This window comes from Vibrio sp. Isolate32 (assembly GCF_022397955.1).
In the GTDB taxonomy this organism is placed as follows: Bacteria; Pseudomonadota; Gammaproteobacteria; order Enterobacterales; family Vibrionaceae; genus Vibrio.
This window is the reverse complement of sequence record NZ_JAKEUQ010000002.1, coordinates 1-57,671: the sequence shown is the minus strand read 5'-3', so window position 1 is coordinate 57,671 and position 57,671 is coordinate 1. Positions and strand designations below refer to the sequence as shown.

Annotated in this window: 42 protein-coding genes, 3 pseudogenes and 1 other annotated feature (1 of these 46 running past the window's edge); of the genes and pseudogenes, 30 read left to right on the top strand and 15 right to left on the bottom strand. The window is 45.0% G+C overall.

The features are described from left to right. From L1D11_RS01715 to gltB (L1D11_RS01700), 4 genes are all read right to left on the bottom strand, one after another. Window positions 1-622: the 5' end (the start) of an FAD-dependent oxidoreductase gene (locus L1D11_RS01715; RefSeq protein ID WP_239831574.1), read on the bottom strand. The gene continues 791 nt to the left of window position 1, outside the view; 622 of the gene's 1,413 nt are visible here — the first part of the coding sequence; the start codon lies at window positions 620-622; its stop codon lies off the left edge, out of view. A gap of 16 nt (window positions 623-638) precedes the next feature. After that, the gene (gene gltB, locus L1D11_RS01710) at window positions 639-5,102 is read right to left on the bottom strand and encodes a glutamate synthase large subunit (RefSeq protein WP_239831573.1); all 4,464 of its coding nucleotides are present in this window, start codon (window positions 5,100-5,102) and stop codon (window positions 639-641) included. Between the two features lie 428 nt (window positions 5,103-5,530). After that, entirely contained in the window at window positions 5,531-7,000 is a 1,470-nt protein-coding gene (locus tag L1D11_RS01705) for a glutamate synthase subunit beta (protein WP_239831572.1), read from the bottom strand. Beyond that, window positions 7,000-11,547: a glutamate synthase large subunit gene (gltB, locus tag L1D11_RS01700; protein WP_239831571.1), complete on the bottom strand. Its 4,548-nt coding sequence runs from the start codon at window positions 11,545-11,547 to the stop codon at window positions 7,000-7,002. Before gltB (L1D11_RS01700) ends, L1D11_RS01705 begins: the two co-directional genes overlap by 1 nt. 529 nt (window positions 11,548-12,076) lie before the next feature. On the opposite strand from gltB (L1D11_RS01700), the gene L1D11_RS01695 reads away from it, so the two are divergent. From L1D11_RS01695 to L1D11_RS01680, 4 genes are all read left to right on the top strand, one after another. Further along, entirely contained in the window at window positions 12,077-13,030 is a 954-nt protein-coding gene (locus L1D11_RS01695) for a TIGR01212 family radical SAM protein (protein ID WP_239831570.1), read from the top strand. Between the two features lie 91 nt (window positions 13,031-13,121). Then, a complete protein-coding gene (locus L1D11_RS01690) occupies window positions 13,122-14,873 on the top strand; it encodes a diguanylate cyclase (RefSeq protein ID WP_239831569.1) in 1,752 nt (583 codons plus the stop codon). A 150-nt stretch (window positions 14,874-15,023) separates the two neighbouring features. Beyond that, window positions 15,024-17,375, top strand: coding sequence for an aerobic respiration two-component sensor histidine kinase ArcB (gene arcB / locus L1D11_RS01685; protein ID WP_239831568.1), 2,352 nt, complete (start codon window positions 15,024-15,026; stop codon window positions 17,373-17,375). 7 nt (window positions 17,376-17,382) lie between these two features. After that, a complete protein-coding gene (locus L1D11_RS01680; protein ID WP_239831567.1) occupies window positions 17,383-17,826 on the top strand; it encodes a hypothetical protein in 444 nt (147 codons plus the stop codon). 126 nt (window positions 17,827-17,952) lie between these two features. On the opposite strand, the gene arcA is transcribed toward L1D11_RS01680, so the two are convergent. Both arcA and L1D11_RS22695 read right to left on the bottom strand, forming a co-directional pair. Next, on the bottom strand, window positions 17,953-18,669 hold the full coding sequence (arcA, locus tag L1D11_RS01675; RefSeq protein WP_004741534.1) for a two-component system response regulator ArcA: 717 nt from the start codon (window positions 18,667-18,669) through the stop codon (window positions 17,953-17,955). 372 nt (window positions 18,670-19,041) lie between these two features. Continuing rightward, a pseudogene (locus L1D11_RS22695) lies at window positions 19,042-19,200 on the bottom strand (ribonuclease activity regulator protein RraA). 47 nt (window positions 19,201-19,247) lie between these two features. On the opposite strand from L1D11_RS22695, the gene L1D11_RS01670 reads away from it, so the two are divergent. Continuing rightward, a complete protein-coding gene (locus L1D11_RS01670) occupies window positions 19,248-19,733 on the top strand; it encodes a putative 4-hydroxy-4-methyl-2-oxoglutarate aldolase (protein WP_239831566.1) in 486 nt (161 codons plus the stop codon). Between the two features lie 45 nt (window positions 19,734-19,778). Here the strand turns inward: L1D11_RS01670 and L1D11_RS01665 are convergent, their stop codons facing one another. Then, window positions 19,779-20,255 (bottom strand): ribonuclease regulator, encoded by a 477-nt coding sequence (locus L1D11_RS01665; protein WP_239831565.1) that lies wholly within the window; start codon window positions 20,253-20,255, stop codon window positions 19,779-19,781. A 317-nt stretch (window positions 20,256-20,572) separates the two neighbouring features. Then, window positions 20,573-20,691: a sequence feature (Thr leader region), on the top strand. A 29-nt stretch (window positions 20,692-20,720) separates the two neighbouring features. Between L1D11_RS01665 and thrA the strand changes: the two genes are divergently transcribed. Genes thrA through thrC form a run of 3 tightly spaced genes read left to right on the top strand, consistent with a single transcriptional unit; the run spans window position 20,721 to window position 25,434 of the window. Further along, on the top strand, window positions 20,721-23,180 hold the full coding sequence (gene thrA / locus L1D11_RS01660; RefSeq protein ID WP_239831564.1) for a bifunctional aspartate kinase/homoserine dehydrogenase I: 2,460 nt from the start codon (window positions 20,721-20,723) through the stop codon (window positions 23,178-23,180). Between the two features lie 17 nt (window positions 23,181-23,197). Continuing rightward, complete coding sequence (gene thrB / locus L1D11_RS01655; protein WP_239831614.1) at window positions 23,198-24,154, top strand: homoserine kinase; 957 nt, start codon at window positions 23,198-23,200, stop codon at window positions 24,152-24,154. Continuing rightward, window positions 24,151-25,434 carry a threonine synthase gene (thrC, locus tag L1D11_RS01650; RefSeq protein ID WP_239831563.1) on the top strand — a complete coding sequence of 428 codons (1,284 nt, stop codon included), beginning with the start codon at window positions 24,151-24,153 and terminating at the stop codon, window positions 25,432-25,434. Before thrB ends, thrC begins: the two co-directional genes overlap by 4 nt. A gap of 78 nt (window positions 25,435-25,512) precedes the next feature. On the opposite strand, the gene grcA is transcribed toward thrC, so the two are convergent. After that, complete coding sequence (gene grcA / locus L1D11_RS01645; protein WP_239834877.1) at window positions 25,513-25,890, bottom strand: autonomous glycyl radical cofactor GrcA; 378 nt, start codon at window positions 25,888-25,890, stop codon at window positions 25,513-25,515. A 326-nt stretch (window positions 25,891-26,216) separates the two neighbouring features. On the opposite strand from grcA, the gene nfo reads away from it, so the two are divergent. From nfo to L1D11_RS01630, 3 genes are all read left to right on the top strand, one after another. After that, complete coding sequence (gene nfo / locus L1D11_RS01640; RefSeq protein WP_239834491.1) at window positions 26,217-27,125, top strand: deoxyribonuclease IV; 909 nt, start codon at window positions 26,217-26,219, stop codon at window positions 27,123-27,125. A gap of 383 nt (window positions 27,126-27,508) precedes the next feature. Then, on the top strand, window positions 27,509-28,189 hold the full coding sequence (gene ung, locus L1D11_RS01635; RefSeq protein ID WP_239834493.1) for a uracil-DNA glycosylase: 681 nt from the start codon (window positions 27,509-27,511) through the stop codon (window positions 28,187-28,189). Between the two features lie 86 nt (window positions 28,190-28,275). Beyond that, window positions 28,276-28,827 carry a hemerythrin domain-containing protein gene (locus L1D11_RS01630; protein ID WP_239834495.1) on the top strand — a complete coding sequence of 184 codons (552 nt, stop codon included), beginning with the start codon at window positions 28,276-28,278 and terminating at the stop codon, window positions 28,825-28,827. Between the two features lie 145 nt (window positions 28,828-28,972). On the opposite strand, the gene L1D11_RS01625 is transcribed toward L1D11_RS01630, so the two are convergent. Further along, window positions 28,973-29,161 carry a DUF3545 family protein gene (locus L1D11_RS01625; protein ID WP_239834496.1) on the bottom strand — a complete coding sequence of 63 codons (189 nt, stop codon included), beginning with the start codon at window positions 29,159-29,161 and terminating at the stop codon, window positions 28,973-28,975. 706 nt (window positions 29,162-29,867) lie between these two features. On the opposite strand from L1D11_RS01625, the gene L1D11_RS01620 reads away from it, so the two are divergent. Both L1D11_RS01620 and yaaA read left to right on the top strand, forming a co-directional pair. Beyond that, on the top strand, window positions 29,868-31,295 hold the full coding sequence (locus tag L1D11_RS01620; RefSeq protein WP_239834503.1) for a sodium:alanine symporter family protein: 1,428 nt from the start codon (window positions 29,868-29,870) through the stop codon (window positions 31,293-31,295). A 223-nt stretch (window positions 31,296-31,518) separates the two neighbouring features. Continuing rightward, window positions 31,519-32,295: a peroxide stress protein YaaA gene (gene yaaA / locus L1D11_RS01615; RefSeq protein WP_239834498.1), complete on the top strand. Its 777-nt coding sequence runs from the start codon at window positions 31,519-31,521 to the stop codon at window positions 32,293-32,295. 113 nt (window positions 32,296-32,408) lie between these two features. On the opposite strand, the gene srmB is transcribed toward yaaA, so the two are convergent. Then, window positions 32,409-33,680: an ATP-dependent RNA helicase SrmB gene (gene srmB / locus L1D11_RS01610; RefSeq protein WP_239834500.1), complete on the bottom strand. Its 1,272-nt coding sequence runs from the start codon at window positions 33,678-33,680 to the stop codon at window positions 32,409-32,411. A 107-nt stretch (window positions 33,681-33,787) separates the two neighbouring features. Beyond that, window positions 33,788-34,516 carry a methyltransferase gene (locus L1D11_RS01605; RefSeq protein WP_239834502.1) on the bottom strand — a complete coding sequence of 243 codons (729 nt, stop codon included), beginning with the start codon at window positions 34,514-34,516 and terminating at the stop codon, window positions 33,788-33,790. A 315-nt stretch (window positions 34,517-34,831) separates the two neighbouring features. On the opposite strand from L1D11_RS01605, the gene brnQ reads away from it, so the two are divergent. Then, window positions 34,832-36,145 (top strand): branched-chain amino acid transport system II carrier protein, encoded by a 1,314-nt coding sequence (gene brnQ, locus L1D11_RS01600; RefSeq protein WP_239834198.1) that lies wholly within the window; start codon window positions 34,832-34,834, stop codon window positions 36,143-36,145. A gap of 123 nt (window positions 36,146-36,268) precedes the next feature. Here the strand turns inward: brnQ and fldB are convergent, their stop codons facing one another. After that, window positions 36,269-36,790, bottom strand: a complete 522-nt coding sequence (fldB, locus tag L1D11_RS01595) for a flavodoxin FldB (RefSeq protein ID WP_239834199.1) — start codon at window positions 36,788-36,790, stop codon at window positions 36,269-36,271. A gap of 150 nt (window positions 36,791-36,940) precedes the next feature. On the opposite strand from fldB, the gene xerD reads away from it, so the two are divergent. The 8 genes from xerD (at window position 36,941) to L1D11_RS01555 (ending at window position 46,377) form a co-directional block, all read left to right on the top strand. Further along, complete coding sequence (xerD, locus tag L1D11_RS01590) at window positions 36,941-37,855, top strand: site-specific tyrosine recombinase XerD (protein WP_239834200.1); 915 nt, start codon at window positions 36,941-36,943, stop codon at window positions 37,853-37,855. Window positions 37,856-37,881: 26 nt separating this feature from the next. Next, on the top strand, window positions 37,882-38,661 hold the full coding sequence (locus L1D11_RS01585) for a thioredoxin fold domain-containing protein (protein ID WP_239834201.1): 780 nt from the start codon (window positions 37,882-37,884) through the stop codon (window positions 38,659-38,661). 119 nt (window positions 38,662-38,780) lie between these two features. Then, window positions 38,781-40,517 (top strand): single-stranded-DNA-specific exonuclease RecJ, encoded by a 1,737-nt coding sequence (recJ, locus tag L1D11_RS01580; protein ID WP_239834202.1) that lies wholly within the window; start codon window positions 38,781-38,783, stop codon window positions 40,515-40,517. A 236-nt stretch (window positions 40,518-40,753) separates the two neighbouring features. Further along, window positions 40,754-41,852 (top strand): peptide chain release factor 2 gene (prfB, locus tag L1D11_RS01575; protein WP_100205982.1). Its coding sequence is split into 2 segments (ribosomal slippage): window positions 40,754-40,828 and window positions 40,830-41,852, totalling 1,098 coding nucleotides; the frame shifts between segments, so codons are not numbered across the junction. A gap of 64 nt (window positions 41,853-41,916) precedes the next feature. After that, entirely contained in the window at window positions 41,917-43,434 is a 1,518-nt protein-coding gene (lysS, locus tag L1D11_RS01570; protein WP_239834203.1) for a lysine--tRNA ligase, read from the top strand. Window positions 43,435-43,705: 271 nt separating this feature from the next. Beyond that, window positions 43,706-45,040 carry a cyclic-di-GMP-binding transcriptional regulator VpsR gene (gene vpsR / locus L1D11_RS01565; protein WP_239834204.1) on the top strand — a complete coding sequence of 445 codons (1,335 nt, stop codon included), beginning with the start codon at window positions 43,706-43,708 and terminating at the stop codon, window positions 45,038-45,040. 569 nt (window positions 45,041-45,609) lie between these two features. After that, entirely contained in the window at window positions 45,610-45,861 is a 252-nt protein-coding gene (locus L1D11_RS01560) for a hypothetical protein (RefSeq protein WP_017059332.1), read from the top strand. A gap of 204 nt (window positions 45,862-46,065) precedes the next feature. Beyond that, a complete protein-coding gene (locus L1D11_RS01555; RefSeq protein WP_239834205.1) occupies window positions 46,066-46,377 on the top strand; it encodes a DUF6482 family protein in 312 nt (103 codons plus the stop codon). 54 nt (window positions 46,378-46,431) lie between these two features. Here L1D11_RS01555 and mutH read toward each other — a convergent pair whose 3' ends face one another. Continuing rightward, window positions 46,432-47,097, bottom strand: coding sequence for a DNA mismatch repair endonuclease MutH (mutH, locus tag L1D11_RS01550; protein ID WP_239834206.1), 666 nt, complete (start codon window positions 47,095-47,097; stop codon window positions 46,432-46,434). 616 nt (window positions 47,098-47,713) lie between these two features. On the opposite strand from mutH, the gene rppH reads away from it, so the two are divergent. From rppH to L1D11_RS01525, 5 genes are read left to right on the top strand one after another with little or no spacing between them, the layout of a single operon-like run. After that, window positions 47,714-48,232, top strand: a complete 519-nt coding sequence (gene rppH, locus L1D11_RS01545; RefSeq protein ID WP_004739545.1) for an RNA pyrophosphohydrolase — start codon at window positions 47,714-47,716, stop codon at window positions 48,230-48,232. Window positions 48,233-48,234: 2 nt separating this feature from the next. Beyond that, on the top strand, window positions 48,235-50,484 hold the full coding sequence (ptsP, locus tag L1D11_RS01540; protein ID WP_239834620.1) for a phosphoenolpyruvate--protein phosphotransferase: 2,250 nt from the start codon (window positions 48,235-48,237) through the stop codon (window positions 50,482-50,484). An 8-nt stretch (window positions 50,485-50,492) separates the two neighbouring features. Continuing rightward, the gene (locus L1D11_RS01535; protein ID WP_239834621.1) at window positions 50,493-51,284 is read left to right on the top strand and encodes a sulfite exporter TauE/SafE family protein; all 792 of its coding nucleotides are present in this window, start codon (window positions 50,493-50,495) and stop codon (window positions 51,282-51,284) included. Between the two features lie 55 nt (window positions 51,285-51,339). Beyond that, window positions 51,340-52,161 (top strand): prolipoprotein diacylglyceryl transferase, encoded by an 822-nt coding sequence (gene lgt, locus L1D11_RS01530; RefSeq protein ID WP_017059338.1) that lies wholly within the window; start codon window positions 51,340-51,342, stop codon window positions 52,159-52,161. 9 nt (window positions 52,162-52,170) lie between these two features. Beyond that, window positions 52,171-53,022, top strand: a complete 852-nt coding sequence (locus tag L1D11_RS01525; protein WP_239834622.1) for a thymidylate synthase — start codon at window positions 52,171-52,173, stop codon at window positions 53,020-53,022. 337 nt (window positions 53,023-53,359) lie between these two features. Here the strand turns inward: L1D11_RS01525 and L1D11_RS01520 are convergent, their stop codons facing one another. Then, the gene (locus L1D11_RS01520) at window positions 53,360-54,505 is read right to left on the bottom strand and encodes a Na/Pi symporter (RefSeq protein ID WP_004739535.1); all 1,146 of its coding nucleotides are present in this window, start codon (window positions 54,503-54,505) and stop codon (window positions 53,360-53,362) included. A 388-nt stretch (window positions 54,506-54,893) separates the two neighbouring features. Here L1D11_RS01520 and nhaR point away from each other — a divergent pair, with 388 nt between their 5' ends. The 3 genes and pseudogenes from nhaR (at window position 54,894) to L1D11_RS01505 (ending at window position 57,241) form a co-directional block, all read left to right on the top strand. Continuing rightward, entirely contained in the window at window positions 54,894-55,784 is an 891-nt protein-coding gene (nhaR, locus tag L1D11_RS01515; protein WP_239834841.1) for a transcriptional activator NhaR, read from the top strand. Window positions 55,785-55,884: 100 nt separating this feature from the next. Further along, complete coding sequence (locus L1D11_RS01510) at window positions 55,885-56,178, top strand: metalloregulator ArsR/SmtB family transcription factor (RefSeq protein WP_004735028.1); 294 nt, start codon at window positions 55,885-55,887, stop codon at window positions 56,176-56,178. A 116-nt stretch (window positions 56,179-56,294) separates the two neighbouring features. Next, a pseudogene (locus L1D11_RS01505) lies at window positions 56,295-57,241 on the top strand (IS3 family transposase). A 25-nt stretch (window positions 57,242-57,266) separates the two neighbouring features. Here the strand turns inward: L1D11_RS01505 and L1D11_RS01500 are convergent. After that, window positions 57,267-57,671: pseudogene (locus L1D11_RS01500) on the bottom strand (IS110 family transposase); the annotation flags it as partial.

The following is a 57,671-nucleotide window of genomic DNA, read 5'->3' as shown; positions in this document are numbered from 1 at the left end:
CGCTAAAGATACGGCGACGATTCTCCATGATGCCTTTCTCAAGTTTGAACGACGGAATACCAAAAGTGAGGAGCCCACCTATTTCTGGGTAACGGTCGAACACAACGGCCTTTACGCCATTACGTACTAAGATATCAGCCGCCGCAAGACCAGCTGGGCCCGCACCGATGATTGCGACCTTTTTATCGGTCCATTCAACGTGAGACATGTCAGGCTTCCAACCCATTTCAAAGGCTTTATCGGTAATGTACTTTTCAATGTTACCTATGGTTACCGCGCCGAAATCATCGTTGAGGGTACAAGAGCCCTCACACAGTCTGTCTTGGGGACAAACTCGGCCACATACTTCTGGTAGGCTGTTGGTCTGGTGAGACAGTTCAGCTGCTTCGATAATACGCCCTTCATTGGCAAGCTTAAGCCACTGAGGGATGTAGTTGTGGACTGGGCATTTCCATTCACAATAAGGGTTACCACAATCTAAACAGCGGTCTGCTTGTGCTTTGGCTTGCTGTTTAGTGAAAGGTTCGTAGATCTCTACAAACTCAATCTTACGTATCTTGATTGGTTTCTTCGCTGGATCTACACGATTCACATCAATAAATTGGTATACATTCTGGCTCATTATTGGCTCCTTCCAATTATTGCGCTTGAACACGAAGTTCAGCTGAACTGCGGCTTTGGTGGCCGAGCAAGGTGTTGAGATCCGCCGTCTTTGGTTTCACTAGGTAGAACTTCGGAATCCATTCATCAAAGTTCGCCAGAATAGCTTCAGCGTGGACTGAGCCAGTCTCCTCCAAGTGCTCTGCAATTAAGCCACGCAGATGTTCTTGGTGGATATATAAGTCAGATAGAGAAAGCGCTTCAACCGACTCGTTGTTCACTCGGCCTTGGAAGTCTTCGTTCTTATCCATGACATAAGCGAAGCCGCCGGTCATACCGGCACCGAAGTTGACGCCAGTTGCGCCAAGAATGGCAACAATACCGCCCGTCATGTATTCACAAGCGTTATCCCCCGCACCCTCAATCACGGCAACCGTGCCTGAGTTACGTACGCCAAATCGCTCACCTGCCGTACCTGCAGCAAATAACTTGCCTCCGGTTGCACCATACAGACAGGTGTTGCCTATGATGGTTGCTTCGTTACAAGTAAATGCGGTGCCTTGGTGAGGCTTAATGACTACCTTTCCGCCAGCCATGCCTTTGCCAACATAGTCATTAGCATCGCCTGTAAGGTACAGCTCAACACCGCTGGCATTCCACACTGCGAAAGATTGGCCAGCAGTACCGTCGAGGTACAATTTGATTGGTGAGCTAGCCATGCCTTGGTTGCCGTATCGCTTAGCAATTTCGCCAGAGATACGTGCACCTATCGAGCGGTCTGTATTGATCACGTTGTAGCAGAGGCTGGTGGACTGTCGTTTCTCAATCGCATTGAGTGCATCATCCAGGATCTGCTGGTTGAGCTGAGCCTTATCAAATGGCGCGTTTGGTTCGGTCCAATACAGAGGGTGACCCTCTGGTGATACTGGTGCTTCCAGTATCGATGAAAGATCCAACTTGCTCTGTTTCGCGGTCAGGCCTTCAACTGCCTCCAATAAATCTGTGCGTCCAATTAGATCAGTGAGTTTTTCTACACCAAGGTCAGCAAGGTGTTGGCGAACTTCATCGGCTAAGCCTGTAAAGTAGTTCACCACCATGTCTGGTAGCCCTTTGAAGTATTCGCGGCGTAGTGTTTCATCTTGAGTCGCGACGCCTGTCGCACAGTTATTGAGGTGGCAGATTCGTAAGAATTTACAACCCATTGCAACCATCGGCGCGGTACCAAAACCAAAGCTTTCAGCACCTAAAATCGCGCCTTTAATCACATCGAGACCGGTTTTCAGACCACCGTCGACTTGTAGACGGATCTTATGACGAAGCCCGTTAGCAACCAGTGCTTGTTGGGTTTCTGCTAGTCCAAGCTCCCAAGGACAACCTGCGTATTTTACTGAAGTCAGTGGGCTCGCTGCGGTACCGCCATCGTAGCCAGAGATCGTAATCAAGTCGGCATAAGCTTTCGCCACACCTGTCGCGATAGTGCCGACACCCGGTTCAGACACTAACTTCACTGAAACCAAGGCGTTAGGGTTCACCTGTTTAAGGTCGAAAATCAGCTGAGCCAAATCTTCGATTGAGTAGATATCGTGGTGCGGAGGAGGTGAGATCAGAGTGACACCCTGAACCGAGTATCTCAGTTTAGCGATCTCTGCCGTCACCTTATGACCTGGCAGCTGACCGCCTTCGCCTGGCTTCGCACCTTGCGCTACCTTGATTTGCAGAACATCCGCATTGGTTAGGTAATGTGGTGTTACCCCAAAACGGCCGGACGCAATCTGTTTGATGCGCGAGTTACGATCGGTACCAAAACGTCGTGGGTCTTCACCGCCTTCGCCAGAGTTGGAGTAACCACCCAAGCGGTTCATCGCCATTGCCAGTGCTTCGTGCGCTTCTGGGCTCAGGGCACCAATCGACATAGCTGCCGAGTCAAAGCGCTTAAAGAGGTCACTACTCGGCTCTACTTGCTCAAGTGTTAGTGGTTTATCGGCTTTTTTCAGGCTCATTAAGTCACGTAACATTGCCGCAGGGCGAGCATTTACCTGCTTAGCAAAAGATAGGTAATCCGACGTTTCGCCAGTTTTCACGGCGGTTTGCAGAGTACCGACGACATCTGGGTTATAGGCGTGGTATTCGCCACCATGGACATATTTCAGTAGACCACCGTGCTCGATAGGCTTGCGCTTAGTCCACGCTTTACGAGACAGGTTATAGATATCTTGTTGGAAATCGCTAAAGCTTGCGCCTTGGATTCGTGTCGTAACTCCGCGGAAACAGAGTTCAACAACGTCGGAATGTAGGCCAACGGCTTCGAAAAGCTGCGAACAGCGGTAAGAGGCAATGGTCGAAATGCCCATCTTCGACATGATCTTATACAGGCCTTTGTTGATGCCGTTTTGGTAATTTTGCATTGCTGCGCGATAGTCTTTATCTAAAGATCCATCATCTAGCATTTTACCTAACGCTTCATAAGCAAGGTACGGGTAAACCGCCGTCGCACCGAAGCCAAGCAGCACCGCGAATTGGTGTGGGTCACGAGCAGTTGCGGTCTCAACCACGATATTGGCATCACATCGTAGGTTGTTGTCAGCTAGTCTGGTTTGCACGGCACCGACAGCCATCGCAGCTGGAACAGGCAGTTTGCCTTTCTCTAAGTTTTTGTCTGAAAGTACAACCAAAACCGCACCGTTACGCACTTCTTGCACTGCACGATCACACAAGTCATTGATGGCTTGTTCGAGACCTTTCTCAGCAGGATCATAGTGCATGCTAAGAATCGTGTGGCCATAGTGTTTTTGATTTAACTGCAGTAGTTGCTGCATATCAGAGTAGAGTAGAACAGGCGAATTGAATGTCACACGGTAGGCGTGACCATCTGTCTCGCAGAACACGTTCATCTCTTGGCCGATACTGGTCGCGAGAGACATCACATGCTTTTCACGCAAAGGATCGATCGGTGGGTTGGTAACTTGAGCAAACTTCTGACGGAAGTAATCAGTGACCAAGCGCTCTTTAGAAGAGAGTACAGCCATTGGTGTATCATCGCCCATCGAGCCGACCGCTTCCTGTCCCATATCACCAAGAACACGCAGTACTTGGTCTGACTCTTCGTTACTCATCGCAAATTGTTTTTGATAAGTCTTTAGTGTGTCATCGTCAAAGCTTCGCTTACCGACCTGATCATTGGGCAGTTCGGAAAACGGTGTTAACTTATGAACGTTCTTTTCCATCCACTCTTTATATGGGTGACGCCCTTTTAGATCATTATCGATCTCGTTGGATTGCCATAGCTTGCCGCGGCGCGTATCTATGACGAGCAATTCTCCTGGTCCCACGCGACCTTTTTCTGCGACTTCATCTGGCGCGTAATCCCAAATACCAACTTCTGATGCCAGCGTGATCAAGTTGTCTTTAGTGATCACATAACGCGCTGGGCGTAAGCCGTTTCTATCTAGGTTACATGCAGCGTAACGACCATCAGAAAGGACGATACCTGCAGGGCCATCCCACGGTTCCATGTGCTTGGAGTTAAAGTCGTAGAAAGCACGCAGATCGGGATCCATGTCTGGGTGGTTTTGCCAAGCGGGCGGCACAAGCATACGCATCGCTCGGAACACATCCATACCACCGGCGAGGAACAGGTCAAGCATGTTATCTAGGCTTGAAGAGTCTGAGCCTGTCTCATTCACAAAGGGGGCTGCGGTTTGTAAGTCTGGTAGCAGTGGTGAAGAGAATTTATAGGCACGAGCTTTAGCCCACTGACGGTTACCTTCGATAGTATTGATCTCACCATTATGCGCTAAATAGCGGAATGGTTGAGCTAATGGCCAACGTGGTTGAGTGTTAGTTGAGAAGCGCTGGTGGAACAGACATATCGCCGATTCCATACGTAAGTCAGCAAGATCGAGGTAAAATCGCGGAAGATCGGCCGGCATACACAAGCCTTTGTAAACCATGACTTGTGTTGAAAGGCTACAAATATAGAAATCTTTGTCTTCGGTGATCTGCTTTTCAATTCGACGACGAGCAATATATAGGCGTCGTTCGATGTCGCGTTCACGCCAGCCTGCGGGTGCCGATATAAAGACTTGCTGAATATTGGGAACCGAATCGTTGGCGATTGGGCCTAATACATCGGTGTTGGTTGGCACGACACGCCAACCTGCAACAGTTAAGGTCTCTTGAGCGAGCTCTTTATTGACGATGTCTTGCGCAGATTGCGCTTTGATTGGGTCTTGGCTGAAGAAAATCATGCCGACTGCGTATTGCTTGCCGAGCTTGAAGTTGTTCTCTTCTGCAATAATTCTTAGATAAGAGTCTGGCTTCTGTAGCAATAAGCCACAGCCATCTCCGGTTTTACCATCCGCAGCAATACCGCCACGGTGTGTCATGCGATCGAGGGCTGAAATAGCAGTTCGTACCAACTTATGACTCGGTTGGCCTTCCATTTGCGCTATTAAACCAAATCCACAGTTGTCTTTTTCAAGACTAGGATCATATAGAGCCATTGCAATTCTCCCTTTTGCTTCTCTGTCATCCAGACAGTAAATGACTAACTATTCATGTACTTGTTGTTTTTTTTAAACTGATAGTTTGCTTTAGCCAGTTAAAACGTTATTGGTTGTGTTAACAAAAACGATTGGTTTTATTTTCATCAGCTTTACAACGTATAGCTAATTGTGTTTAAGGTCAAGTTCATGGTTAATTATCATGCACAAACGCGATTAACCACTTAATAATCTAAAATAGTCGATGGATATCAATGAGATATACAAGGTGGATGTTAATGAGATTTAACATATACAACAGGGTGATTTTGGAAGCGCCAGAAAGCATATAGAAAAAAGGCTAGCATCGAGTGCTAGCCAAATATAAAAGTTAGGAAGGGTGTTGCTTTTCCTCTAGGCTAACGTTATTGACGTTAGCCCGAGAAATATTATGCGGAAAGCATGAGTGAATCAGCTTTCGCTTCTAAGTTTGAGTTACCCATTAAGAAGTCATCAATGGCAATTGCACACTCACGACCTTCATTAATACAACGTACCACTAGAGATTGGCCTGTACGCATATCACCAGCAGCGAAAACGCCTTTCTGGTTCGTTGCAAAACCTTCAGAAGCGACGTTACCACGCTCGTCCAGTCTAATGTCTAGTTGAGCAAGCACACCAGTTGGCTCTGGGTGTAAGAAGCCCATTGCTAGGAATGCCATGTCACAAGGGATAACACGTTCTGTGTTCGCCACTTCATCAAAGCTTGGGCGCTCGCCTGGTTTCGCATCTTGCCAAACGATGTCAGCAATACGTAGACCCGTCACTTGACCTTGCTCGTTACCGATGAACTCTTTGGTTAAGATGTTCCAGTGACGTTCACAACCTTCTTCGTGTGAAGTGGTGGTTTTCATTATCATTGGGTATTGAGGCCATGGCATGTTTGCTGGGCGCTTCTCTGGTGGGATCGGCATGATCTCAACCTGAGTAATGCTCGCTGCTTTGTGACGGTTTGATGTACCCACACAGTCAGAGCCAGTATCACCACCACCGATAACCACAACGTGCTTATCTTTAGCGTGAATCTCTTCTGTTTTAAGATCTAGGTGGTTAGCTCGGCGGTTGTTTTGACCAAGGAATTCCATGGCAAAATGAACGCCTTTTAGCTCACGACCTGGAATTGGTAGGTCACGAGGAACCGTAGAACCACCTGTTAGCAGGACTACATCAAACTCTTGACGTAGTTGCTGAGCGTTAACATCAACACCGATGTGTTGGTTCACTTTAAACTCAACGCCCGCTTCAGCCATTAGGTTGATCTTACGATCGATCACGTCCATACCCAGTTTGAAATCTGGGATACCGAAACGCAGTAGGCCGCCAACTTTCTCGTCACGTTCAAATACAGTCACTGAGTGACCTGCACTGTTCAGTTGCTCAGCAGCGGCTAGGCCAGCAGGACCTGAACCGATAACTGCGACTGTTTTGCCTGTGCGAGAACGAGGTGTTTTAGGTTTTGCGTACCCTTCACGGTACGCAGTTTCTACAATCGTTTTCTCGATATTACAGATGGTGATTGGGTCTTGGTTGATACCTAGTACACAAGCACTCTCACAAGGAGAAGGGCACACACGACCTGTAAATTCAGGGAAGTTATTGGTTGAGCTTAGGATGTTCCAAGCCTCTTCCCAGCTGTCACGGTAAACTGCGTCATTGAATTCTGGGATGATGTTACCAATCGGACAACCGCTGTGACAGAAAGGTACGCCACAGTCCATACAACGAGAGGCCTGAGTATTGATCTTGTCACCAAACTCTTCGTTAAGTACAAACTCTTTGTTGTCTTCAATTCGAACTGACGGGTCGAGCTTCTTTGGAAGCTCACGACCGTGTTCTAAAAATCCAGTAGGCTTACCCATTATACTGCCTCCACTTCTTCCGTTTGTGCCTGTTGTGCTTCAGCTTTACGCTTTTCAAGAACTGCTTTGTAGTCGCGTGGCATTACTTTAACTAGCGATGCAACACTTGCTTCAAAGTTGTCTAGGAAAGACTGAGCAACTTCACTTCCTGTGAATTCAACATGCTTCGTTAGCATATCTAGTAGAAGATCTTTATCTTCTTGTTCAATTGGATCTAGGTCTACAAGTTCTGCGTTAAGCTTGGTTTCGAAGTCACCCGCTTTATCCCAAACATAAGCGACACCGCCACTCATACCAGCAGCAAAGTTACGACCCGTTGAGCCAAGGATAATCGCAACACCGCCAGTCATGTATTCACAACCGTGGTCACCAACGCCCTCAACAACAACCTTCGCGCCAGAGTTACGAACACAGAAACGTTCACCAGCCATACCGCGAATGAAAGATTCACCTGAGGTCGCGCCGTAGAAACATACGTTACCAACCACGATGTTGTCTTCAGCAACGATAGAAGATTTCGCATCTGGGTACAGTACCAAAGTACCGCCAGACAGACCTTTACCCCAGTAATCGTTCGCGTCGCCTTCTACTTCGAACTTAACGCCTTTCGCAAGGAACGCACCGAAAGATTGGCCAGCGCTACCGTGGAACTTAACGTTCATTGGCTGCGGTAAACCTTGGTCCTTGTAAACCTTCGAGATTTCGTTCGACAGCATGGTACCCGCAGAGCGGTCCGTGTTGATGATAGGGAAGCTCGCATTCACGGCTTCGCCTTTCTCAAGAGCTGGAATTGCCGCTTGAATCAACTTGCGGTCTAGAACGTCTTCTAGGTTGTGGTTTTGTTGTGTCTGGTTGTAGATACCATCTTCTTCACGCGCCTGCTCAATGTGCAGTACTGGTGTTAGGTCTAGGTTCTTGTACTTCCAGTGACCGATGTCATCACGAACTTTAAGTTTGTGCGATTGACCAACCATCTCATCGATAGAGCGGAAGCCAAGTTCAGCCATTACTTCACGCAGACCTTCAGCCATGTATTGGAAGAAAGTGACTACGTCTTCTACACGGCCGTCGAAACGTTCACGCAGAGTCTTGTTCTGTGTTGCGATACCAACAGGACATGTATTCTTGTGACACTTACGCATCATGATACAGCCTTCAACCACTAGAGCTGCTGTTGCTACGCCCCATTCTTCAGCGCCAAGTAACGTTGCTACTGCAAGGTCACGTGGTGTTTTCATCTGACCATCAGACTGAACAACGATACGGTTACGTAGGCCGTTTTTCAGTAGTGTTTGGTGCGTTTCCGCTAGACCCAGTTCCCAAGGCAGACCTGTGTGACGGATAGAAGACATCGGAGATGCACCCGTACCACCATCAAAACCTGCGATAAGTACCACGTCAGCTTTCGCTTTCGCTACACCAGATGCAATCGTACCTACGCCAGCTTCCGATACCAGCTTCACGTTGACACGGCCGTTACGGTTCGCGTTTTTCAGATCGTAGATCAGCTGAGCCAAATCTTCGATGGAATAGATATCGTGGTGTGGTGGTGGCGAGATAAGACCTACGCCCGGAGTCGAGTGACGCGTTGCGCCGATCCAGTCATCAACCTTATCACCAGGTAGTTGACCACCTTCGCCCGGTTTAGCACCTTGAGCCATCTTAATTTGTAGCTCATCAGCATTAGATAGGTAGTAAGACGTTACACCAAAGCGACCAGAAGCCACCTGTTTGATTGCTGAACGTTCCCAGTCGCCGTTTTCTTTACGTTCGAAACGTACAGGATCTTCACCACCTTCACCTGAGTTTGATTTCGCGCCAATACGGTTCATTGCAACAGCGAGTGTTGAGTGAGCCTCGTGCGAGATTGAACCAAAGCTCATTGCGCCAGTAGCGAAACGCTTAAGGATGTTCTCGATTGGTTCTACTTCTGCTAGAGGAATAGAGCCTGCAGGGTTTTTGATGAAATCCAGCTGGCTGCGCAGCGTTGCTGCGTTGTCGCCTTGGTCATCGACTGCTTTTGCGTACTTCTTGAACTGACCGTAATCTTTGTTACGCGTCGACTCTTGAAGTAGAGAAATCGTTTCAGGGTTGAATAGGTGTTTCTCACCACGTTGTTTCCACTGGTAAACACCGCCAACATCAAGGATCTGAGCTGGGATTTCACGAGCTGGGTAACCAACACGGTGACGAACCAGTACTTCTCGCGCGATATCGTCGATCGTTAGACCTTGGATACGAGAAACCGTACCTGTGAAGTATTTTTCAACCACTGATTTGCTAACACCAAGTGCTTCAAAGATTTGTGCACCGTGGTAAGACTGCAGCGTAGAAATCCCCATCTTAGAGAAGATTTTAAGTAGACCGCCGTTAACACCTTTACGGTAGTTATCGAATAACTCACGTGGATGTACGTTTGGATCTAGTTTCTTCGTACGTTGCAGTTCAACAATTGTTTCAATCACTAGGTATGGGTTAACTGCGTTCGCACCGTAACCGATTAGCGTTGCAAAGTGGTGTGTCTCACGAGCGTCGCCCGTTTCAACAACGATGTCACACTTAGCACGTAGGCCTTTACGGATTAGGTGGTGGTGAACTGCGCCAACAGCCAGCATTGCTGGAATAGCAGCATGGTTAGAGTTAACCGCACGGTCTGTCAGTAGGATGATAGAGTAACCATCAATCACGGCATCTTCTGCGTATTGGCAAATACGTTTTAGTGCACGCTCTAACTTACCTTGGTCTCCATTTGCTTGGAATACGATATCCAGCGTCTTCGCTTGAAGGTGCTCGTTATCGATAGCACGCAGCTTTTCTAACTCAGAGTTAGACAGTACTGGAGACTCAAGCTCTACCTTTTGACAATGTTGAGGTGTTTCTGAAAGTAGGTTCTGATCTTTACCTAGGTAAGTGTTCAGAGACATAACCATACGCTCACGGATCGGGTCGATCGGTGGGTTAGTTACCTGTGCAAACAGCTGCTTGAAGTAGTTTGAAAGGTGCTGCGATTGGTGAGAAAGAATCGCTAGCGGCCAGTCAGCACCCATTGCAGAAAGTGGCTCATAGCCGGTTTTCGCAAGAGGTAGAATGATTTCGTTCACCTCTTCAGAGCTCACACCAAACGATTGTTGTTTGTGGAGAAGTTTCTCTGGAGAAGGTTGGCTAAACTCGTTGCTCGCGTCTGGTAGCTTTTTCAGGCTCAGAAGATTCTCTTCAACCCATTTCTCGTAAGGTTGAGATTTCGCGATGCCATCTTTCACTTCTTCATCAGAAATGATGCGGCCTTGCTCAAGGTCAGCAACGAAGATACGACCTGGTTGCAGACGACCACGGTATTCAACGTTTTCTGGTGCGATTTCAACAACACCTGATTCAGACGCCATCACTAGGAAATCGTCTTTGGTCACTGTGTAGCGAGAAGGGCGCAGACCGTTACGGTCAAGAGTGGCACCTACTTGAACACCGTCAGTGAAACATACCGAAGCTGGGCCATCCCATGGTTCCATTACGTTCGCGTGGTACTGGTAGAACGCGCGACGAGTTGGGTCCATGTTTTTGTTTTCTTGCCATGCTTCTGGGATCATCATCATCAGTGCATGTGGCAGAGTACGACCGGACAGAACTAGAAGCTCCAATGCCATATCGAAGTTGGATGAATCAGAGCTACCTTCCTGACAGATAGGCAGGAGCATGTCGATTTCAGCTTGTGTGAATAGATCCGATTCTAGGATCGCTTCACGCGCTTTCATCCAGTTTAGGTTGCCGCGAACCGTATTGATTTCGCCGTTATGAGCGATGTAACGGAAAGGCTGAGCTAGACGCCAACGTGGGAATGTATTGGTAGAGAAGCGAGAGTGTACTAGTGCTAGAGCCGTCACCATAGTTGGGTTTTGTAGGTCTAGGAAGTACTGAGGAACTTGTTCTGTTGTTAGCTGACCTTTGTACACCAATGTCTTGTAAGACATAGAGTTGATGTAGAAGTCATCACCGATATTTGAAACGCTTTCTAGGCACACGCGAACGGTGTAGTTACGTAGAACGTACAGTTTGCGCTCAAGCTCTTCTGGAGTAATACCTGGGCCGCCAGAGATAAATACGTGTTCAAATTGAGGTTCAGTGCTTAGTGGGTCAGCACCAATCATTGAATTGTCAGTAGGAAGTTCACGGTAGCCGATCACTTCTAACTCCAGGCGTTGTGCATTGCGTTCTAGAATGTCACGACACTGTGCACGTTTGTGTTCATCTTTAGGGAAAAGTACAACACCAACACCATATTTTTCAAAAGATGGCAGTTTAATTCCAAGCTTTACGGCTTCTTCTAGTAAGAATTCGTGGGGTTTCTGTAGCAGGATACCTGCACCATCACCAGAGCACGGATCGCAGCCTTGGCCGCCACGGTGTTCCATACGTGCAAGCATATCGAGTGCTTGAGTTACTACATCATGAGATTTGCGATTCTTTAGATGCGCAACAAAACCGATACCACAAGCGTCATGCTCCAGTTCAGGAGTATACAGACCCTGTGAGTTCTGCTCTTGATCTACCATAGATACATCCTTCCAGTTAAATCTAGGCGCAACTTATTTGTATAAAGTCAGCCTTGTCCTTTTATATTTATGGGTCTAAACCTGCCTATGCTGGCGGTTTGAATCCTTTCCGTATCTCGCAGGAAAAGTATTGCGAGAAAAACAATCCTTAGTGATATCTGTTTATTTTTAACCACAAACTAGTGGTTTATGTAGGTGGGATATGGATATCACCGACTTATTAGCAAGTTTTAGTTGTAAGTAAATACTCAAAAATAGCCAATATGTGTAAGTATCCTACAATTTTGTCTAGGCGAATTGCAATGAAAGTTGAACCATGTAGACCATTTTTTCGTTTTATTTTGAATTTAATGTCTAACAAACGTGCAACATTAGGCAAATAGAGCGACTTTTTTGCATGTTTATTGATATTTGATAGGTTGCTCGCAAAAATCCTTGAGTAAACTAATTGGTCGAATTTTGCAGGGATGTAATTTTTTTTCAAAAAAAGACTGATATTCATTCTTATTTACTTGAGCGCTTTGAAAATATGCAATTACATGAGTTGGTCAATACTATCGGCCAAGATCTTCAACGTCGTTATGGCGAAAAGGTTCACAAGCTAACGCTGCATGGTGGTTTTAGCTGTCCAAATCGAGATGGAACCATTGGTCGCGGAGGCTGCACTTTTTGCAACGTGGCGTCATTTGCCGATGAGCAAACTCAAATCCAAAGTATTGCCGACCAATTAAAAGATCGTGCGGGTGAAATTGCGCGTGCTAAGAAGTATCTGGCTTATTTTCAGGCTTACACCAGCACTTATGCTGAGGTGCAAGTACTCAAGAATATGTATGAAGAAGCGCTAAAAGCACCGGGTGCCGACATCGTTGGGCTGTGTGTTGGTACAAGACCTGACTGTGTACCTGATTCAGTTTTGGAATTATTGGCTGGTTACGTCGAGAAGGGGTACGAGATCTGGCTAGAGCTCGGCTTACAAACTGCTAATAACGATACTCTTGAGCGCATCAATCGCGGCCATGATTTTGCGGTGTATGAAACTATCACCCAGCGTGCACGCGCTCTCGGAATTAAGGTGTGTACTCACCTGATTGTTGGACTACCAAAAGAGACCAAAGCCGATAACCTTGAAACGTTAGAGCAGGTATTAGCAGTCGGTACCGATGGCATCAAGCTTCATGGCCTTCATATAGTAGAGGGAAGTACCATGGCCAAAGCATGGAAAGCCGGCAAGCTAGAAGCTCCAAGCCTTGAAGAGTATGTCGACATTGCTACTGATATCATCCAACGCACCCCTGCGAACGTGGTTTACCATCGCGTCTCATCTGCGACAAGACGTCCTACGTTACTCTCTCCGTTGTGGTGTGAGAACCGTTGGCTGGCGATGACAGAGATAGGTCGATCATTGGATAGAACTGGTGCTCAAGGCATGAAAACAGGCTCTGCATTCGAGTACATATTACCTGTTTTAAACGCAACGAATTGATAAAAATGAGTGAGAGTAGGTAACAGCAGATAAAACCAACAAATAGTGGTAACATTTCCCTCACAGATTTTATGATATAGATTGAGAGTTGATGGAACTGGTAATGACTTGGTTGTGGGATAGAGCGTATGGCTACGGTATTTATATCGTTCTCATACTGCTGTTTGCCCTGATCTGCTGGCATCTTTATGCTCGTTATCAGTCGCACATTGAACAGTTGCTACTTTCTACGCCATCCCCTCTCTTTTTCGTTGATGTACGAACCGGTGAGATCTTGTATGCCAACCGCCAAGCGATGCAGCTGCTTGGTATCCGTCAGATTGGTATTCACTTTCGTTTCCCAACAGTGGAGAGCGAGAACAGCTTTCGCCACTATCTTACCAACCACATCAACTCTCGATCATTTGAGCAGAACTCATTATGGGTGCTGTCTGAGTTTGAATCTTTCAAGATCAATCTTGTGGGGCGTAAGATCCGCTTTAGAAACAAAAATTCGTGGATGATTCACGCATCACCCTATAAGAACACTAATGAAGAATTGTCCCAAGAACTACGTGAACTGAACGTTGCACGAACAGCTTTGGACTCTTTATCTGAGCTAATCTACGTAAAAGATCAAAAGGGTGAATTGCTCGCGAGTAATCGCTCGTTTAAAAAGTTTTGGCATGGCCGTCCGGAAGAGGGCACATTGAGTGTTTCTGGTGGTGCACTGAAAGGGCGCGTTAGTGAGCGTTCATGGACAACTGACCAAGATGGTAAAAGCTGCCTACTCGAAACGTACCAAAGCGTCTTACTTTCTCAAGATGGGGAAAATATTGGGACACTTTCTATTAGTCATGATGTGACCGATTGGCATGACATGCAGCAGCAACTGCGTGGTGAAATGGAAAAACGTAAAGATACTGAAGTAGCCCTCGCTCAGCGTGACACCATCTTACAAAACATCTTAGAAGCCAGCCCAGATTCGATCGGTATCTTTAATGAAAACATGGTTTATCAAGCGTGTAATAAACCTTTTGTTACTGCGCTCGGGATCTCTGAAGTCAGTGATTTGATTGGCAAGCGACTACAAGATGTCGTGCCAAAGAGTATGTATGTGCGGATCTCTGAAACCGACCATCAGGTTCTTCATCAAGGCAAATCACTACGCTATATCGACAAAGTTATGTCTAGTGATGGTGATTACACTTGGTATGACGTGGTGAAGTCGCCATTTAGAGATCCTGCATCTAGTACCAATGGTGTGTTGATCATGGCTCGTGATATCACCGAGCGTTACCTTGCAGAGCAGAAACTCGAAGAGGCGAACTTAGAGCTTGAACGTCTCAGCTTTATGGATAGTTTGACTCAGGTTTCTAACCGACGTCGCTTTGATGAACAGCTGTCGACACTGTGGCATTACCATGTGCGAGAGAAGTTGCCGTTGACTATCATGCTTTGTGACATCGACTTCTTTAAAGGCTACAACGACTTCTATGGTCACCAGCAAGGTGATGATGCTTTGATTCAGGTTTCGCAAGCCTTTAAGCAGGTACTGAATCGTTCGTCTGATTGTGTGGCTCGCTATGGCGGTGAAGAGTTCGGCTTTATTCTGCCAAACACGACTGCCGATGGGGCATTAATGGTTGCACAACGTATTCATGATGAAGTGCTCAAGCTTGGGCTGATTCATGAAAAGTCGACTGTTTCTGAGTTCATTACCGTCAGTATTGGTATTATCTCTTACGTGCCTACCCCTAATGATGAGATGGAGTCTGCGGTAGCGTTAGCTGATAGTGCGCTTTATCAAGCTAAGTCTGATGGCCGAAATCGTTCTAGTGTGCACCCATCGTCGATCCGCTAAGCCAATCTATTACTGATTAAGCCATTATTTACTTGGGTTATCTGTTTCAAACAATATAACCCAGCTCTCTTGCTGCATGTGATGTAGCTAGCTTACCTCCTATCTTCAAACAGGGTAGAATGTTGCTAGTCTTATCGCATGGAGCGCTAAATGAAACCCATGAAAAATCTCGCCCAGTATTACGTGGATCTACTCGTAAAACTGGGGATTGTCCGCTTTTCTATCTTACTCGCCTTAGCGCTTGTTGCCCTCGCCGTTGTTGTACAAGTCGGCATTACGCTCGCACTTAAGGGCAATGTTGATGATATCGATATTGTCCGTTCTGTTTTCTTTGGTTTAGTGATTACACCTTGGGCGGTTTATTTCCTTTCTGTAGTGGTTGATCAGCTTGAAGAGTCTCGTCAGCGTTTAGCTAAGTTAGTCTCTAAGCTTGGTGATATGCGAGAGCGTGACCAAGAGTTGAATAACAAACTGCAGCTCAATATTGAGAAGCTCAATCAAGAAATTGAAGAGCGTGAAAAGGCCGAAGAAGCCCGTGCTGAGGCGATGCATGACCTCGAAAATGAGGTGTTTCAGCGAGAGAGAACTCAGCTTGAACTTGCAGAGCGAACAGCGCTGCTACGCTCGTTTATCGATGCCTCTCCTGACCTTATTTATTACCGTAATGAAGATGGTGTGTTTTCTGGTTGTAACCGAGCGGTGGAAGAGCTTACTGGCAAGACTGAAAAAGACTTGGTGGGTTTGACGCCGTGGGATGTCTACAGTAAAGAAATCGCTCAGCAAGTTGTTGAAACCGATAAGAAAGTCTTTTCGGATAACCAGGCTCTGACCTACGACCAATGGCTCGAATACCCAGATGGACGTAAGAGCTACTTCGAACTACGTAAGGTACCTTTTTACAGCAAAGATGGTCGCCACCTTGGTTTGGTGGGCTTTGGTCGTGATATTACCGAGCGTAAAGAGCACCAAGAGTCTATCGAGAAAGCGAGTCGCGATAAGACTACCTTTATCTCTACTATTAGCCACGAGTTAAGAACGCCGCTTAATGGAATTATTGGTTTAAGCCGTATGTTGCTCGATAGTCAATTGACCTCTGAGCAGCGTAAGCAGATGCAAACCATCAAAGTGAGCGCTGTAACACTGGGTAATATCTTCAACGATATTATCGATATGGATAAGTTTGACCGTCGCAAGCTTGAGCTATTCCCAACCCCAATTAACTTTGAAGACTTTGTTGTGGAGATCGAAAGTATCTCGGCACTGATGGCAGAACAGAAAGGATTGAGATTCGATTTAGAACGATTGTCCGATCTTCCAGTCGCTGTTGAAGTTGATGGCACTCGTCTAAGACAGGTGCTATGGAACTTAGTCAGCAACGCGATGAAGTTCACTAAAGATGGTGGCGTGGTGATGACAGTCAGCGCCGATATTGATGGTGACTTTGCCAACATCACCATGGAAGTCGAAGACACAGGTATTGGTATTCCTGAAAGCGAACTCGAGAAGATTTTCGCGATGTACTATCAGGTGAAATCGGGTTCCGATAACTTGCATGCTGTGGGTACCGGTATCGGCCTTGCTGTTTCTAAACAGTTGATCAACATGATGGATGGCGACATTGAAGTGACCAGTGAAGAGGGCTTTGGTAGTACCTTTACGGTTTCGATTCGTGTGCCGGTTAATCATGATACTCAAGCCTTGATTAAGACACCTCGAAAACAGTCGAATCTTAAGATCTTCATGGTTGAAGATATCGAACTCAATATCACGGTTGCGCGCTCGCTATTGGAAAGCTTAGGTCATGAAGTGACTGTGGTTATGACAGGCAAAGAGGCGCAAATTGCCTTCAACCCAGAAGACTATGACTTGGTATTATTGGATATCCAGTTACCAGATATGACAGGCTTCGACATTGCTCAGTACTACCGTGAGAAATACAGCAAACTACCGCCATTAGTGGCATTGACTGCGAATGTACTTAGCAATAAGCAAGAGTACTTCCAGAAAGGTATGGATGAGGCGATCAGCAAACCGCTATCCATTAAAGCGATTCAAGATGTAATCAGCGAACTTATCGAGGATGCACCAGAGGTTGCCGAAGAAGCCGAAGTAACCGAAAAGATTGACGAGAATAAGCCGACGATTTCTTCTATTGATACCAGTTTGCTTGATATTGATATGCTAGAGTCTTATGTTGACATTGTTGGACCGAAGCCGGTTTTAGATAGCATCGTAATGTTTGAAGATATGATGCCGGAGTATATGGAAATATTGAACTCCAACATGGTAGCGAAAGACCAAGCCAGTATCGTCTCTGAAGCGCACAAGATTAAAGGTGCTGCTGGTTCAATTGGTTTGAAGCGCATCCAACAAGTGGCTCAGAAAGCTCAATCTCCAGACCTACCAGCTTGGTGGGAAAACATTTCAGATTGGGTCGATGAGATTAATAACGAATACCAGAATGACATTGAAGTCTTAAAGAGTTGGTTAAACCAAAGGTAGAAGAATAATGAAAAAATTAGCATGCGCCGTATGCGTAGTGGCATTAGCGGGCTGTGCTGCACCACAAGTTGAGTGGCAGCAGGACAACCAAGTTGAAGTATCTGCAGCGACAGTCACAATGAAAAGCAACCTTTGGCACAACAAGATGCCAACGATCGGAGAGACTCAAGACAAGACTCTGCATGGCGCTATTTACTTAGAGTCAGATTCACAACTGCCTGCAACACTGGCGGTGGAGAGTGTGACCGTTAAGCAAGGTGCAGATGCCTTGTTAGTAACAGCTGACGATCTTGATCTAAGAACGCACAGCGAGACTCAGTGGGAAGTTGCGTTTTTGTGGCAGCTAGAGATCGACAGTGAAAAGCCTGTTGATGTTGCGGTTGAACTGAAAGACGGTGAAACGGTGAAGTGGCTGGTGGAGAAAGACGTTAAGGTCGATACGGTTTACTAAACCTTATTCAATCCAGAACAACAAAAAAGGGAGGATGCGTTGGCATTCTCCCTTTTTAATAACTATCAATTGCGCTTCTACTGTAATAAAACATTCAGTGTTAAACGATTAGAAACGCCAATCTAATTAGTCTTCAAGGTCACCACAGAAGCGGTAGCCCTCACCGTGAATCGTTGCGATGATTTCTGGTGTACCAGAAACAGATTCAAAGTGCTTACGAATACGACGGATTGTTACGTCTACAGTACGATCGTGTGGCTTAAGCTCACGGCCTGTCATCTTCTTAAGAAGGTCTGCACGTGTTTGGATCTTACCTGGGTTCTCACAGAAGTGAAGTAGAGCACGGAACTCTGAACGAGGTAGCTTGTAGCCTTCGCCGTCTGGGCTAACCAGAGAACGACTGTTAATATCTAGTACCCAACCGTTGAACTCGTACTTCTCAACGCTGCGCTTCTCTTCTTGAACAGAGCTTGTGCTCATTGAACGGTTAAGAAGGTTGCGTGCACGGATAGTCAGTTCACGAGGGTTGAAAGGCTTAGTGATGTAATCATCAGCGCCGATCTCTAGGCCTAGGATCTTATCAACTTCATTATCACGACCAGTTAAGAACATAAGCGCTACATTTGCTTGCTCGCGTAGTTCACGCGCAAGTAGTAGGCCATTCTTACCTGGAAGGTTGATGTCCATAATTACAAGGTTAACTTGGTTGTCAGATAGCACTTGGTGCATCTCTTCACCGTCGCTAGCCTCAAAAACAGCATATCCCTCTGCTTCAAAAATACTCTTTAGAGTGTTACGAGTTACTTGCTCATCTTCAACGATAAGAATCTGCGGGGTTTGCATTTGGCGGTACCTAAATTTGTGACGAAACTGTGCTAATAGAATAAATTCTAGGCAAAAACATAACATACAGGTAATGTATTTTTGATGATAACTTAAAGTTTTCAAAAAAACACTTACTTCCAGCTATCTGCCTTCCTTGAAGTATTGCCCAATAACGTAGATCCAGTACGCCTTTCAATCATTCTTTTAGTGATTGCAACGGATTCTATAATGTTAACAGCATGCTAACAACGCGAGAATGTTAATTCCATTCACTTTGTTGATTTACATCAATTGCCGTATTGCAACAAACTTTAATAGTATGGCTACAACTTAACCAGTGTTATGGTGATTATTTCGCATCAAAACCAGAACGGTTATTCGAGATAGTTCTCACATCTCGCATGCTAAAGACCTGATTATGAACCAAGGGAGCGGAACGCTGTCCTTAGAGTCTAGTAGATAAATATGCTCAATCAACTTTAATTAATGGTCAAATTGAGCATAGAACAATGAAAACAAAGGATTAATTTTAATAACATATAAAAGCATAGAGGTAAGCCTGACTTAACAGGTAGCGCCTTACTCACGGAGGATATATGCACGATATAACACCCGACTTGTGTGATGAGTTTGAAAGCAAAGTCACCTTACTTAACCTTCCATTACAGAACTTCGGCCAACGTGGTGCTTTCTGGGGAAAAATTGTAACAGTTCGTTGTTATCACGATAATTCAAAGGTTCGCGAGGTTTTAGAGACCGACGGCAGCGGCAAAGTGCTGGTTGTTGACGGAAATGGCTCGTGCCAGAAAGCACTGCTTGGTGACCAACTTGCTATTCTTGCAATAGAAAATGGTTGGGAGGGCTTGATCGTTAATGGTGCTGTGCGGGATGTTGGCATGATGTCGCAAATGGACTTGGGCGTTCAGGCGCTTGGTGCATCACCATTCAAAACCGAGAAGCGTGGCGTAGGCCAAGTGAATGTGACACTGACAGTGCATAACCAACTGATTCAGCCTGGTGATTACATTTATGCAGATTGGAATGGCGTGTTAATTTCGTCGGTTCTGCTGCTCGAATCATAACGGCGATTTGATTCGCAGTTGTTAATGGGTAATTAGCTTATTGAGTTAGAAGCGAAACCCTAATCGCACTTCAACACCTTGCTGCCACTCTTCATAATTAAGGGTGGCATGCAGATCCAAGTTATCCGTCAGTTGAACTCGGCTTGAAACTTCCATTGCTACCGACTTTTCATTCTCTTCGGTTTCATCTTTATAGGTATGAAGAGAACTGTTGAAAGAGATTCTTTCGGAGAACTGATAGCTGACACCGCTCAAGAATCCACTTTCACTTTTCAAAGACGCACTGTTTATACGTGTACCGACATAAAGGTCAACATCATCGAACAAGCTATAGGCGTAACCACTGTCGACTTTCCAAGTATCGAAACTATCGCTCGACACATTTTGAGTTGAGATAAAGAACTTATGAGAAGAGCGATCGATTTGACCGGGTAATAGAGGTAGGTTGCTTAACAGGGGTAAGCTGTTCGCTGAACACACAACAGGCATAGAAAAGGCTAAAAGAATAAGTAATCTCTTCACTTCCCACTCCTGATGTCATTATTATTGTTCTTTGAACGTTATCATTCAATTAAAGCACAGTTCTTGTATGCTTGCTGAACAATCGATATAGCATTTTGTTATGACGACATATGCAATTAGTCACTCTTGAGTGTTTATAGGATAAATCCACGATCTGAATTACAGGTGCATACAGGGTGTTTTATCCCTTAAATGACGGTTTGCTCTGAAAAACGGTGTGAATGTAAAAAAAACGCAACTTTTCATTGACGTCTAGTAGTAAAAATTGATACACGTAGAGTAAAGCACAAGCAGAGAATTTGATATGCAGCACGCAAGCCACCTAGTAATGACCACAACCATTATTATTACCGACATTAACATTGTTGGGGCAGGCTGCTAAGTAACGGATTTTAAAAAAAAGGCCTGTATCCAACAAGATACAGGCCTTTTTTTGTACCATTTTTATGACTTATGGAGAAAGGGATGCGCGTTTTAAAGTTTGGAGGTTCATCATTAGCTGATGCAGATCGTTTTTTACGAGCGGCTGATATCATCGCTAATAATGCCCAGCAAGAAGAGCTAGCCGTTGTACTATCGGCTCCAGGAAAAACAACCAATAAGTTGGTCGCTGTTATTGAAGCTGCACTGAAAAATGGTGAAGCTGACGCACAAATCACAGAGATCGAATCTTCATTTACTGCGCTGTTTGCAGAGATTAAAGCGGTTGTACCTTCGATTGATGGTACTGCGTTTCAAGAGCAGGTTGATACCTCTCTTGCTCAGCTAAAGCAGTTCGTTAACGGCATCAACCTACTTGGTATGTGCCCGAATCACGTCAATGCTCGCATCATCAGTAAAGGTGAGCGAATCTCTATCCAGTTAATGAAAGCGGTACTTGAAGCAAAAGGCCAACCAGCAAGCCTTATTGACCCAGTTCAATACCTATACGCTAAAGGTGATCACCTTGAAGCTATGGTTGATGTGGATGTGTCGACTCAGAACTTCCGTCAATCTCCACTTCCAATAGGTCACGTTAACATCATGCCGGGCTTCACCGCGGGTAATGATAAAGGTGAATTGGTCACTCTTGGCCGTAATGGCTCTGACTACTCAGCAGCAGTGCTAGCTGCATGTCTACGTGCTGATTGCTGTGAAATCTGGACAGATGTAGACGGCGTTTACAACTGTGACCCACGCTTAGTCGATGATGCACGTCTGCTTAAGTCACTTAGCTACCAAGAAGCAATGGAGCTTTCTTACTTTGGTGCTTCGGTTCTACACCCGAAAACCATCGCTCCTATCGCACAATTCCACATTCCTTGCCTGATCAAAAACAGCTTTAACCCTCAGGGTGCGGGCACACTTATTGGTCAAGACACTGGTGAAGATAACCTAGCGATCAAAGGTATTACGACGCTAAGTGACCTAACTATGGTTAACGTATCTGGCCCAGGCATGAAAGGTATGGTTGGTATGGCGAGCCGTGTATTCGGTGCAATGTCGTCAGCTGGCGTGTCTATTGTTCTTATTACTCAATCGTCTTCTGAATACAGTATCAGCTTCTGTATCGAATCGACTGACAAGTTAAAAGCTAAGCAAGTGCTATCAGAAGCATTTGAACTTGAACTGAAAGATGGCCTATTAGAGCCAGTTGAGTTCATGGACGACGTTGCTATCGTGACGCTGGTGGGCGATGGCATGCGTACTTCACGTGGCGTTGCTTCTCAGTTCTTCTCTTCTTTAGCTGAAGTCAACGTTAACATTGTGGCGATTGCACAAGGCTCATCTGAGCGTGCTATCTCTGCGGTTATCCCTGAAGATAAAATTTCAGAAGCAATCAAAGCGTGCCACGAGAACCTATTTAATTCTAAGCACTTCCTTGATGTATTCGTTGTTGGTGTTGGCGGTGTTGGTGGTGAACTTGTTGACCAGATCCAACGTCAGCAGGGCAAACTGGCTGAAAAAGGCATCGTGATCCGCGTATGTGGTTTAGCAAACAGTAAAGGCTTATTGCTAGACAGTGAAGGCCTACCACTAGAACAGTGGCGTGATCGCATGTCGAGCGCGACTGAAGAGTTCAGCCTAGCTCGCCTAGCGGCTCTTGTGCAACGTAACCACATCATCAACCCAGTATTGGTTGACTGTACGTCTAGCGAAGATATTGCAGCGCAGTATGCTGATTTCCTAGCAGCGGGCTTCCACGTAGTAACACCAAACAAGAAAGCAAACACAGCAAGCATGGCTTACTACCATCAGCTACGTGAAGTCGCACGTAACTCACGTCGCAAGTTGATGTACGAGACAACCGTAGGCGCAGGTCTGCCAGTAATCGAAAACCTACAGAACCTAATCTCTGCAGGTGATGAACTTGAGAAATTCAACGGTATTCTGTCTGGTTCTCTTTCTTACATCTTCGGTAAGCTTGATGAAGGCATGACGCTAAGCCAAGCAACTAACATCGCTAAAGACAACGGCTTCACAGAACCTGACCCACGTGATGACCTATCTGGTATGGATGTGGCGCGTAAGCTACTTATTCTTGCTCGTGAAGCTGGCATGGCGCTTGAGCTTGAAGACGTGGAAGTTGACCAAGCTCTACCACCAGGTTTTGATGACTCAGGTACGGTTGAAGAGTTCATGGCTCGCTTGCCTGAAGCGGATGCTTACTTCCAAGAGCAATCAGCTATCGCAGCAGAAAAAGGCAAAGTACTTCGTTATGTCGGTGAGATCGCGGAAGGTAAGTGTAAGGTTCGTATCGCAGCGGTTGATGGCGACGACCCAATGTTCAAGATTAAAGATGGCGAGAACGCGCTAGCATTCTATAGCCGTTACTACCAGCCAATCCCACTTGTTCTTCGCGGCTACGGTGCCGGTACTGAAGTAACAGCAGCAGGCGTATTCTCTGATGTGATGCGTACTCTTGGTTGGAAATTAGGAGTTTAGGAATGAGTTCAAGTGATATGGATGTTGTCGTTTATGCTCCTGCATCAATCGGTAATGTCAGTGTAGGCTTTGATGTACTGGGGGCCGCTGTGTCTCCAGTGGATGGCACACTGCTGGGTGACCGAGTTATGGTTAAAGCAGGTGGTGAACCATTCTCACTTAAAACAGCAGGCAGCTTTGTTTCTAAGCTGCCAACTGAAGCGAAGGAAAACATCGTCTACGACTGTTGGGTAGTGTTCTCTAGAGAGCTAGATAAAAAAGGCGTTGCGCTTAAGCCACTAGAAATGACGCTAGAAAAGAACATGCCTATCGGTTCCGGTTTAGGTTCAAGTGCATGTTCAATTGTAGCGGCGCTTGATGCGCTAAACCGTTTCCATGGTCAGCCACTGAATGAAACTGAACTGCTTGCCCTAATGGGTGAAATGGAAGGTGAAATTTCAGGCGGTGTGCACTACGATAACGTAGCACCTTGCTACCTAGGCGGTGTGCAATTGATGCTTGAAGAGCTAGGCATCATTAGCCAAGAAGTGCCATGCTTTGATGACTGGTATTGGGTAATGGCGTATCCGGGCATTAAGGTTTCAACTGCAGAAGCGAGAGAAATCTTACCGTCTCAGTACCGTCGCCAAGATATCATTGCGCATGGTCGCCACTTAGCGGGCTTTATCCACGCGTGTCACTCAGGCCAACCTAAACTGGCAGCGAAGATGATCAAAGACGTGATCGCTGAACCATATCGTGAGAAACTGCTTCCAGGGTTTGCTGATGCACGTAAATATGCGTTGTCGGCTGGTGCATTGGCTACTGGTATTTCCGGCAGTGGCCCAACTCTGTTTAGCATTTGCAAAGAACAAGATGTCGCCGAGCGTGTTGCACGCTGGTTAGAACAAAATTACGTACAAAATGAAGAAGGATTCGTTCACGTTTGTCGCCTAGATAAGCAAGGTTCGATCGTTACAGGAAGTGAGTTATGAAACTGTACAATATCAAAGAAAATGATGAACAAGTCTCTTTTGGCCAAGCCGTTCGTCAAGGCTTAGGTCGTAATCAAGGTCTATTTTTCCCATCTGAACTGCCAAAGTTTGATGATATCGATGCGCTGCTAGCAGATGATTTTGTCCCTCGTAGCTCAAAAATTTTGTCGGCACTTATCGGTGATGAACTACCGAAAGAGCAGATCGATCAAATGGTGGATGCAGCGTTCCAATTCCCGGCGCCAATCAACCAAGTAAAAGATGGTGTTTACGCACTTGAGCTTTTCCATGGCCCAACACTGGCGTTTAAAGATTTTGGTGGCCGCTTCATGGCGCAATCTCTAGCGGCAGTTTCAAATGGAGGTCAAATCACTATTTTGACAGCAACATCAGGTGATACTGGTGCAGCAGTTGCGCATGCTTTCTACGGCATGGAAGACATCAATGTTGTGATTCTTTACCCGAAAGGCAAGATCAGCCCGCTACAAGAAAAACTATTCTGTACGCTGGGTAAGAACATCCACACGGTAGCGATTGATGGCGACTTTGACGCGTGTCAGGCGCTAGTAAAAGATGCATTTGATGACGCTGCACTGCGTGAAGAGATTGGTCTTAACTCAGCAAACTCTATCAACATCAGCCGCTTGATGGCTCAGATCTGTTACTACTTTGAAGCGGCTTCTCAGCTAACCAAAGAGCAACGTGAAAACCTAGTTATCTCGGTACCAAGTGGTAACTTCGGCAATTTAACTGCGGGTCTTTTGGCGAAAGCGCTTGGCTTGCCAGTGAAGCGTTTCATTGCCGCTACCAACGAAAATGACACGGTTCCACGCTACCTAGAAACAGGTGAGTGGGATCCAAAGCCAACCGTTGCGACAACATCGAACGCAATGGATGTAAGCCAGCCGAACAACTGGCCTCGTATCGAAGAGCTTTGCCAACTGAAAGGTTGGGGCTTAGATACTCTGGGCAAAGGTAAAGTGTCTGACGAGCAGAGCGCTGAATCAGTGCGTGACCTTAAAGCACAAGGTTACCTTTGTGAACCACATGGTGCTATCGCTTACCGCCTATTGGATGAACAGTTGCAAGAGGGTGATACAGGCTTGTTCCTATGTACAGCTCACCCTGCTAAGTTCAAAGAAGTGGTCGACGATATCCTAGGTTCTGATATCGAACTGCCTGGCCCGCTAGCAAAACACGCGGCGATGGAGTTGTTGTCTGAAGATCTAGATAACGATTTTGAAGCGCTAAAAGCAGTGCTTCGTCGAGTTCAACCGTAACGTACATCCGTATTGTTGAACAAATAAAAACGGCGCTCAATGAGCGCCGTTTTTATATTCTAATTCAAGATCTAAAATTTATAGAGACTCAGTGAACGTACGTGCGATAACGTCACGTTGCTGTTCAGTGGTTAGAGAGTTGAAACGTACAGCGTAGCCCGATACACGGATAGTTAGCTGTGGGTAGTTCTCAGGGTGAGCAACTGCGTCTTCTAGTGTTTCACGCTTAAGAACGTTAACGTTTAGGTGTTGACCACCTTCGATGCGTGGTGCTGCTTCGATAGCAACTTCACGGCTCTCGTATTCACCTAGGTCTGCAGCTGGGATAACTTGGTCAGCTTCGAAACCAGCAGTAGCTGCAACACAACGAGCTTCATTCTTTTCGTTGTCTAGTAGCCAGATTGAGTTTAGTAGGTCGTCGTTTGCTGCTTTAGTAATTTGAATACCTTGGATCATAACTATCTCCTAGTCCACTGAATGTGGTTTGATTATGGTGTTAACTTTCGATTTTTATTGAGCTGGGTAATATATACCTAATATTTGTGAGGCTAACATTGATTTAAGTAAAAAAACAACCAAAAACCATATTTTTACAAAGGTGATTACTTTGAGGTAAATCAATAAAACCTTTGAAAATAAATTAATTACAAAATATTTTAAAGTATAAAAAATATTTAACGGTCATATTTGTTGTAATTTTACTACATTTGTTGCGCTTTTATTGAGCGAAAACCGATACGGCCCTTTATTTATGATGCATTCTGAAAGTGTGAAGTGATTTAATGACAAACAAAATTTCATCGTCAAAACCTGAAACAAATATTAAGTTTATTGGCGCTCATGTGTCGGCAGCTGGTGGTGTTGATCAGGCGCCTATGAGAGCTCGAGAGATAGGTGCTAATGCGTTTGCACTGTTTACTAAAAACCAGAGACAATGGGCTGCAAAGCCGTTAGAGGCGAAAACCATTAGCGCCTTTAAAGCCAACTGCAAGATGTTAGGCTTTTCAACCGAGCACATTCTTCCCCATGACTCCTACTTGATTAACCTCGGCGCACCAGAAGAAGAGAAACTAGAGAAATCACGCGCTGCCTTTATTGATGAGATGGAACGTTGTAACCAGCTTGGTCTAACGCTTTTGAACTTCCATCCAGGCAGTCATCTTAAAAAGATCTCTGAGACTGAGTGTCTAGCTAAAATCGCTGAGTCGATTAATCTCGCACATCAAGTGGTTCCAGATGTGATTGCGGTGATCGAGAATACGTCGGGTCAAGGTACTAACTTGGGTTGGAAGTTTGAACACCTAGCAGAGATTATCGAGCAAGTAGAAGATAAATCGCGCGTTGGCGTGTGTTTAGATACCTGCCATACCTTTACCGCGGGTTATGACCTAAGAACGAAAGAAGCGTGCGAGTACACTTTCGCTGAGTTCGACCGCATTGTAGGTATGCACTATCTAAGAGCAATGCACATCAATGATTCAAAAGCTGAGTTCGCGAGCCGAGTTGATAGACACCATTCTTTAGGAAAAGGTGAAATTGGCTGGGATTGTTTCGAGTATATTGCCTCGGATTCTCGCTTTAATGGTATCCCTCTTATCTTAGAAACGATTGATTCGACGATTTGGAAAGAGGAAATTCAACAGCTTAGAATGTTTCACCGCGCAGCAACGGTTGAGAATAGCGAAGCGTAATAATAGAGGGGAAAATTAATTTCCTCCGATTTATCGAAATTGGCACCTTTCTTTCATAGCTACTAAGTGAATATGTAGTTCACGATGTCTTATAGGAGGTGCCTTTATGTATTCAAAAGCTCAAACTTCAACTGTTTCTGTTGCTCGCCGTTTACCTACCCCAAATCGTCACGTGCATAGCCACGGTCACCATCGCACACAGCAGAAAAGTGGTTAATCGAGTTCAATACAACTTGAACTGATTATTATGATTCATCAACAAATGAACCCTACACATCATGTTTATTGATAGCTGTATGAGGTATAACTAGAGCCTTATTTAGGACGGTTAGCCGATACAGCTATTTTTTGTCTAGAGACCTTGATGATTGGGAATTAAAACGATGAACGCGCCAAAGACTTGGGAATCCATTATTAATGACGAACGTGAAAAAGAGTACTTTCAAAGTGTTCTCGCTTATGTCGAACAGCAACGTAATAGTGGGAAAACCATCTACCCACCTCAGGAGCAGGTATTCAGCGCTTTTGATATGACGCCCTTTGAGTCTGTGCGAGTCGTTATCCTAGGACAAGACCCTTATCATGGTGCTCAGCAGGCACATGGTTTGGCTTTTTCTGTGCTACCTGGCGTTAAGATCCCACCCTCCCTGCGTAATATGTATAAAGAACTTGCTGATGACATCGAAGGCTTTGAAGCGCCTAACCATGGTTACCTTGAAGCTTGGGCATCACAAGGGGTGTTGATGTTGAACACTGTTTTGACAGTAGAAGAGGCACAAGCACACTCACATGCCAAATGTGGCTGGGAAACCTTTACCGATGCGATCATTGCTGAACTAAACCAGCGCTCTGAACCTATCATCTTCTTACTATGGGGTGCACACGCCCAGAAGAAAGGACAAGCAATCGATGTAGATAAGCACCATGTGTTGATTGCGCCTCATCCATCGCCATTATCTGCCCGTCGTGGCTTTTTTGGTTGTCAGCACTTTTCAATGACTAACAAGTTACTTTCTTCGATTGATCAACAACCTATTGACTGGTGTTTACCAACAGAAGTGTAGGTTGGTGTTTTTCTGAGCAGGGTCAAATCATAAATCAGCACATTCGAATACACTTGTAAATAGTAGGTGTAATGGGGTGCAATACTATGATGATAGAAAGGATAAGAAGAGAGCATGGTTACATGGCTCGTTTGCTCACGATCTTGAATACCAAGCTTGAGCTTCTAAAGAAAGAGCGAGCGATAAACTACAGCTTAGTGGCGGAAGTGATGTATTATTTAATGAATCACTCAGATAGTGTTCATCACCCTAAAGAAGACATAATCTACCGTCACTACTTAAAGCATTATGGTAAACAACAGGCTATTGAAGACCTAGAGCTTGAACATCAGATACTCGCTGAAAAGACCGCTGACTTTTTAGATGTCGTTGAGATGATTCTTCAAGATGCGGTTGTTCCGCAGCAGGTGTTTATCGATCAGCTCGCGGTGTTTATAGAAGCGCAGAGAAAACACATGGAGTATGAAGAGAAAGTGATTTTGCCGATTATCGTCGATGCTTTCTCGGTGCAAGATTGGCGCAGTGTTGAAGAGCTTTGGCAACAACCGGAAGATGATCCTGTGTTTGGAGATACAATTGCTGATCAGTATCGTCAACTTGCCGATCGTGTGCGACAAAATGAGCAAGAGTGTGTTTAGCGCCTTGATATCGCTCTCTTTATAGTAGAGAGGACCCTCTTTATTAATGGTATATAAAGCCGTTTGTAAGATGAAACGTTACTTGATGAAATAAAAAAGGCACCGATATAGGTGCCTTTTGCTTTCTGATTTCTTGTCGTGCTAATTAAAGCTTTATATCGTCTAGGCTAAAATCAAGATCTAGATTCATCTCTCTCAGCTCTTTTTCAAGCTGTCTACGATCGTTGATGGCTTCGATTTCACGCCACTTACGCTTGAGTGGTTTTGAGCGTGATTTGTGAGTTACACGAGGCATTTCTAGTTCTGATACTTCATCGAATTGAAAGCTATCCATAAGCCATATCTCCTTCCGTGGGACTAGTTCTTACGAACCTTTAAATATCATATTTAGCTTCACAATAACTTTGATTTGTTTCTCATTTGTTTCAAATTCATGAATCTTTTGTTCTATTTTCTTATGAATGATCACACATTCTGAAGACTTTGTGTACAAAAAATAAGCAAACGAACCTAGGTGAACGATTAAATTGGGGGTTATTGAATGTTAATTCATTGTGCGAATAGAATAGGGTTTTGACCGCGGTACATTGAGGTGCACATGGCGCCATGCGGTATAGGGATCTCATTGGCCTAGAAAAAAACGAAGATCTTCACTATACCTTGTAAAACCTAGGCTGACGTTATTTTTATAGGATGACGCTCTCATTGGGGGAGTGCCGTGGCTGTTGTTGATATTATGTCCCGATAATGTGACTTTTATTGGGCTGAATTGTTGAGGCTTGTGTTAATAAAAGGTGTATTATTAGTGAAACGCCATTTTGGTATGGGTGTGTTTTCATATTGATTTTTAGGCCGTATCGCTGCATTATCCGCCCGTCAAAAATACACTGATACGTAAATGGATGCATTAAGTGACATTTACAGTCTCAATCGCCGCAAGAATATAACAAGAGTGCCGACACAACATTGACAGAGGCATAGGCGATTAAGAGGAAGGCTAGGAAGCATGATCGGTGCTTAAACTCAATTACGAGGTTCACGTGACAGACTTAATCAATTTGATGAACGATCTCCTTTGGGGATCTATCTTAGTTTACTTACTGGTTGGTGTGGGTATCTACTTCACTGTACGACTAGGTTTTATTCAATTCCGCCATTTCGGCCATATGTTTTCTGTTCTTAGAAATAGCCGTAAAGCAGACAGTGCTGGTATCTCTTCTTTCCAAGCTCTTTGTACGAGTCTCGCTGCTCGTGTTGGTACGGGTAACATGGCAGGTGTTGCTGTAGCACTAACCGCTGGTGGCCCTGGTGCTATCTTCTGGATGTGGCTAATCGCAATGCTAGGTATGGCTACATCGTTTGCAGAAAGCACACTTGCACAGCTATACAAAACGCGTGATAACGACGGTAACTACCGCGGCGGTCCTGCATACTACATGGAGAAAGGCCTAGGCATGCGTTGGATGGGGGTTCTGTTCTCTATCTTCCTAATCATTGCATTCGGTCTTGTATTCAACGCGGTTCAAGCAAACGCGATTGCAAGCGCAATGAACACAGCATTCGACCTTGAGCGTAGCTACGTTGGTATTGGTATCGTAATCATCTCTGCATTCGTTATCTTCGGCGGTATCCGTAAGATTGCACGTACAGCAGAAATCATCGTTCCAATCATGGCATTGGCTTATCTAGCGATCGCTATGTACGTGATGTTCGCGAACATCGAGAAAGTGCCTGAAGTACTGGCTCTTATCTTCAAGAGTGCATTCGGTCTGCAAGAAGCGGCTGCGGGTGGTCTAGGTTACGCAATCGCACAAGCGATGATTAACGGTATCAAACGTGGTCTGTTCTCGAACGAAGCGGGTATGGGTTCTGCGCCGAACGCAGCAGCTTCTGCTACGCCTTACCCACCGCACCCAGCATCACAAGGTTATGTACAAATGCTAGGTGTATTTATGGATACGATCGTTATCTGTTCTGCAACAGTAGCAATCATCCTGATGTCTGGTGAGTATGTACCATACGGTGAAGTAACGGGTATCGAATTGACTCAACGTGCACTAACAGCACAAGTGGGCTCATGGGGCGGCATCTTTGTAGCGGTAGCTATTTTCTTCTTCGCTTTCACTTCAATCATTGCAAACTACTCGTACGCTGAAACGAACCTGATTTTCCTAGAGCACAACAATAAGAAAGGCCTAGTGCTATTCCGTATTATTGTACTGTGTATGGTTATGTTTGGTTCTCTAGCAACGCTACCTACGGTATGGGCACTGGCTGACGTATCGATGGGTCTCATGGCGATTGTTAACTTGGTGGCGATTATCCTGCTGTCAGGTATCGTTATTAAGCTAGCGAAGGACTACAACCGCCAACTAGATGCGGGTAAAGTACCAACATTTGATGCAAATGACTTCCCTGAGCTTAAGTCTCAACTGGAAGATGGTATTTGGGACAACAGCAAAAAGTAATCTTGTTGGAGCGCTAAAGCGCTCACCCTAAAACGATTGAAAAGGCTAAGGTTTCGACCTTAGCCTTTTTCTTTGCCTGCGTTTTCGTTCGTAGTGGCTTTTGATGATTGAAAGTGGGTGGTTAGAATCATCTATCAAAGTAATAGGAAGAGTCATAAAGACAAGTTGATGTTTTTTCTATACTCTAGCTGCATCCAGTTAGATAACCGATTAGGGTAAAGTTATGTTAGTTGTCGTGTCTCCAGCCAAAACACTTGATTACGAATCACCATTAGCGACAGAACGCTTTAGTCAGCCTGAGTTTGTTGAACACTCTGCTGAACTGATTGAAGAGTGCCGCAAGCTGACACCAGCAGATGTCTCTGCATTGATGAAAGTGAGCGATAAGATCGCAGGGTTGAACGTAGCGCGCTTTGAGCAGTGGAGTGAGACTTTTACCCAAGAGAATGCACGTCAAGCCATCCTTGCCTTCAAAGGTGATGTATACACAGGCCTAGACGCTGAAACACTGTCGGATGAAGATTTTGACTACGCACAAAATCACCTGCGTATGCTTTCTGGTCTTTACGGCTTACTAAAGCCACTTGATTTGATGCAACCTTACCGTTTAGAAATGGGCACGCGTTTAGCGAATGCTCGTGGTATTAACTTGTACCAGTTCTGGGGCAACATCATCACAGATAAGCTGAATGAAGCGCTGAACGCTCAAGGCGATAATGTGTTGATCAACCTAGCATCTAATGAGTACTTCAAAGCGGTAAAACCAAAAAACTTGGATGGCCAAGTGATTACACCGGTATTCAAAGACTGTAAGAACGGTCAATACAAGGTGATCAGTTTCTACGCGAAAAAGGCGCGTGGCATGATGGCTCGCTACATCATTGAGAACCAAGTGGACTCAATTGAAGCGCTGACTAAGTTTGATACCGCGGGTTACTACTTCGTGGAAGAAGAGTCGAACGCGAAAGAGCTAATCTTCAAGCGTGAAGAGCAAAACTAGACGTTGTTTATTCAAGGTATAAGTTTACGCGAGATACCAACTAGATAAAGAAAAGCCCCATGCAGTTCGCTGCATGGGGCTTTTTGTTGAATCATTCAGAAGTTAGCAAGCTATCAGATTACTTTTTTCTTTGCAGCTTTCTTTTTCTTCGTGATTTTTTTCTTCTTCGCGAGCTTCTGCTTCTCTAATGCTTTCTTATCTTCTTTCTTTGGTTTCTTTTTCTTAGTTACAGCGGCTTTCTTATGTGTTGGACGCATGCCTTCAACGAAGCGCTCTTTGATTGCTTCTTTGGTGTAACGAGCAACGCGTTCAACCATCAATTGATCGTGCGCTTCGATTAGAGAAACCGCATTACCTTTTTTACCTGCACGAGCCGTACGGCCAATTCGATGTAGGTAAACATCAGCCGTGCGTGGCATGTCGTAGTTAATTACGTGGCTTACGTCTGGAAGGTCGATACCACGAGCCGCTACGTCAGTTGCTAGCAGTACGTTTACTGTGCCATCACGGAAACGAGCAATCGCATTGTTACGACGGTCCTGAGGCATTTCGCCTTGAATCCAAGCACATGGAATCTGAGCGCTCTCTAGCAGTGCACGCAGGTCGCCTAAACGCTCACGAGTTTTTAAGAAGACGATACTACGCTCAGCTTCTTTAGTAATGATGTGTTTTAGCAGCTCGAGTTTGTGCTCTGCTGTGTCTGCACGGTGGTACCACTGAGTGATCTTTTTACGTTCACGTAGTGATGATTTTGCATCGATCTCTGCTGGGTTGTTCAGTAGGTCTTCAGTGAAACCTTCAACACCTTTGCCTTCTAGTGTTGCTGAGAAAAGTAAAGTTTGCTTACGCCAGCGACATTCTGCAGAGAGGCGATCAACAACTGGACCAAAGCCCATGTCTAGCATGCGGTCTGCTTCATCTAGGATCAGCCATTCGATTGCACGACAGTCAAAGCGCTCAGCTTCGATGTATTCCATTAGACGACCTGGAGTTGCAACAACGATGTCTTGGGTAGTGCCAAGAATGTCTGCGTGCTCTTGGTACATTACACCACCCGTAATGGTGAAGATGTTCAGTGCAGTGTATTTCGCAAGCTCACGAGCTTGGTCAGTGATCTGCATTGCTAGCTCACGCGTTGGCGTTAGGATAAGCATACGAGCAGGGCCCGCTTTCTTACGAGGGAAATCCTGAAGGTACTGCAGTGCTGGCAGTACGAATGATGCTGTTTTACCTGTACCTGTTGGCGCAGATGCCAAAACGTCTCTTCCATCTAACGCTTGTGGGATTGCTTCAGCTTGTATCTGTGTTGGGCGTTCGTAGCCCATTTCGTCAATTGCTTTAAGCAGCTCTTGGTTTAGATCGAGTTCTGCAAAGGTTCTGATCACTGTTGTTTCTCCACAAGCAATAAATGTTTCTGCCTCAAAAAGCAGACGATAAAAAAGAGTAGTCGGACATTATAGAAGCATTAGTGATTAGGATCACATGGTATTTGCTACATCTTGAGATAAAAATCTTTGGTAAGGGTAATAAATGCCTCGCTATAACCACCTTGATGGTGAATGGTGAGCGATTCACACTGCAAATCTTGCTCGCATGCAGGATCTTTCGATAACTCAAAAAGAATTCGACTTGCGGGCTTCTTGTCTGTGGTTTTGACATCAAGACGTTTGGCTAAGTACCAACCGCATTGTTTGGCAAGCTTGATGAAACCTTCTCCCTCAGGCGTTGGCAGTATAAAACTGGCCGTAGCAGTTTCGGTTGTTATCTCGAAACATCGCTTAGCAAGTTGCAGGTGATCCAAGCTATCGGTATGTCTGGCTGTTGCTCTTTGGCTCTGCAGTGACTGTTCCCCTGAGTTGAAGTAGGGTGGGTTGCAGATTATCGCGTCAAACTTTTTCGGAAAGTCAGCGGTGAGCACGCTGCCATCATGCAGAGTGATGCGATCTTGCCAAGGAGATTGCTCAATATTAATGGTCGCAGCTTCAATCGCGTGTGGATCAATATCGATCGCGGAGATCGAGATGTCTGTAAAACGCTGCGCTGCCATTAACGCCACAAGCCCGGTGCCAGTTCCAATATCGAGTGCCGATGACTTAGATATAATGGTTACCCATGCGCCAAGTAGTACACCATCGGTACTGACTGGCATACCGCTTTGCCCAACGTAAATTGAGAATTGCTTAAAATTGAAGCTTTTAGTCTGCACGATTTTGTCTTTCATGAATGTTCTGAGTATCGAGATATTTTAAGTGATTAGCTCTATTGTTAATCAAATGTGTAAATCAATGTTCTGATCGGTGATTTATTGTTGTTGATTATGGTTAGTTGATAATTATGATTATTTTTCCACATCCAGTGTAATCGACTTCTTTTGGTTGATATTTGCAAATTTATATGGTGTTTTTGTGTGGTGACTTGCAGCTAGCCAAGTGTTTCGTCATTATGCGCGACTATTTTATAGATTGAGTGGCAGCTTTTAGCTGTAACATTCACGTAAGCACAACATAAATTTCATAAATATAATTAAGGATTATCTGTGAAACAGAGTCTAAAACTAACAGATATAATGGCATTGGGCTTTATGCTTTTTGCGTTTTTCTTGGGTGCGGGTAACATCATCTTCCCACCTTTAGCTGGCCAATTGGCTGGTGATCATTTTCTTCCAGCGATGTCTGGTTTCCTGCTGACTGCCGTTGGTCTGCCGTTAATCACTATCGTAGCCGTTGCACTTGCGGGTGGCTCTTGGGATCATCTAACCAAAGATCTTCCTAAGAAAGCTGCGACTATCATGGCTGTGTTGATCTTCATTATCATTGGTCCTGCATTCGCTGCACCACGTACCGGCCTTGTTGCTTATGAGATGGCGGTGAAACCGTTCTTCATCGATGCCTCTCAAGCTCACCTCACATTCTTTTCTATCGCATTTTTTGTGGTAGCGATGTTCTTCTCATGGTCTCAAGGTAAGCTAATTGACGTTATCGGCAAGGTTCTAACACCAGCACTTTTCATCGGCTTAGTTGTACTGGCCGTTGCTGTATTTGTTAACCCTCAGGGCGATATTCTTGGTGCTCACGGTGAATACATCACTCAGCCATTAACTAAAGGTTTCCTTGAAGGTTACAACACCATGGATACTTTTGCTGCACTGATGTTTGGTATGCTGATTGTGGACTCTATCCGCAGCAAAGGCATCACTGACCGTGCGGCAACGACTAAGTACCTAATCAGCGCGGGTTGTATTGCTGCAGCTGGTCTAGCGTTCGTTTACATTTCTCTGTTCTACCTGGGCGCAACAAGTGCAACGGTTGCAGCGGATGCTGACAATGGCGGTGCGATCCTAAGCCTATACGTTCAATCACTGTTTGGTCCTTCAGGTCAGCTAGTGCTTTCTGTTATCGTACTACTAGCGTGTCTAACAACAGCGATTGGCCTTGTGTCTGCGTGTTCGGACTACTTCAGCTCACTAACGCCGCTGTCATACAAGACTTGGGTAATAATCAACGGTGTTGCTTGTGCAACGGTAGCGAACGTTGGTCTTTCTCAGCTTATTTCTCTGTCTGTTCCTGTATTGTTTGCGCTGTACCCAGTAGCAATTGCATTGGTAGCACTGACGTTCTTGCGTAGCCGTTTCCCTAATCCAAAAGTGGCGTACCGCGTTGTGGTATTAGTGTCATTGATGTTTGCTCTTATCGATGGTGCTAAGGTAGCAGGTGTTGATGTATCTGCACTGAAGATGTTGCCTCTGTTCGAGATCGGCATGGGTTGGTTACTGCCAACTGCTGCAGCAATCATCTGTATGTTCTTTGTTGGTAAGTCAGCAGAGCAAGAGATGGCAGAAGAGACGTTTTAATCTCTGATTGAGATTAGATAGTCATTCTAGATGACATAGAAAAGGCCTCATTAATTCGTAGTAGTGAGGCCTTTTTGTATTCTGTCTGTTTTGAAATGAACAGCTTGTGGAGAGCTTATGTACTTACAGCTTCTCGCTGTACTCAACCAGAACTTGTTCAACCCAGCATGCGATACGCTTGTCGCTCAGTTCATATTGTGAGTCTTCATCAAGCGCCAAACCGACGAACTGTGATTGGTCTTCGGTGAGCGCTTTAGATGCTTTGAATTCGTAGCTGTCGTCGTTTGGCCAGAAGCCAACAAATTGAGCTCCGGCAGTTTTTAGTTCGTCATGCAGTAGACCCATTGCATCCAAGAACCACTCGCCGTAACCCTCTTGGTCACCTAAGCCAAACAGTGCCACAACCTTGCCTTTTACTGGTGTCGTCGCGATATCGTCCCAAAGCTCATTCCAATCTTCTTGGATTTCGCCAAAGTCCCACGTAGAAATACCCAGAAGTAATAGGTCGTAGTCTGCCATCAATGCAAGCGGAGCCTCTTTCACGTTATGGATATCAACTAGGTCTTCACCAATAATGCCGCAAATTTTTTCTGCTGCCATTTCTGTGTAGCAGGTGGTTGAGCCGTAAAATAATCCAATTTTCATAGCAAACGTTCGATTTTAATTTCAGATGGCGAATTCTAACCATAAATCGACTTCGATTGCAGCGATTATCCACTCAAGGTGTATTTTTTATGGCATTCATATTTGCTCTGGCATACTCTCAAAACAGTTTCCAATATTGTGAGTAACACTATGCAGTCGCCTCAAGGGCAGAGCGCAGACCACGGTCTAGTTGAGCAGTTTTTAGATGCTATGTGGATGGAACGAGGGTTATCAGAGAATACTCTTGTCTCGTATCGTACTGATTTATGTAAACTATTAACGTGGATGGAACAGAATAATTATCGCCTCGATTTTATTAGTCTTTCTGGGTTGCAGGATTACCAAAGCTGGTTGGTTGATGCGGATTTTAAGCAGACTTCCCGTGCACGTATGTTGTCGGCTATTCGTCGTTTGTTCCAATACCTACACCGTGAGAAAGTCAGAGCCGATGATCCAAGTGCGTTGTTGGTTAGCCCTAAGCTGCCACAACGTCTGCCAAAAGATTTGAGTGAAGAGCAAGTGGATGCTTTGCTCGATGCACCTGATCCGAATGACCCGATTGAACTTCGTGATAAGGCGATGCTTGAGTTATTATATGCAACCGGTTTGCGCGTGACGGAGCTGGTTAGCCTAACGATGGAGAACATCAGCCTGAGACAGGGCGTGGTACGTGTTATTGGTAAGGGCGGTAAAGAGCGCTTGGTGCCAATGGGCGAAAACGCTGTGGACTGGATTGAGAGTTTTATTGAACAAGGGCGCCCGCAACTGCTTGGTGAAAACAGTTCAGATGTAGTTTTTCCAAGCAAACGTGCTAAACAAATGACCCGTCAGACGTTCTGGTATCGTATTAAGCATTACGCGGTTGTCGCGGGTATTGACACAGAATTGTTGTCCCCGCACGTTTTAAGACACGCTTTTGCTACTCATTTACTGAACTATGGTGCTGATCTTAGGGTCGTACAAATGTTGCTTGGGCATAGTGACTTATCGACAACCCAAATTTATACTCACGTGGCGACCGAAAGGCTGAAGCAAATTCATACTCAGCATCACCCACGTGCTTAAATCCATTTATTTTTAAGGTGAACTTAATGAGCGTATTACGCCGTCTTCCTCTATTAGCGCTACCGCTGATGATCACTGCATGTAATGCATCAGAAGCGAAAGTAGAACAAACCACAACAGCTGCAGAGGTTGCTTCAGCTCAAGATATTGATACCGCAGCGCTAACCAAGCGTTTTGAAAAAATTGGCATCAAGGTTAATAAGATTGTTCCTTCGGATATTGATGGCCTTCTAGAGATTCAAACCAACAGTGGTATTATCTTTTCATCTCCAGCGGGCGATCATTTTCTAGCTGGCACACTTTACTCTCTGGATGAGGACGGTAAATTCAGCGATGTATTGGCAGAGCGTCAAGCGCCTATCAATGCTGAGAAAGTAGCGGCATTGTCTGATACGGTTATCGAATACAAAGCAGACAACGAAAAATATGTTGTGACTGTGTTTACTGACATCACTTGTGGCTACTGTGTTCGTCTACACAGCCAGATGCAGGGCTACAATGACCTAGGTATCACGGTGCGTTACATGGCATACCCACGTCAAGGTGGTACTGGCCAAGTGGCAGACCAAATGGCGGCTATCTGGGCTTCTGACGATCCAAAAGCAGCAATGCACAATGCTAAGGTAGAGCGTAAGATGCCAGCTTCAAGTAAAGACCTTGAAGAGAAGAAACAGATCATCGCTAAGCAGTACCAACTAGGCCGTGAGCTTGGTATTAATGGTACACCTGCTATCGTATTAGCAAGCGGTGAGTTGGTGAGTGGTTACTTACCACCAGCACAGCTGCTTCAGCGTTTAGAGCAGTAGTCTTAGTCTCTAGCAGAGCTGTCACAGTCGTCATCGGTTAATATTGCGACTTTATTACTTATTTATTCCCATGTTTTTGATTTAAGGAGTGGCCTGATTGATATCAGGCCCATTTTTATATGATAGAGATTCAACGCCGTCCTGAGGTCGACATTTCCGTTTTACCCGCTCATTTGCCAGATCTGTTAAAACGCATCTATGTGAGCCGCGGAGTTAACAGTGCAGACCAACTTGAGACTGCAGCGAAAGGCCTACACTCCTATCAAAAGCTAGGGGGCATTGATGCTGCCGTCGAATTGTTGTTTAGGGCGATTCAGCATCAAAAACGCATTATTGTTGTTGGCGACTTTGATGCCGACGGTGCAACCAGCTCTGCGTTGTCGGTACTTGCGCTGCGTATGCTAGGCAGCTCAAATGTTGATTACCTAGTACCAAACCGTTTTGAAGATGGCTACGGCCTCAGCCCTGAAGTAGTGGAACAAGCAATCGAGATCGGTGCAGAAGTGATCATGACGGTTGATAACGGTGTCTCTTCGATTGAAGGGGTGCGTTTTGCCAAAGAGAAAGGACTAGAAGTTCTGGTCACTGACCATCACTTACCGGGTAGCGAATTGCCTATGGTTGATGCGATGGTAAACCCGAATCTAGAGAGCTGTGCATTTCCGTCTAAAGCGCTCGCTGGTGTTGGCGTGGCTTTCTATCTGATGATGGCACTGTGTGTTCACATGCGTAAACTGAATTGGTTTGCTGAACTAGGCATGACGGAGCCTAAGCTGATGGAGTTGATAGACCTTGTCGCTCTAGGTACGGTCGCGGACGTGGTGCCACTTGATGAAAACAACCGAATCTTGGTACACCAAGGCTTGCAACGTATCCGAGCGGGTAAGGCTCGTCCGGGTATTCAAGCCTTGATTGAGATTGCAAAGCGAGATGCGAAACGTCTGGTCGCTTCGGATTTTGGTTTTGCACTGGGTCCTCGTATCAATGCTGCGGGTCGACTTGACGACATGTCGTTTGGTGTTGAGCTACTGATGAGCAACAACATCCACGCTGCACGTCGTATGGCGAGTGAACTTGATGGTTTGAACCAGACTCGCAAAGAGATCGAAGAGGGCATGAAACAAGAAGCGATGGCTTTCTGTGAACGCCTTGAGTTTGGTAAAGACGACCTGCCTTCGGGTTTAGCACTGTTCCAACGTGATTGGCACCAAGGTGTGATTGGTATTTTGGCTTCGCGTATCAAAGACAAATACCATCGCCCTGTGATTGCGTTCGCTGATGGCGGAGAAGGGAGCATTAAGGGCTCTTGTCGCTCGATTCCGGGTTTGCACATGCGTGATGCGCTAGACCGTATCGATACTCAAAACGCTGGTTTGATTCTTAAGTTTGGTGGCCACGCAATGGCGGCAGGCTTAACGATCATGGAAAAGGACTTTGAACGCTTTAGTAAACTGTTCAACGATGTAGTGAAACAAGAACTCGGAGAAACGGCACTTAAGGGCATCATCTTATCTGACGGTGAGTTGTTACCTGAAGAGTTCTCTATGCACACCGCTGAAACTCTGCGCGCAGGTGGTCCTTGGGGGCAAGCATTCCCAGAGCCTATCTTCGATGGTGAGTTTAAAGTGTTGCACCAAAAGTTGGTGGGTGAAAAACACCTTAAGTTGATGTTAGAGCCATTATACAAAGGTCACCCAACCAATGTGATGATCGATGGCATCGCTTTCAATGTTGATTTACGTCGCTGGCCAGATGCTTCAGTGAAAACCGTGCATCTTGCCTATAAGCTGGATATTAACGAGTTTCGTGGTAACCAGTCATTGCAGTTAATGGTTGACCACATCGAAGCAAAATAGCCGCTTTTCATCTAGAGTACGGCTTCCATCGCACTATTCAAATCACAAGCTCGGCGCCGAATCCCGGGCTTGTTTTGTTTCTGCTTTATGCCTAAATCGAGCTAATTTCTGAGCTTAAAACTTTATATTGTTGTAAGTGACTGAATATTGGTTTGCCCTCTAAAAATTTCTGTATCTCCGTCACACTTTTGAGTACAATTCTCCGGTTAAATTCTACTCATAAATGATGAGCTAAAATGTTTGAAATCAATCCTATAAAAAACCGTCTGCAGGATGTGTCTGAGCGCACAAATATCCTGAGGGGGTACCTTTGACTATGACGCTAAGAAAGAGCGTCTAGAAGAAGTAAACGCAGAGTTAGAACAACCGGATGTATGGAACGAACCTGAGCGTGCTCAAGCGCTAGGTAAAGAGCGTTCTGCACTGGAAGCGGTAGTAGAAACGATTGACCAACTTGACCAAGGTGTTGAGGATGTTGATGGCCTACTAGAGCTAGCGGTTGAAGAAGAAGATCAAGAAACGTTCGACGAAATTGAACCAGAACTAGCGGAGCTTGAAGCTAAGTTAGGTAAACTTGAGTTCCGTCGTATGTTCTCTGGTGAGCATGACGCTTCAGATTGTTATATCGATCTACAGTCGGGTTCAGGTGGTACTGAAGCACAAGACTGGACTTCAATGATGCTGCGCATGTACTTGCGTTGGGCTGAAGCGAAGGGCTTCAAAACGGAAGTTATCGAGGTATCTGAAGGTGAAGTTGCTGGTTTGAAAGGTGCAACAGTACGTATCTCGGGTGAGTACGCGTACGGTTGGTTGCGTACAGAGACAGGTGTTCACCGTCTAGTTCGTAAATCACCATTTGATTCAAGTGGCCGTCGTCATACTTCATTTGCATCTGCGTTTATCTACCCAGAGATTGATGACAACATTACGATCGACATTAACCCTTCTGACTTACGTATTGACGTATACCGTGCTTCGGGCGCTGGTGGTCAGCACGTAAACACCACGGAATCGGCGGTACGTATTACTCACGTTCCTACCAACACTGTGGTTCAATGTCAGAATGACCGTTCGCAGCATAAGAACAAAGATCAAGCGATGAAGCAGCTACGTGCTAAGCTTTTTGAACTTGAGATTCAAAAACAAAATGCTGAAAAACAAGCGAATGAAGATACTAAATCAGACATCGGTTGGGGCAGCCAAATCCGCTCTTACGTTCTGGATGATTCACGTATCAAAGATTTACGCACCGGCATTGAAAACCGTAATACTCAAGCGGTTCTTGACGGTGACTTAGACAAATTTATTGAAGCTAGCCTGAAATCAGGTCTTTAAGCTTTTTACCGACTATATTTGCGAAAATATAGCTGTTCAAATTATACAAGCAGGGTACATCTCAATGACTGATGCTGTTCAAAATGAAAACGTACAAGAAGAAAACAAACTAATTGCTGAGCGCCGTAGCAAGCTGGATCACATCCGCCAAAGCTGCAAAGCAAATGGTCACCCAAATGATTTCCGCCGTGAGCACCTAGCTGGCGATCTTCAAGCAGAATTCGGTGAGAAGACTAAGGAAGAGCTAGAAGAGCTTAACCACATCGTTGCGATCGCTGGTCGTGTAATGGCGAAGCGTGGTCCATTCCTTGCGATTCAAGAAACTTCTGGTCGTATCCAAGCATACGCAGCGAAAGACGTACAAAAAGTACTGAAAGAGAAGTACCAAGGTCTAGATATCGGTGACATCATCGGTGTTAAAGGTGCACTTCATAAGTCAGGTAAAGGCGACCTTTACGTGAACATGGAAGAGTTTGAACTGCTGACTAAAGCTCTTCGTCCTCTACCAGAGAAGTTCCACGGTCTAACTGATCAAGAGATGCGTTACCGTCAGCGTTACGTTGACCTAATCGTGAACGAAGATTCTCGCAACGCATTCATCGTGCGTTCTAAGCTTGTTTCTTCAATCCGTAACTTCATGAGCTCAAAAGGCTACCTAGAAGTTGAAACGCCAATGATGCACGTGATCCCTGGTGGTGCGACTGCACGTCCATTTATCACTCACCACAACGCATTAGACATCGACATGTACCTACGTGTTGCACCTGAGCTTTACCTTAAGCGTCTAGTTGTAGGTGGTTTTGATCGTGTATTCGAGATCAACCGTAACTTCCGTAACGAAGGTCTGTCTCCACGTCATAATCCAGAATTCACAATGATGGAATTCTACCAAGCGTACTCTGATTACAAAGACCTTATGGATCTAACTGAAGAGATGCTAAGTACAGCGGCTATGGACGTTCTTGGTTCTACTTCTATGCCTTACGGTGACGAAACAGTTGAGTTCGGTGGTAAGTACGCGCGTATGAGTATGTTCGATGCGATTAAGCACTACAACCCTGAGCATGCTGAGATTCAAGCACTAACAGAAGCAGACATACAAGACCGTGAGAAGATGGTAGCAATCGCGAAATCTGTACACGTTGAAGTGGAAACGTTCTGGACATGTGGTCAGCTTCTTGAAGAGATCTTTGGTGAAACGGCTGAGCCTCAGCTAATTCAACCAACGTTCATCACTGGTTACCCAGCAGACATCTCTCCTCTAGCTCGTCGCAGCGATGACAATCCGTTCTTCACAGACCGTTTTGAGTTTTTCATCGGTGGTCGCGAAGTAGCGAACGGCTTCTCTGAGCTTAACGATGCAGAAGACCAAGACGAGCGTTTCAAAGCACAAGTTAACGCGAAAGACGCGGGTGATGACGAAGCGATGTACTACGATGCAGACTACATTACTGCACTAGAGCACGGCCTGCCGCCAACAGCGGGTCAAGGTATTGGTATCGACCGTCTAGCTATGCTATTTACAAACACGCACACAATCCGTGACGTGATCTTGTTCCCGGCAATGCGTCCACAAGCGTAATTCTCGCTTATAGGGCGTACAGCCGATGTAATTAAAAAGCTACCTTCGGGTGGCTTTTTCTGTTTTTGGGCTTCAAAACCTAGTCTGTACCGCACTCTTGATTCGAAAAATCGTTATTTCTGACATAGTCTTACTATTGAGACATGAAATCTAAGATAGTCTCACTACTACACGTCTCTGCGCTGAACACGATCTCGCGGCATTATGTCGAACGATGAAGCAGTGATTTGTATTAGCCTGATTTTAAATAAAAATAGAATAAGGAAGAAGGATGGGAACTCAATTTAAGATGGATTCCTTACCAGGTTCTCTTATCGTCGTTGGTGGTGCGTACGAACCCTGGTTATCTGTATTAGAACAAGTAGGTTGGCAGTGTACCCAGTGTGCCGACTTGCGAAAAGCGGATGCCTTGATTAGTGAAATTGGTCCATGTATTGGCATTGTGGATCTTAGCCATGATGAATTCAGTCTTAATGGTATTGCTAACCTTGTGAGCAACAATAAGCAGGTGAGATGGCTCGTGTTTATCCGTGAGTCTCAATTAAGCTCAGATACTATCTGCCAGTTTATCGTTAACTTTTGTATCGATTTTTTCACCGCTCCGATCCCAGACGCCCAGCTGTTAAGCACCATTGGTCACCAGTTAGGAATGCTGAAGCTTGAGCAGAAAGTATGGCCAAACTATGGTATTAACAACAATATGGGGTTACTAGGCGACTCTGTGGCTGTAAAACGCCTAAGAGACCAAGTGAAGCGTATTGGCCCAACGGATGTCAGTATTCTGATTTATGGAGAGAGCGGCTCAGGCAAAGAGACGATTGCACGTTCTATTCATCAAAACTCCTCACGATCTCAAAAGCCATTTCTAACGGTGAACTGCCGTGCCTTGTCTGAAATGAGAATAGAAGCTGAGGTATTTGGGATATCAGCACAGCCAACGTCTTCTCCTTGTATGCTGGAAGAGGCCGATGGTGGCACCATCTTACTTAATGATGTTTTAGCGATGCCACGCAATCAGCAGTTGAACCTGCTGCGTTTTTTGCAAGAAGGTAAGGTAGAGAGCGCAGAAGGGCCTAAGTCTGTTGATGTACGAATTCTGGCTGCGAACTCTTCTGATATTGAAAAAGCCTTAACAGAAGGGGATTTCAATGAGGATCTTTATCATTACATTAATGTGCTGCGCATCTATGTGCCGAGCCTGAAAGAGCGCGTGAGTGATATCTCCGTACTCGCCAATCACTTCCTACGAGAGTATTCAAAAGAGTTTAATGCTCAGGCAAAGAGTTTTTCAGACGATGCTATTCGTTCGATGAATCGCTACCATTGGCCTGGAAATGTGCGTGAGCTGATGAATCAGATTAAGCGCGTTGTGTTGATGTCGGATGCAGTGATCATCGAAGAGCATCAATTAGATTTACCAAAACAGAATGATGAACGCCGTAGCTTGAAAAGCATCCGTGAGCGTTCAGAGCGCGATGCATTGTTGATTGTATTGGAATCTTACAGTGGACAGGTTTCGTTGGCAGCTAAGGAGCTCGGTGTATCACGAGCGACTATGTACCGATTACTCAATAAACACAGCCTAATCTCTGAAGGGGTTGTTTAGACTCTTTTATACATGACTTTATTCAGTCAGCGTAAATTAAAGGCCATGTACTACATGGCTTTTTTTTGTTTCTGAAGGATAGTCCATTGTTTTCTAGCTAAGCCCTAAGAGAGATATGCTGTGATTTTATATAATCACAGTGAATATGTTATATGTAAATGAATATGCAACTGATATTTCAGGCGAATGCATTGTTTTAAAAATGTTAACCCATTAGTGGTTGAATAATATACTCACTTGGTTAGACTTTAACCGTGAAAGCAACGATTTAACAAAGACTTGTCTGCTTTTACTTCCTCATTTCTTTTTGGATTTTTTAGTTAGTTTGGAGGCGCAAATGAAACATTTTGATTTTATACAACATATTTGCGCGTCGTTTGATCCGTGTACTGACATGGTGACTGATATGTCACACACATTAGCCATGGCCGATCGAAACACCCAAGATAAACCTAACTAATAGATCCGTACCCTTATTTGGCTGCGGAAAAATAGCAGCTAAGTGAGAAGCCCTCATACTATCTAACACGCTATTTTTCCTCAGTTTATTCAACAACTGGAGAGTTATTATGCGTCACTCAGTATATTTAAAATTAGCAACAGTCCTTATCCGTGCCGATCTTCGTCGTGAAGAGCGTGAATGGCAACGAAAAGTTCGTCGTAGTTCATATGAACTGCCATGGAACAATACTCACTTATTAAGAGATATTGGTCTTGAGGCTGACGGTCGACCTATTGGTTTTTCTGAACCAGAAGTCGTCACTATTGAACGTCGCGTACGTCACCTTCGTCGTGTTTTAAGTGCTCGAATACCGACGTAATATGCGGGGTTGATAGCACCTTTCAACCCCTTAGATAAGTCACAGGGATAGTTATGGCGTCGAAAGTGTAAGCTTTTGAACTAGAACTGGCCAAAAAAGAGAAGCTTTTGCTTCTCTTTTTGGTTTTTTTAATCGAGAAAAATCAACACGCCCTAGTAAAGAAATAGAGTTCTACTAAGCTTTAGAGAGCAAGGGAGACCGGTTATGCAAAAGCATCAGTTAGACATGTGGCTACATGGAGAGCACAAAGACTCGTATCAAATCCCCAAAGTGTACGTTATTGGCTGTTCCGATATCTCGGAATATCTGCTGGCTGTGGAGTACAAACATAAGCTTGAGCCGGTAAAGCAAGATGGTGAGCCACTTCACTTTGGTTCTTTGGATCAAGTGAAAGAAGAGTTACTCCGGCTAGGGTTTGAAAAAGCCTATCTTCGTTTACACAATGCTTACGACGAATTTGGTAACGAGCCAAGTCAGAGCTACTGCGATATTGAATTAGCGTTGAAACCTCACTAGATACAAGCCTATAACGCCTTACTTTTTAGTCATTGCTGCATGACTGTGAAGGTACTATGCGTAGTGTGTCGTCAATAAGTTGTGAGTAAATTGAGTTCGTAAATAAAATCCACGAGGTTTGGTTTTGATTGGCTTGCCACTCGCACCATAGGCTTCGGTTAAAACTCGGCTGTTTGCGGCTTTTGGACGTAGATGTAGGGCTTCTCCATGCCTTGCCGTGATCTGTTCAACGTTCCCTAACACGATCAACTCCATCAACTCTTCCCAGTCGCTTTTCAGTAGTTCGTCTTCAGCCTCGCTTGGCGTCCACAATAGTGGTGATCCAACGTGCCTTTCTGCTAGTGGGATTTCCCTTTCGCCTTCTACTGGTATCCATAACACTTTAGACAGCTTGTTACGAACATGGCTGGTTTCCCATGTCAGCCCTTGCACACCCATTAATGGGGCAACACAAACAAAGGTGGTTTCGAGTGGCTTACCAGAATAGCCAATAGGAATACTTTTAAGTTCAATACCTAGCTTCGCAAAATCTTGTTCTGGCTTACTGCCAGCAGGTGCGCCTAAGTGCCATTCCAATAGCTGCCCAACCCAGCCTTTATCACGCTTAAGGTCGTTTGGCATCACCATCTCGGCTTCATCGGCGAGCTCTTTAAAGGTCATTCCGGCGATAGCATATGCTCGCTCTAACAGCTCTTGTTGTGTTTGTGGTTCAGGTTTCATAATAAAAGGCATGATCAAAAAAAACGATCTTATCAGAAGTTACCACCAAATTACGACTGGTTAAGAAATGATCTTCTTGCAAGAAAAGGGATCAAAGTCAGGGTTATCCACAGGACATAAAGGTAATTAATTGAAATATTAATTTAGTGGATAAATAAACAGGGGTTTATGGTGGATAAACTGCTTGCCAAATGGGGTTCAAAGTGAATCTTTCACTTACTAGTGTGGATAAACATCGGGATGGTTGATCTTTGACCATGTTGGGTTTCTGAAAGATTTTTTACATTTCTAATGTTTTTTAAAACTAAAATAATATTTTAATTTATTGATTTTTAATGGGATAAATTGATTCTGATTGGTTTGTCGTTTTTAGTGTTGATGAATCTATGGATTAAAAAAACGATTGCGGGTAATTCTTCACATAGTTATTCACAGAAAAGGTGAATAAATGTGGTCTAGGTCTCACTATTGTGTGGGTAACTCGGATTCGAGCGAAACTTATCCAGATTTACAGGTAATATTCATAAATATAGCGCTTATCACGTCACTAAGTTTGCTCCAATTGGGGATATGTGGAAAAATCAGAGTAATTAAAAATTTAGATAGAGGTTGGCCAGTGATAGATGGCGATGGTTACCGATTAAATGTTGGTATTGTAATCTGTAACAACCATGGTCAGGTCTTCTGGGCTAAACGATACGGGCAACATTCATGGCAATTCCCTCAAGGGGGAATAGATGAAGGTGAAACTCCGGAACAGGCAATGTACCGTGAGTTGTATGAAGAGGTTGGCCTTACTAAAAAGGATGTAAAGATCGTTGCGACAAGTCGTCATTGGTTACGCTACAAGCTACCCAAACGACTGGTTCGATGGGATTCTAAACCTGTCTGTATTGGACAAAAACAGAAGTGGTTCCTTTTACGCTTAGATTGCGATGAATCGCGTATCAATATGCAGCGTGGGAGTACACCTGAGTTTGATGGTTGGCGTTGGGTAAGTTACTGGTACCCAGTTCGACAAGTTGTTTCTTTTAAGCGAGATGTTTACCGTCGAGCGATGAAAGAGTTCGCATCTTTAGCAATGCCGTTTAAAGAGCGAAAAACAAAAGGAAAACGCAAATTGCGTAGAGGTTAAGCATGCTCAGTCAACTAAGGGAAATAGTTGAACACGTATCAAGAGTTGAAGATGTATCGACGGCACTTGATATTCTAGTTAAAGAGACATGCAGTGCGATGCAGACGGAATGTTGCACCGTGTATTTAGCCAATAATGATATGCAGCGCCTTGAGTTGATGGCAACTCAAGGCCTGATCTTTGAAGGGAATAGTATTCACATTGGTTTCGACGAAGGCTTAGTTGGCCTAGTGAAACGAAGTGCTGAACCTATTAACCTTGCACAAGCGTCTGCTCACCCTGCTTATAAGTTTTTTCCAGAACTTGGAGAAAACATTTACCACTCTTTTCTTGGTACTCCTATTATCCATCGTAAGCAAGTGCTTGGTGTATTGGTTATTCAACAAAAAACACCTCGTTTATTCAGCGAGATGGAAGAGTCTTTCCTTGTTACGCTCTCGGCCCAACTTGCGGTTATTGTGGCGCACGCCCAAACCCAAGGTCATTGGCTGTTGGAGCAACAAAAGCTGCCAGGCATCAAAGGTATTGCTGCCTCATCTGGGGTTGCCATTGGTGATCTGTGGTGGGACAACACTCAACCTGAATTAACGGATGTGTATCCTGCTTCGACGCTCAATATTGAGCGCGAGCAAGAGTTATTGGCAGTGGCAGTTGAAAATGCCCTCAATGACTTCAAGCGCATGCGAAAGCGCTTAGACAGTGAAATTAACAAAGACGCATTGGCGATCTTTGACCTGTTCACTCACTTACTCAACGATCCTATGTTGCGTAAGGATCTAAAGAGCCAAATTCAGAAAGGTGATAAAGCGGACTGGGCACTAAGGCAGGTGGTTGAGAGTTATTCCAATCGCTTTGCTCGTATGTCGGATGTTTATCTGCGTGAAAGGGCGCAGGATATTCGAGAGCTCGGCCAAAGGCTGTTGTACTTCCTCCATAACTCTGAATATGAGCTACGCACCTTAGACAAACCTATTATTCTGGTGGTCCGTGAGTTAACGGCTTCGGTATTAGCATCGATTCCAAAAGAGAAGCTGTTAGCAGTGATCTCACTGGAAGGGGCGGCGAACTCGCACGCTGCGATTTTATCTCGCGCGCTTGGCATTCCTTCGGTGATGGGGGTTAACATTAACCTCGAGCAGGCGAACGGTAAACAAGCCATCGTCGATGGTTATAGTGGCGAGATCTTTATCGAGCCGACCAAGAATCTGCTCAAGGAGTACCGCGGACTGATTCTTGAAGAGAGTGAGCTCTCCTCAATGGTCAATCGCGAGCTGTATCTGTCTGCGAAAACCCAAGATGGTCAACAGGTCGAAATCCTACTTAATGCAGGTTTGAGCGCTGATACCAATATTGCCATCAACCAAGGCGTTGATGGGGTTGGCCTGTATCGAACGGAAATCTCTTTCCTATTGCAACAACGTTTCCCATCAGAGGATGAACAGTTCAAGCAATATCGCTCTGTACTTTCTAGCTACCCAAATAAGCAAGTGGTGATGCGTACGCTCGATATTGGTGGTGATAAGGCATTACCTTACTTCCCAATCGAGGAAGACAACCCATTCCTTGGTTGGCGTGGTATCCGCTTTACGCTGGATCACCCTGATATTTTCATTATCCAACTGCGTGCAATGCTACGTGCGAGTTGTGAAAGCCACAACTTGAGCATTCTGCTGCCGATGATCTCGGGCGCTCAGGAGTTGGATGATGCACTACAGTTGATTGAGCAAGCCTACGAAGAAGTGCATGAACTTGATAATCGAGTGCGAATGCCTCGTATCGGTATCATGATTGAAGTGCCTTCGATGCTTTACCTGCTACCGCTGATCGCCGATAAGGTCGATTTTGTCTCTGTCGGCACCAATGACTTAACCCAATATTTATTGGCCGTTGACCGGAACAATTCTCGAGTCTCTGATGTCTATGAATCTATGCACCCGGCAGTGATCATGGCATTGAAACAGATTCATGATACTTGTAAGCAATATCAATTACCTGTGTGTATTTGTGGAGAGCTAGCCGGTGATCCAATGGGCGCATTGTTACTGCTTGGATTAGGTTATCAGACGTTAAGTATGAACACCTCGAATGTGGCTAGAACCAAGTATTTGATTCGCCAATCTAACTTGAGCGAATTACAGGATTTGGCAAATAAGGCACTTTCAAAGCCGTATGGCAGTGACATCTATAGTATGATGCTGAACTATTTCGAAGAGCGTGAATTTACAGGCTTTATTCGAGCAGGTAAAAAATAGGAATTAACGTGTCATATGAACTGATAGGCTTGCTAGCGGGTCTTGGTGCTGTTGTGGGTGTTTTAGCTGGCTTACTGGGTATTGGCGGTGGGTTACTGGTGGTTCCAGCCTTACTGTTCTTGCTCCCGAAAGCGGGTATTCCTCAAGAGTTTGCAATGCAAATGGCATTAGCAACCTCGCTATCTACCATTATTGTTACGTCAGGATCGTCTGCGATTAACCACTTAAAGTTGGGTAACGTCGAGATGTTTGTCGTTAAGTGGTTAATGCCTGGGGTTGTGGTTGGCGGTTTTCTCGGTTCTTTTGTGGCTGACGTTATTCCTTCTCAATACCTGCCTAAAGTTTTTGGTGTGATTGTTTTGGTGCTGGCACTGCAGATGCTGTTGTCGATTCGCTCTAAGAGTCAAAAGGCGATGCCGGGCTCTGCGACAACCATGTTATGTGGTGGTGGCATTGGTTTGGTTTCAAGCCTAGCGGGTATTGGTGGTGGGTCGTTGTCTGTACCTTTCCTTAACCATCATGGTGTGGAAATGCGCAAGGCGGTGGGCTCGTCTTCAGTGTGTGGTTTCGTTATCGCTATATCTGGAATGTTAGGCTTTATCTGGCATGGCTCGTCTGTCGAGGGGCTGCCTGCGTTTAGCCTTGGTTATGTCTACCTACCTGCCTTGATTGCGATATCGTGTACATCAGCACTGACCACGCGAGTGGGGGCGAAGCTGGCAACGCAATTACCAACACCAGTACTTAAGAAGTTCTTTGCGGTATTTTTAATGTTTATAGCAGCGACTATGCTGCTGTAGTGTCTTTCGTTAGCGATTGAGCTAACCGTTATTCAATTTAGATAGAGTGCCAAGTATGTCTCAGGGTTTTATTGAATTCCCAAATATCGATCCTGTTCTTATTGAACTAGGGCCAATCTCAGTTCGTTGGTACGGCCTAATGTACCTTGTCGGTTTTATGTTTGCTCTTTGGCTAGCAAATCGCCGAGCTGATCAGCCGGGTAGCGGTTGGACTCGAGAGCAAGTATCAGACTTACTGTTTGCTGGCTTTCTAGGTGTGGTACTTGGTGGTCGTATTGGCTACGTACTGTTCTATAACTTTGATCTTTTCCTAGCCGATCCACTTTACCTATTCAAAGTATGGACTGGCGGTATGTCTTTCCACGGTGGTTTGCTTGGTGTTATTACTGCAATGTTCTGGTATGCGAAAAAGAATGGTCGCACCTTCTTTGGCGTCGCAGACATGATTGCACCATTGGTACCCTTTGGTTTGGGTATGGGGCGTCTAGGTAACTTCATGAACAGTGAGCTATGGGGTCGTGTTACAGATGTACCATGGGCAATCGTATTCCCTAATGGAGGACCACTACCTCGTCACCCATCTCAGCTTTATGAGATGGCGCTTGAAGGTATAGTGCTGTTCTTCATCTTGAACTGGTTTATCAAAAAGCCGCGTCCTCTTGGTTCTGTATCAGGGTTATTCCTTGCAGGATATGGTACATTCCGCTTCTTAGTCGAATACGTACGTGAACCAGATGCTCATTTAGGCTTGTTCGGCGGGTTTATCTCTATGGGACAAATCCTATCACTGCCAATGGTTATCATCGGTGTGCTGATGATGGTATGGGCATACAAGCGCGGTCACTACAAAGATGAATTACCACAACAAACGAAGTAAGGAATTGGTGTGAAACAGTATTTAGATCTCTGTCAGCGTATCGTTGATAACGGTACTTGGATTGAAAATGAACGCACGGGCAAGCGCTGTCTAACTGTGATCAATGCTGACCTTGAATATGATGTTGGTAACAACCAGTTCCCACTTGTCACTACGCGTAAGAGCTTTTGGAAAGCGGCAGTTGCTGAACTGCTTGGCTACATTCGTGGCTACGACAACGCTGAAGATTTTCGCAAACTAGGTACGAAAACTTGGGATGCAAACTCTAACTTGAACGAAGCATGGCTGAACAACCCTTACCGTAAGGGTGAAGATGACATGGGGCGTGTTTACGGTGTTCAGGGGCGAGAATGGGCAAAGCCTGATGGTGGTCATATCGACCAGCTGAAGAAGATTGTTGATGACCTGACAAACGGTATCGATGACCGTGGTGAGATCTTAAACTTCTATAACCCAGGTGAGTTCCACATGGGATGCTTGCGTCCGTGTATGTACAGCCACCATTTCTCGCTACTTGGCGACACTCTTTACCTAAACAGTACTCAGCGCTCTTGTGATGTTCCACTAGGCCTCAACTTCAACATGGTTCAAGTGTACGTGTTCCTAGCAATCATGGCGCAAATCACGGGTAAAAAAGCGGGTGTGGCTTACCACAAGCTAGTTAATGCTCATATTTATGAAGACCAACTAGCACCTATGCGTGATATCCAGCTGAAGCGTGAACCTCTAGCTGGCCCAACGTTCCACATCAACCCTGAAATTAAGTCTCTAGAGGATTTAGAAACTTGGGTAACGATGGATGACTTCTGGGTTGAAGGTTACGAGTGCCACGAAGCGATTAAGTACCCATTCTCTGTTTAATCGTATCCGTTTGTTTGATTGAAAGGCTGCCACTGTGCAGCCTTTTTTATTTAAGGGGCAGTGACGAGTAACCGGGTTTCGAGATGCGAAGATCAGGAGTAGACACGAATAAACGAAATTAGGGATACGAAGAGCATGTTTAGTCTGAGAGATGGGTTAGATATTAAATAAGAAAATCAGAGCTCGAGATTTTCGCCATTCGTACCTAGCTTTATCTCTTCGTTACCCGTTTGCTCGAATCCCGTATCTTCTTTTGCTTCCATCATCAGCTCTTAAAAAAGAAAAAGCCCGCAACCTAGGTTGCGGGCTTTGCTATAAGCGATGTGTATTATTTCTATTAAGCAGTCAGAGACAAGATTGTGCCTGGCAGTACAAGGAATACCGCAACAAGGTAACCGGCAACAACAGCTTTGTTCTTCACAGCCATGTCTGAAATCATGTCTGCCGCTTTAACTGGTAGCTCACGTAGGAACGGGATACCGAAGATGAATACCGTTGCCATGATGTTGAACACCAAGTGTACTAGAGCAATCTGTAGTGCGAATACTGCGAACTCACCAGATACTGCTGTCGCTGCAAGCAGAGCGGTAATACATGTACCGATGTTTGCGCCTAGAGTGAATGGGTAAACATCACGTACTTTAAGAACACCTGAGCCTACTAGTGGAACCATCAAGCTTGTAGTCGTTGAAGAAGACTGAACAAGGATAGTAACGATAGAGCCGGAAGCGATACCGTGGATTGGACCACGACCAATTGCGTTCTTAAGAATCTCACGAGCACGACCAACCATTAGGCTCTTCATCAGCTTACCCATAACAGTGATAGCTACGAAGATAGTTGCAATACCAAGAGCGATAAGCATGATGCCGCCAATCGTGTCGCCAAATGTTGATAGAGGCTCTTTAATTGCGCTTACTACAGGTTTAGTGATTGGCTTAATGAAGTTAAGACCCTTCATGCTCATATCACCTGTTGCTAGCATCGGAGATACCAACCAGTGAGAAATCTTCTCTAGAATACCAAACGCCATTTCTAGCGGTAGAAAGATAGCTACAGCCAATAGGTTAAAGAAGTCGTGAATCGTCGCACTTGCGAATGCGCGTTTGAACTCTTCTTTACAACGAACGTGACCAAGGCTAACTAGCGTATTGGTTACCGTAGTACCAATGTTTGCACCCATGATCATTGGGATTGCCAGCTCAACAGGTAAACCACCTGCCACAAGGCCAACGATAATTGAAGTAACTGTACTTGATGATTGAATAAGTGCGGTTGCAACTAAACCAATCATTAAGCCTGCAACTGGGTGTGAAGCAAATTCAAAAAGAACTTTTGCTTGCTCGCCTGTTGCCCATTTGAAGCCTGTACCAACCATTGAAACTGAAAGTAATAGTAGGTAAAGCATGAATGCCAAGTTAGCCCAGCGTAGCCAACGAGTTGTGCTCGAAATAGGCGCTGCTGCAGTAGTAGCTTGGTTCATAATGTTTTCTCCATAGGACCATTTAAGTCTGTGTTTGGTCTGTTTGTTTAATCTGAGCGTGATGTTAGAGGGGGAATATTTCAGTAATATTACATTTTGATTGAGGCGGAACTTTTTTGTGATGGTTTACTGTTTAAATATTCCGTCAGTAAATGTGGTTATTTTAAGTGTTTGTTTATAAATGATTTTATTTCTATTTTTGATGGGTGATATAGATCTTAAAAGTTAGAAAAAATTGAGGAAATTGGCGTTAATATTACATTATGAAATCAAACACTTCGAAAAAAATAGCAGTTAAATGGTTTATGGTTTGGTTTTTTCGAGTTTGTTGAGCGAGGGTGTCATATTTGATATAAACAAGAATCGACTTTCTTATTACGGCACATCTATGTCGCATCTCAACTATAACCATCTTTATTACTTCTGGATGGTCTGCAAGCAAGGCTCTGTCACTAAAGCAGCAGAAGCTCTATTTCTCACACCTCAAACGGTAACTGGTCAGATAAAAGCATTAGAAGAGCGAATGGACGGCAAGCTGACTAAGCGCAATGGCCGCAGTGTTGAACCAACAGAACTTGGGCAGTTGGTTTTCAAATACGCGGATCGTATGTTTGGTCTGAGCTACGAAATGCTCGATATTGTGAACTACAGTCAGCACTCAAATATTCTGTTTGATGTTGGTGTGGCAGACGCTCTTTCGAAACGACTGGTTAGTAAGATCCTGATGTCGACGATTCCAGAAGATAACAGTATCCACCTTCGCTGTTTTGAATCGACTCACGAAATGCTGCTTGAACAGCTCTCTCAACATAAGCTCGATATGATCTTGTCTGACTGCCCAGTAGACTCTAGCCAAAGCCCTGGCTTATTCAGCAAGAAGTTGGGTGAGAGTGGTATGAGCTTTTTCAGCTCTGGCGAAGTGAAAGGGGTTAATTTCCCTGCCGTATTAGAACAAAGAAAGCTGTTGATCCCGGGAAGTAGAACTTCAATGGGGCGTAAGATATTGCAATGGTTTGATAGACAAGGGCTTAAACCGGATATTTTGGGTGAGTTTGATGATGCCGCATTGATGAAGGCTTTTGCTCGTTATCATCATGACGCAATATTCTTAGCACCGACGCTTTATATGTCTGAAGTGGAAGACGACACATCACTGCAACTATTAGGCGGTATTGAAGAGTTAAAAGAGGAGTACTACGTCATATTTGCTGAGAGGATGATCCAACATCCAGCAGTAAAAAACGTATGTGACGCAGATTTTAGCAAATTGTTCGAATGAGTTAGTTTGTTAATGAATTGATATCGATTATCATAGCTCCACCATATGCCGGAAATACTGATAGCCCGTAGTTGGCGTAAAGGTTGTAGGGAGCCAAACTATGAACTTAAAAGAGATGGAGAAGAACTCAGCACAAGCTGTGATTCTACTTAAAGCCATGGCTAACGAGCGTCGCTTACAGATTTTGTGCCTATTACATGGTACTGAACTGTCGGTTGGGGAGCTGTGTGGCAAGTTGGAACTGAGTCAGTCTGCTTTATCTCAACATCTTGCTTGGTTGAGAAGAGATGGTTTGGTCGAAACTCGCAAAGAAGCTCAAACTGTGTATTACACATTGAGTAGTGAAGAAGTAAAAGCGATGATTAACCTACTGCATGGTATTTACTGCAAGTAGCTTATTGCTGGTGGGAGGGGGATTTCTTATCAGCGATAGAATGACACAAGGAAGTGATCCGCACCAGCAGTTTTAGACATCGAGTTAAGTGAGTACAATCACTAACGAGGTGAACCATGACAAGCAAGAAAAAACGTATTATCCATTCCCCTGAATTTAAAGCAGAAGCCCTGAAGCTAGCAGAGAAAGTGGGAGTAGCTGCGGCAGCGAGGCAACTGTCATTACACGAATCCCAGATCTATGGTTGGCGTAAGGCAGTTAAGAGCGACACCAGCACCAGTCAGCGAGAAAAAGATCTAGCCGCCACAAGACCGCCCAGCGCGAGGTAACTCGCCAAGAGTTTGATACAAAGGTCAAAGAAGCTTTTGACAATAGCAAAGGCCGTGATGGCTCAAGGCGCATCCAAAAAGAGCTGGCTGAGAACGGTGATAACCGTAATATTAAAACCATTGCCGCCAGTATGAAGCGACAGGATTTAACACCGAAAGCGGCACGTAAGTTTAAGTGTACGACGGACAGCAAACATAAACTGCCAGTGGCACCGAACCTGCTGGCTCAGGATTTTAACGCTGAGGCTCCGAATCAAAAGTGGGCGGGAGACATCACCTATGTGGCGACAAGTGAAGGCTGGCTGTATTTAGCGGTAATCATTGACCTTTATTCAAGGCAAGTAGTCGGTTGGTCTATGGATACCAGAATGACGGCAACTCTGGTTTGCGATGCGTTATCAATGGCCTTGTTCCGCCGAGGTTTCCCTGAGCAGGTTMTCGTTCATAGTGACCGAGGTAGTCAGTACTGCTCAAAAGATTATCGAGACATCATCACCGCTTATAATCTAAAGCAAAGTATGAGTAGGAAAGGAAACGGCTGGGACAATGCTTGTGTTGAGAGCTTCTTCCATTCAATGAAAGTTGAAGCGATCCAGTATGAGCCGATCATGACGCGAGACGAGATGCGCCAAACAATCTTTGAATACATAGAGGTTGATTATAATCGGACAAGAAGGCACAGTGCTCTTGGGTATCTAAGCCCAGTTAACTTTGAAAATCAAAATGTCGCTTAATGAAGTGTCCAGTCTGGCTGGAGCAGATCACTGCACACCCTAAAGCGATATATAAGCTAACGGCATTCAATACTCCAATACCTTCTATTTTTAGTAGTTTTTTGCAGTCAGGCTGAGACTGTAAAGCTCTTTCCAAGCACGAGTCATAAGTCTCTACAGCATCGACAAGAGATAAGTATTGCTCCCATGTAACAGAAAGAGCCATACGAAACTCGCCTGAAAATCCATTATTTGCATCTTCCAAAGTGGATTTAATACTGCCCCTCAACCCACCATTCTTCTGGGATACTTTAATATTGAACTCAGACAACAGAGCTATTAATTGATTCTTTGCTGCTGTTTTTTGTCTTACGCCTAACTCCCTCAGGCGCATGACCGACTGCAATTGTTGCTGCTCTATTGTTTTCCCTGAAATAAAAGCGATATCTGG

Excerpts from the sequence above, each read along its gene's own strand:
- thrC (WP_239831563.1), top strand. The coding sequence starts at position 24,151 with ATGAAACTGTACAATATCAAAGAAAATGATGAACAAGTCTCTTTTGGC.
- L1D11_RS01625 (WP_239834496.1), bottom strand. The coding sequence starts at position 29,161 with ATGGATAGCTTTCAATTCGATGAAGTATCAGAACTAGAAATGCCTCGT.
- L1D11_RS01560 (WP_017059332.1), top strand. The coding sequence starts at position 45,610 with ATGCGTCACTCAGTATATTTAAAATTAGCAACAGTCCTTATCCGTGCC.
- ptsP (WP_239834620.1), top strand. The coding sequence starts at position 48,235 with ATGCTCAGTCAACTAAGGGAAATAGTTGAACACGTATCAAGAGTTGAA.
- L1D11_RS01630 (WP_239834495.1), top strand. The coding sequence starts at position 28,276 with ATGATGATAGAAAGGATAAGAAGAGAGCATGGTTACATGGCTCGTTTG.
- vpsR (WP_239834204.1), top strand. The coding sequence starts at position 43,706 with ATGGGAACTCAATTTAAGATGGATTCCTTACCAGGTTCTCTTATCGTC.
- mutH (WP_239834206.1), bottom strand. The coding sequence starts at position 47,097 with ATGAAACCTGAACCACAAACACAACAAGAGCTGTTAGAGCGAGCATAT.
- recJ (WP_239834202.1), top strand. The coding sequence starts at position 38,781 with ATGATAGAGATTCAACGCCGTCCTGAGGTCGACATTTCCGTTTTACCC.
- ung (WP_239834493.1), top strand. The coding sequence starts at position 27,509 with ATGAACGCGCCAAAGACTTGGGAATCCATTATTAATGACGAACGTGAA.
- fldB (WP_239834199.1), bottom strand. The coding sequence starts at position 36,790 with ATGAAAATTGGATTATTTTACGGCTCAACCACCTGCTACACAGAAATG.
- yaaA (WP_239834498.1), top strand. The coding sequence starts at position 31,519 with ATGTTAGTTGTCGTGTCTCCAGCCAAAACACTTGATTACGAATCACCA.
- arcB (WP_239831568.1), top strand. The coding sequence starts at position 15,024 with ATGAAACCCATGAAAAATCTCGCCCAGTATTACGTGGATCTACTCGTA.
- thrA (WP_239831564.1), top strand. The coding sequence starts at position 20,721 with ATGCGCGTTTTAAAGTTTGGAGGTTCATCATTAGCTGATGCAGATCGT.
- L1D11_RS01690 (WP_239831569.1), top strand. The coding sequence starts at position 13,122 with ATGGAACTGGTAATGACTTGGTTGTGGGATAGAGCGTATGGCTACGGT.
- L1D11_RS01670 (WP_239831566.1), top strand. The coding sequence starts at position 19,248 with ATGCACGATATAACACCCGACTTGTGTGATGAGTTTGAAAGCAAAGTC.
- gltB (WP_239831573.1), bottom strand. The coding sequence starts at position 5,102 with ATGGCTCTATATGATCCTAGTCTTGAAAAAGACAACTGTGGATTTGGT.
- L1D11_RS01510 (WP_004735028.1), top strand. The coding sequence starts at position 55,885 with ATGAACTTAAAAGAGATGGAGAAGAACTCAGCACAAGCTGTGATTCTA.
- nhaR (WP_239834841.1), top strand. The coding sequence starts at position 54,894 with ATGTCGCATCTCAACTATAACCATCTTTATTACTTCTGGATGGTCTGC.
- L1D11_RS01605 (WP_239834502.1), bottom strand. The coding sequence starts at position 34,516 with ATGAAAGACAAAATCGTGCAGACTAAAAGCTTCAATTTTAAGCAATTC.
- thrB (WP_239831614.1), top strand. The coding sequence starts at position 23,198 with ATGGATGTTGTCGTTTATGCTCCTGCATCAATCGGTAATGTCAGTGTA.
- grcA (WP_239834877.1), bottom strand. The coding sequence starts at position 25,890 with ATGATCCAAGGTATTCAAATTACTAAAGCAGCAAACGACGACCTACTA.
- gltB (WP_239831571.1), bottom strand. The coding sequence starts at position 11,547 with ATGGTAGATCAAGAGCAGAACTCACAGGGTCTGTATACTCCTGAACTG.
- xerD (WP_239834200.1), top strand. The coding sequence starts at position 36,941 with ATGCAGTCGCCTCAAGGGCAGAGCGCAGACCACGGTCTAGTTGAGCAG.
- nfo (WP_239834491.1), top strand. The coding sequence starts at position 26,217 with ATGACAAACAAAATTTCATCGTCAAAACCTGAAACAAATATTAAGTTT.
- lgt (WP_017059338.1), top strand. The coding sequence starts at position 51,340 with ATGTCTCAGGGTTTTATTGAATTCCCAAATATCGATCCTGTTCTTATT.
- L1D11_RS01680 (WP_239831567.1), top strand. The coding sequence starts at position 17,383 with ATGAAAAAATTAGCATGCGCCGTATGCGTAGTGGCATTAGCGGGCTGT.
- lysS (WP_239834203.1), top strand. The coding sequence starts at position 41,917 with ATGACTGATGCTGTTCAAAATGAAAACGTACAAGAAGAAAACAAACTA.
- L1D11_RS01555 (WP_239834205.1), top strand. The coding sequence starts at position 46,066 with ATGCAAAAGCATCAGTTAGACATGTGGCTACATGGAGAGCACAAAGAC.
- arcA (WP_004741534.1), bottom strand. The coding sequence starts at position 18,669 with ATGCAAACCCCGCAGATTCTTATCGTTGAAGATGAGCAAGTAACTCGT.
- L1D11_RS01585 (WP_239834201.1), top strand. The coding sequence starts at position 37,882 with ATGAGCGTATTACGCCGTCTTCCTCTATTAGCGCTACCGCTGATGATC.
- L1D11_RS01520 (WP_004739535.1), bottom strand. The coding sequence starts at position 54,505 with ATGAACCAAGCTACTACTGCAGCAGCGCCTATTTCGAGCACAACTCGT.
- L1D11_RS01705 (WP_239831572.1), bottom strand. The coding sequence starts at position 7,000 with ATGGGTAAGCCTACTGGATTTTTAGAACACGGTCGTGAGCTTCCAAAG.
- L1D11_RS01695 (WP_239831570.1), top strand. The coding sequence starts at position 12,077 with ATGCAATTACATGAGTTGGTCAATACTATCGGCCAAGATCTTCAACGT.